The sequence below is a fragment of the Janthinobacterium algoris genome (assembly GCF_051380935.1).
In the GTDB taxonomy this organism is placed as follows: Bacteria; Pseudomonadota; Gammaproteobacteria; order Burkholderiales; family Burkholderiaceae_D; genus Janthinobacterium.
Genome location: NZ_JBNYXZ010000003.1, coordinates 1 through 56,724 on the forward strand (window position 1 = coordinate 1; position 56,724 = coordinate 56,724).

General features: G+C 62.8%; 53 protein-coding genes and 1 tRNA gene (1 of these 54 only partly in view). 34 read left to right on the forward strand and 20 right to left on the reverse strand.

Going from position 1 to position 56,724, the window contains the following annotated elements; all coding sequences use genetic code 11:
• Together ACQ4W7_RS04930 and ACQ4W7_RS04935 are read left to right on the forward strand one after the other, a co-directional pair.
• Positions 1–235 (forward strand): hypothetical protein (locus ACQ4W7_RS04930; RefSeq protein ID WP_436528893.1); only part of this gene is annotated, 235 nt, incomplete at its 5' end.
• An 88-nt stretch (positions 236–323) separates the two neighbouring features.
• On the forward strand, positions 324–1,703 hold the full coding sequence (locus tag ACQ4W7_RS04935; protein ID WP_436528895.1) for a sodium-dependent transporter: 1,380 nt from the start codon (positions 324–326) through the stop codon (positions 1,701–1,703).
• On the opposite strand, the gene ACQ4W7_RS04940 is transcribed toward ACQ4W7_RS04935, so the two are convergent.
• The 7 genes from ACQ4W7_RS04940 to ACQ4W7_RS04970 form a co-directional block, all read right to left on the reverse strand.
• Positions 1,704–2,318 (reverse strand): M15 family metallopeptidase, encoded by a 615-nt coding sequence (locus ACQ4W7_RS04940; RefSeq protein ID WP_436528897.1) that lies wholly within the window; start codon positions 2,316–2,318, stop codon positions 1,704–1,706. It abuts the gene before it with no gap.
• On the reverse strand, positions 2,318–3,220 hold the full coding sequence (locus ACQ4W7_RS04945; RefSeq protein WP_426075149.1) for a LysR family transcriptional regulator: 903 nt from the start codon (positions 3,218–3,220) through the stop codon (positions 2,318–2,320). The genes ACQ4W7_RS04940 and ACQ4W7_RS04945 overlap by 1 nt, the downstream gene beginning before the upstream one ends.
• A gap of 83 nt (positions 3,221–3,303) precedes the next feature.
• Complete coding sequence (locus tag ACQ4W7_RS04950) at positions 3,304–4,119, reverse strand: N-acetylmuramoyl-L-alanine amidase (RefSeq protein WP_426075147.1); 816 nt, start codon at positions 4,117–4,119, stop codon at positions 3,304–3,306.
• A 30-nt stretch (positions 4,120–4,149) separates the two neighbouring features.
• Positions 4,150–5,085, reverse strand: a complete 936-nt coding sequence (locus ACQ4W7_RS04955; protein WP_436528900.1) for a BadF/BadG/BcrA/BcrD ATPase family protein — start codon at positions 5,083–5,085, stop codon at positions 4,150–4,152.
• Positions 5,086–5,179: 94 nt separating this feature from the next.
• A complete protein-coding gene (locus ACQ4W7_RS04960; RefSeq protein ID WP_436528902.1) occupies positions 5,180–6,841 on the reverse strand; it encodes a glycoside hydrolase family 10-like protein in 1,662 nt (553 codons plus the stop codon).
• A 91-nt stretch (positions 6,842–6,932) separates the two neighbouring features.
• A complete protein-coding gene (locus ACQ4W7_RS04965) occupies positions 6,933–8,231 on the reverse strand; it encodes an MFS transporter (RefSeq protein WP_426075143.1) in 1,299 nt (432 codons plus the stop codon).
• 45 nt (positions 8,232–8,276) lie between these two features.
• A complete protein-coding gene (locus ACQ4W7_RS04970; protein WP_436528905.1) occupies positions 8,277–9,158 on the reverse strand; it encodes an N-acetylmuramic acid 6-phosphate etherase in 882 nt (293 codons plus the stop codon).
• A 234-nt stretch (positions 9,159–9,392) separates the two neighbouring features.
• Between ACQ4W7_RS04970 and ACQ4W7_RS04975 the strand changes: the two genes are divergently transcribed.
• The gene (locus tag ACQ4W7_RS04975) at positions 9,393–10,451 is read left to right on the forward strand and encodes a helix-turn-helix transcriptional regulator (RefSeq protein ID WP_436528907.1); all 1,059 of its coding nucleotides are present in this window, start codon (positions 9,393–9,395) and stop codon (positions 10,449–10,451) included.
• A 142-nt stretch (positions 10,452–10,593) separates the two neighbouring features.
• On the forward strand, positions 10,594–11,727 hold the full coding sequence (locus ACQ4W7_RS04980; protein ID WP_436528909.1) for a nuclear transport factor 2 family protein: 1,134 nt from the start codon (positions 10,594–10,596) through the stop codon (positions 11,725–11,727).
• 2 nt (positions 11,728–11,729) lie between these two features.
• On the opposite strand, the gene ACQ4W7_RS04985 is transcribed toward ACQ4W7_RS04980, so the two are convergent.
• Positions 11,730–12,470: a GntR family transcriptional regulator gene (locus tag ACQ4W7_RS04985; protein WP_096232721.1), complete on the reverse strand. Its 741-nt coding sequence runs from the start codon at positions 12,468–12,470 to the stop codon at positions 11,730–11,732.
• Between the two features lie 227 nt (positions 12,471–12,697).
• Between ACQ4W7_RS04985 and ACQ4W7_RS04990 the strand changes: the two genes are divergently transcribed.
• From ACQ4W7_RS04990 to ACQ4W7_RS05045, 12 genes are all read left to right on the forward strand, one after another.
• Entirely contained in the window at positions 12,698–14,059 is a 1,362-nt protein-coding gene (locus tag ACQ4W7_RS04990) for a serine hydrolase domain-containing protein (protein WP_436528911.1), read from the forward strand.
• Between the two features lie 76 nt (positions 14,060–14,135).
• A complete protein-coding gene (locus ACQ4W7_RS04995; protein ID WP_436528913.1) occupies positions 14,136–15,422 on the forward strand; it encodes a D-amino acid dehydrogenase in 1,287 nt (428 codons plus the stop codon).
• Between the two features lie 93 nt (positions 15,423–15,515).
• On the forward strand, positions 15,516–15,965 hold the full coding sequence (locus ACQ4W7_RS05000) for a YchJ family protein (RefSeq protein ID WP_436528915.1): 450 nt from the start codon (positions 15,516–15,518) through the stop codon (positions 15,963–15,965).
• A gap of 40 nt (positions 15,966–16,005) precedes the next feature.
• Positions 16,006–17,628 carry a carboxyl transferase domain-containing protein gene (locus ACQ4W7_RS05005; protein WP_426074684.1) on the forward strand — a complete coding sequence of 541 codons (1,623 nt, stop codon included), beginning with the start codon at positions 16,006–16,008 and terminating at the stop codon, positions 17,626–17,628.
• 19 nt (positions 17,629–17,647) lie between these two features.
• Entirely contained in the window at positions 17,648–18,436 is a 789-nt protein-coding gene (locus ACQ4W7_RS05010; protein WP_426074685.1) for an enoyl-CoA hydratase/isomerase family protein, read from the forward strand.
• Between the two features lie 19 nt (positions 18,437–18,455).
• Entirely contained in the window at positions 18,456–19,784 is a 1,329-nt protein-coding gene (gene bioA / locus ACQ4W7_RS05015) for an adenosylmethionine--8-amino-7-oxononanoate transaminase (protein ID WP_436528918.1), read from the forward strand.
• A 1-nt stretch (position 19,785) separates the two neighbouring features.
• The gene (bioF, locus tag ACQ4W7_RS05020) at positions 19,786–20,982 is read left to right on the forward strand and encodes an 8-amino-7-oxononanoate synthase (RefSeq protein ID WP_436528920.1); all 1,197 of its coding nucleotides are present in this window, start codon (positions 19,786–19,788) and stop codon (positions 20,980–20,982) included.
• Positions 20,972–21,757, forward strand: coding sequence for a dethiobiotin synthase (gene bioD, locus ACQ4W7_RS05025; RefSeq protein WP_436528922.1), 786 nt, complete (start codon positions 20,972–20,974; stop codon positions 21,755–21,757). The genes bioF and bioD overlap by 11 nt, the downstream gene beginning before the upstream one ends.
• 44 nt (positions 21,758–21,801) lie before the next feature.
• Positions 21,802–22,848 carry a biotin synthase BioB gene (gene bioB / locus ACQ4W7_RS05030; RefSeq protein WP_426074689.1) on the forward strand — a complete coding sequence of 349 codons (1,047 nt, stop codon included), beginning with the start codon at positions 21,802–21,804 and terminating at the stop codon, positions 22,846–22,848.
• A gap of 94 nt (positions 22,849–22,942) precedes the next feature.
• Complete coding sequence (locus tag ACQ4W7_RS05035; RefSeq protein ID WP_426074690.1) at positions 22,943–24,970, forward strand: acetyl/propionyl/methylcrotonyl-CoA carboxylase subunit alpha; 2,028 nt, start codon at positions 22,943–22,945, stop codon at positions 24,968–24,970.
• 21 nt (positions 24,971–24,991) lie between these two features.
• The gene (locus tag ACQ4W7_RS05040) at positions 24,992–25,924 is read left to right on the forward strand and encodes a 2-hydroxyacid dehydrogenase (RefSeq protein ID WP_436529378.1); all 933 of its coding nucleotides are present in this window, start codon (positions 24,992–24,994) and stop codon (positions 25,922–25,924) included.
• Between the two features lies 1 nt (position 25,925).
• Positions 25,926–26,846 carry a hydroxymethylglutaryl-CoA lyase gene (locus tag ACQ4W7_RS05045; protein WP_436528925.1) on the forward strand — a complete coding sequence of 307 codons (921 nt, stop codon included), beginning with the start codon at positions 25,926–25,928 and terminating at the stop codon, positions 26,844–26,846.
• A 108-nt stretch (positions 26,847–26,954) separates the two neighbouring features.
• Here ACQ4W7_RS05045 and ACQ4W7_RS05050 read toward each other — a convergent pair.
• Positions 26,955–27,031 (reverse strand) — tRNA-Pro (locus ACQ4W7_RS05050).
• Between the two features lie 166 nt (positions 27,032–27,197).
• Between ACQ4W7_RS05050 and ACQ4W7_RS05055 the strand changes: the two genes are divergently transcribed.
• The gene (locus tag ACQ4W7_RS05055) at positions 27,198–27,809 is read left to right on the forward strand and encodes a hypothetical protein (protein ID WP_436528927.1); all 612 of its coding nucleotides are present in this window, start codon (positions 27,198–27,200) and stop codon (positions 27,807–27,809) included.
• A 39-nt stretch (positions 27,810–27,848) separates the two neighbouring features.
• Here the strand turns inward: ACQ4W7_RS05055 and rsmI are convergent, their stop codons facing one another.
• The gene (rsmI, locus tag ACQ4W7_RS05060; protein ID WP_436528929.1) at positions 27,849–28,757 is read right to left on the reverse strand and encodes a 16S rRNA (cytidine(1402)-2'-O)-methyltransferase; all 909 of its coding nucleotides are present in this window, start codon (positions 28,755–28,757) and stop codon (positions 27,849–27,851) included.
• 165 nt (positions 28,758–28,922) lie between these two features.
• Here rsmI and ACQ4W7_RS05065 point away from each other — a divergent pair, with 165 nt between their 5' ends.
• From ACQ4W7_RS05065 to ACQ4W7_RS05095, 7 genes are all read left to right on the forward strand, one after another.
• Positions 28,923–30,134 (forward strand): penicillin-binding protein activator, encoded by a 1,212-nt coding sequence (locus ACQ4W7_RS05065; RefSeq protein ID WP_436528931.1) that lies wholly within the window; start codon positions 28,923–28,925, stop codon positions 30,132–30,134.
• Positions 30,135–30,143: 9 nt separating this feature from the next.
• Positions 30,144–30,503, forward strand: coding sequence for a YraN family protein (locus ACQ4W7_RS05070; RefSeq protein WP_436528933.1), 360 nt, complete (start codon positions 30,144–30,146; stop codon positions 30,501–30,503).
• Positions 30,504–30,560: 57 nt separating this feature from the next.
• Positions 30,561–31,157 (forward strand): phosphoheptose isomerase, encoded by a 597-nt coding sequence (locus tag ACQ4W7_RS05075; RefSeq protein WP_034752465.1) that lies wholly within the window; start codon positions 30,561–30,563, stop codon positions 31,155–31,157.
• A complete protein-coding gene (locus ACQ4W7_RS05080) occupies positions 31,150–31,836 on the forward strand; it encodes a BON domain-containing protein (protein WP_426074695.1) in 687 nt (228 codons plus the stop codon). Before ACQ4W7_RS05075 ends, ACQ4W7_RS05080 begins: the two co-directional genes overlap by 8 nt.
• Positions 31,837–31,929: 93 nt before the next feature.
• Positions 31,930–32,451: a TlpA disulfide reductase family protein gene (locus ACQ4W7_RS05085; protein ID WP_436528935.1), complete on the forward strand. Its 522-nt coding sequence runs from the start codon at positions 31,930–31,932 to the stop codon at positions 32,449–32,451.
• Between the two features lie 98 nt (positions 32,452–32,549).
• Positions 32,550–33,140 (forward strand): sigma-70 family RNA polymerase sigma factor, encoded by a 591-nt coding sequence (locus ACQ4W7_RS05090; protein ID WP_426074697.1) that lies wholly within the window; start codon positions 32,550–32,552, stop codon positions 33,138–33,140.
• Positions 33,137–33,832 carry an anti-sigma factor gene (locus tag ACQ4W7_RS05095; protein WP_426074698.1) on the forward strand — a complete coding sequence of 232 codons (696 nt, stop codon included), beginning with the start codon at positions 33,137–33,139 and terminating at the stop codon, positions 33,830–33,832. Before ACQ4W7_RS05090 ends, ACQ4W7_RS05095 begins: the two co-directional genes overlap by 4 nt.
• On the opposite strand, the gene ACQ4W7_RS05100 is transcribed toward ACQ4W7_RS05095, so the two are convergent.
• Positions 33,829–34,257, reverse strand: coding sequence for a PaaI family thioesterase (locus ACQ4W7_RS05100; protein ID WP_436528938.1), 429 nt, complete (start codon positions 34,255–34,257; stop codon positions 33,829–33,831). The genes ACQ4W7_RS05095 and ACQ4W7_RS05100 overlap by 4 nt on opposite strands.
• Before the next feature lie 90 nt (positions 34,258–34,347).
• Positions 34,348–35,505 carry a PepSY-associated TM helix domain-containing protein gene (locus ACQ4W7_RS05105; protein ID WP_436528940.1) on the reverse strand — a complete coding sequence of 386 codons (1,158 nt, stop codon included), beginning with the start codon at positions 35,503–35,505 and terminating at the stop codon, positions 34,348–34,350.
• Between the two features lie 152 nt (positions 35,506–35,657).
• Here ACQ4W7_RS05105 and ACQ4W7_RS05110 point away from each other — a divergent pair, with 152 nt between their 5' ends.
• Entirely contained in the window at positions 35,658–36,002 is a 345-nt protein-coding gene (locus ACQ4W7_RS05110) for a hypothetical protein (RefSeq protein WP_436528942.1), read from the forward strand.
• A 97-nt stretch (positions 36,003–36,099) separates the two neighbouring features.
• Positions 36,100–38,271, forward strand: a complete 2,172-nt coding sequence (locus tag ACQ4W7_RS05115) for a TonB-dependent receptor (RefSeq protein ID WP_436528944.1) — start codon at positions 36,100–36,102, stop codon at positions 38,269–38,271.
• Positions 38,272–38,274: 3 nt separating this feature from the next.
• Here the strand turns inward: ACQ4W7_RS05115 and ung are convergent, their stop codons facing one another.
• The 4 genes from ung to pdxR form a co-directional block, all read right to left on the reverse strand.
• Positions 38,275–38,925, reverse strand: coding sequence for a uracil-DNA glycosylase (gene ung, locus ACQ4W7_RS05120; RefSeq protein WP_436528946.1), 651 nt, complete (start codon positions 38,923–38,925; stop codon positions 38,275–38,277).
• A 66-nt stretch (positions 38,926–38,991) separates the two neighbouring features.
• The gene (gene lipA / locus ACQ4W7_RS05125) at positions 38,992–39,999 is read right to left on the reverse strand and encodes a lipoyl synthase (RefSeq protein WP_426074704.1); all 1,008 of its coding nucleotides are present in this window, start codon (positions 39,997–39,999) and stop codon (positions 38,992–38,994) included.
• Between the two features lie 37 nt (positions 40,000–40,036).
• Positions 40,037–40,753 (reverse strand): lipoyl(octanoyl) transferase LipB, encoded by a 717-nt coding sequence (gene lipB / locus ACQ4W7_RS05130; protein ID WP_426074705.1) that lies wholly within the window; start codon positions 40,751–40,753, stop codon positions 40,037–40,039.
• A gap of 75 nt (positions 40,754–40,828) precedes the next feature.
• A complete protein-coding gene (pdxR, locus tag ACQ4W7_RS05135) occupies positions 40,829–42,301 on the reverse strand; it encodes a MocR-like pyridoxine biosynthesis transcription factor PdxR (RefSeq protein WP_436528948.1) in 1,473 nt (490 codons plus the stop codon).
• A 137-nt stretch (positions 42,302–42,438) separates the two neighbouring features.
• Between pdxR and ACQ4W7_RS05140 the strand changes: the two genes are divergently transcribed.
• Entirely contained in the window at positions 42,439–43,638 is a 1,200-nt protein-coding gene (locus ACQ4W7_RS05140) for a multidrug effflux MFS transporter (protein ID WP_426074707.1), read from the forward strand.
• Here the strand turns inward: ACQ4W7_RS05140 and ACQ4W7_RS05145 are convergent.
• The 4 genes from ACQ4W7_RS05145 to ACQ4W7_RS05160 form a co-directional block, all read right to left on the reverse strand.
• Positions 43,631–43,927 carry a DUF493 family protein gene (locus tag ACQ4W7_RS05145; RefSeq protein ID WP_102122449.1) on the reverse strand — a complete coding sequence of 99 codons (297 nt, stop codon included), beginning with the start codon at positions 43,925–43,927 and terminating at the stop codon, positions 43,631–43,633. The genes ACQ4W7_RS05140 and ACQ4W7_RS05145 overlap by 8 nt on opposite strands.
• 21 nt (positions 43,928–43,948) lie before the next feature.
• A complete protein-coding gene (locus ACQ4W7_RS05150; RefSeq protein ID WP_426074708.1) occupies positions 43,949–44,281 on the reverse strand; it encodes a hypothetical protein in 333 nt (110 codons plus the stop codon).
• Positions 44,278–45,879, reverse strand: a complete 1,602-nt coding sequence (locus ACQ4W7_RS05155; RefSeq protein ID WP_436528950.1) for a DUF6600 domain-containing protein — start codon at positions 45,877–45,879, stop codon at positions 44,278–44,280. The genes ACQ4W7_RS05150 and ACQ4W7_RS05155 overlap by 4 nt, the downstream gene beginning before the upstream one ends.
• A gap of 115 nt (positions 45,880–45,994) precedes the next feature.
• Entirely contained in the window at positions 45,995–46,636 is a 642-nt protein-coding gene (locus ACQ4W7_RS05160; protein WP_436528952.1) for a LysE family transporter, read from the reverse strand.
• 191 nt (positions 46,637–46,827) lie between these two features.
• Here ACQ4W7_RS05160 and ACQ4W7_RS05165 point away from each other — a divergent pair, with 191 nt between their 5' ends.
• The 7 genes from ACQ4W7_RS05165 to ACQ4W7_RS05195 all read left to right on the forward strand — a co-directional run.
• The gene (locus ACQ4W7_RS05165) at positions 46,828–47,775 is read left to right on the forward strand and encodes a DUF808 domain-containing protein (protein WP_426074711.1); all 948 of its coding nucleotides are present in this window, start codon (positions 46,828–46,830) and stop codon (positions 47,773–47,775) included.
• A gap of 85 nt (positions 47,776–47,860) precedes the next feature.
• Entirely contained in the window at positions 47,861–48,292 is a 432-nt protein-coding gene (gene yiaA, locus ACQ4W7_RS05170) for an inner membrane protein YiaA (protein WP_426074712.1), read from the forward strand.
• Between the two features lie 45 nt (positions 48,293–48,337).
• Entirely contained in the window at positions 48,338–50,446 is a 2,109-nt protein-coding gene (locus tag ACQ4W7_RS05175; protein ID WP_436528955.1) for an EAL domain-containing protein, read from the forward strand.
• A gap of 195 nt (positions 50,447–50,641) precedes the next feature.
• Positions 50,642–52,303 carry a methyl-accepting chemotaxis protein gene (locus ACQ4W7_RS05180; protein ID WP_436528957.1) on the forward strand — a complete coding sequence of 554 codons (1,662 nt, stop codon included), beginning with the start codon at positions 50,642–50,644 and terminating at the stop codon, positions 52,301–52,303.
• 25 nt (positions 52,304–52,328) lie between these two features.
• Complete coding sequence (hemN, locus tag ACQ4W7_RS05185) at positions 52,329–53,777, forward strand: oxygen-independent coproporphyrinogen III oxidase (protein ID WP_436528959.1); 1,449 nt, start codon at positions 52,329–52,331, stop codon at positions 53,775–53,777.
• Between the two features lie 9 nt (positions 53,778–53,786).
• Positions 53,787–54,557, forward strand: coding sequence for a sulfite exporter TauE/SafE family protein (locus ACQ4W7_RS05190; RefSeq protein WP_436528961.1), 771 nt, complete (start codon positions 53,787–53,789; stop codon positions 54,555–54,557).
• A 22-nt stretch (positions 54,558–54,579) separates the two neighbouring features.
• On the forward strand, positions 54,580–56,724 hold the 5' portion of the coding sequence (locus ACQ4W7_RS05195; RefSeq protein ID WP_436528963.1) for a heavy metal translocating P-type ATPase. It continues 297 nt past the right edge of the window; 2,145 of the gene's 2,442 nt are visible here — the first part of the coding sequence; its start codon is at positions 54,580–54,582; its stop codon lies beyond the right edge, outside the window.

The window sequence follows — 56,724 nt, forward strand, 5'->3', positions numbered from 1 at the left end:
CCACACTTATCGACTGTTAATTGTTAAAGAACGGTATTCGGTACTGCTTATTTACTACTCTCGCGCTATCGACAAAGCGTTGTGTTTGTCAGCTGCGAAGAAGGAAGAGTATGAAGCATTTCAGCACAATCGTCAACTCCTTCTTTTACTGCCCAGCCCCGGAAGACTGCCCCTTTTGTGCCGCAAACTAGTGCGTCTCATCGGGGAGGCGAACTATAGCAAAGCGCCCCGGTAGTAGCAAGGCTTTTGCGGGGCTTTTGCATCCAACTGCTACAATTTCGCCCCCTCAGCGCAAATCCGCGTCCATACATAGAAGATTCACCATGAAACAACAAGCTCAAGGATCAGGCCTGACCCTGAAACGAGCTGGCTTTACCACTGGCTTCGGCGTGCTCGCCGCCACCCTCGGTTCCGCAGTCGGTCTCGGCAATATCTGGAAGTTCCCCTATCTGACAGGCGCCAATGGCGGCGCCGGCTTCCTGCTCATCTATCTGCTCGCCACCTTATTGGTGGGACTACCCGTGATGATCGCGGAAATCACCCTGGGACGCCGGGCCAAGGTCAACCCGATCTCCACCATGGAGCAGCTGGCGCCGAAGGGCAAGCCCTGGTGGCTGGTTGGCGTGATCGGCATGATCGCCGCCTTCCTGATCGTCGCGTTTTATTCGGAAGTGGTGGGCTGGGTGTTTGCCTACATCGCCAAGGCCATCGACGGTTCCATCCTCAGCAGCGACAAGCTGGTGACGGAAGCGGCCTTCGCTTCGCTGATCAGCAATCCCCTGCAATCGCTGTTCTGGCAATGGGGCGTGCTGCTGTTTATCGGTGGCATATTGATGCTGGGCGTGACCAAGGGCATCGAGGCAATCGCCAAGAAACTGATGCCGCTGCTATTTCTGTTACTGCTGCTGCTATGTGCGGTCAGCCTGTCGCTGGATAAAGCGGGTGAAGGCCTGGCATTTTTGTTCCGCCCTGATTTCAGCAAGCTGACGGCTTCCGTCGTGCTGACGGCCATGGGCCTGGCCTTCTTCAAATTGTCCGTCGGCATGGGCACGATGATGACCTACGGCAGCTATTTTCGGGATGACCAGAATATCCCTGTCACCACCTTGCGCGTGATGGCGGCCGACCTCGGTGTATCGATGCTGGCCGGCATCGCTATCTTCCCTGCCGTGTTTACGTTTGGCTTTGCCCCCAGTGCGGGACCGTCGCTGGTGTTCATCACCATCCCTGCCGTGTTTTCGCAAATTCCCATGGGGCAAGCCCTGATGGTGGTGTTCTTTATCCTGGCCGCCGTGGCCGCCACGGGTGCGATGCTGTCGCTGATGGAAGTGCCCGTGGTGATTTTCCATGAACGCTACGGCTGGACGCGTACCAAGGCCACCATCGTAACCATCCTGCTGCTGGCCGTGCTCGGTTCCTTGTGCGCCCTCAGTAACAGCACCTTGGCAGACTTCAAGCTGTTTAACTTGAATATGTTTGATCTGTTCGACTTCGTCTCGTCGAATATCTTCCTGCCGGTGGGCGGCATCGCGATTGCCTTGTTTACAGGCTGGGCCTGGGGCAAACAGCATTTCATTGAGGCGATCAGCAATCACGGCCAGTTACAGAACAAGACCCTGGCGCATGTGCTGCTGTTCCTGCTGCGTTTTGTCTCGCCCGTGCTGATCCTGATCGTGATGCTGAAGGGTTTACAGGTCTTCTAATCAGAGAACCCGGGTGTAGGTCTGGCGCACCAGCACCCGGTCGCCGCAATCGAAATGCCACCATTCGCTGTTGATGCCAAAGAAGCCCGCCTGGAACATGGCGTCGCGCAACAGGCGGCGATGCACCACCTGCTCTTCGGTAATTTCCCCCTTCTCCAGCAAAGTCAGCTCCAGCGCCGGGTGCGAGCGCTCACTCAGATCATCAAAGCTCGTGCCCATGTCCAGTTCCTGACCGTCCGGCCCCACGATGGTGATGTCGAGCGCCATGCCGAACGAGTGAATCGAGCCGCGCGCCGGTTCGGCGATATAGCCGAGCAACTCCGTTCCCTGCAACGCATCCCACAGTTGCTGCTGCACCCGTTGCGGGCGCAGAGCGTCGAGCACCAATAGATGATGATCGGGGCGATGCGCGGCCAGCCAGGCCACGGCCTGTTCCAGGGCAGCGGCCGCATCGCGGTGCAGCCAGGCACAATCGATGGGGCTATATAAATCGCGGCCGACGAAATTGTCGGGAGTAGCGTAGCGCAAGTCGACGGCGATGCCGGCGATGCTGCTCAAATGGCGAAATTGCGGATCGCTGCCGACCGCTTCCAATTGCAACCTTGCAACAGACATCAGACTCCTCTTTCCAGGCAGTTGCGCGCCGCCACGCCAATGCTGTCGGCCAGGCGCCGCGCGCCATGCGACAGCGGCGAGTGGCTCGCCGTCAATAAATACAGTTGGATGGGGATGGTGGGCGCCCAAGGACGGCGTTGCAGCCGCTCGGACGAGCCGGAGGCGGCCGTAAACGGGTCGACCACGGCCATGCCGGCGCCCGCTTCCACCAGCGAACGGGCGATTTGATAGGTTTGCACCACGGTACTAAAGACGGGGTGCATATCCTGCGCCTCGCAGGCGGCAACCACCAGTTCGCCCAACGGATCGTTGTCCGCATGGCCGATCAGCTCGCCGCTGAGGCCATGCGCCGTCAAGGGCGTGCCGCAATCGGCAACATGCCAGGTGCCGGCCGGGGCGATCACCGTCATGACACCGTGCGCAATCGCTTCGGCCACGATGCCCGGATGACGCGGGTCTTGCAGAGACACGGCCAGGTCCGCTTCACCCAGGCGCAAGGTATTGACGATCTCGCCCGTGTGGTGGGTAGCCAGCTGGCAACGCGTGTGGGGAAAGTCACGCCGCCACTCCGTCATGGCAAACGGCAAGACGCTGATGGCGATCGTCGGCGTGGAGACCAGGCGGATGGTTTCCACCGCATGCCCCTTCAGGCTGGCTGCCAGGCGGCGGATTCCCAATAAATCGCGGTTGAGCTTTTCCGTCTCCACAAACAGACGGTGCGCCTCGGGTTTCGGGTACAGCTTGCCCCGCACGCGCTCGAACAGCGGCATGCCCAGTTGCAACTCACAATGCTGCAAGACCTTGGTCACGGCCGGTTGCGAGATATGCAGCACTTGGGCGGCGCCGCTGATGGTGCCAACTTGCATGATGGCGTGAAACACTTCGATATGACGCAGCCGCATGAGCTATTCCTTTACCTTGCTTTGGCCGCCTGGGCCGTCAACGTTCAGCATATAAGAAAAAGTCATGGGCTGGAACGGCCATGCTACTTTGCTACAACAGCAGGTGTTGCAACCGCTGGGGCCGGCGTCGTCAGCACTTCCAGCAGGGCCGCCGTTTCGCCATCGGGCGTGCCGTCAAACAGCGTATTGCGGTATTTCATCTGGAAGGCGATCAGCACATTGCGCGTCGCTTCGTCGAAGATGCCCGTGTTCGGCGTCGCATAGCCGTGCTGCGCCAGCTTTTTCTGGAACCAGACGGCGTCCGGTACTTGCTGCTCAAAAATGAGGCGCTGCGCGGCCACGCGGTTGGCATCGGGCCAGACGATCAGGCCCGCATCGGCCAGTTGGCGCCATGGAAACAACGGACCTGGGTCTTGCTTGCGTTGCGGGGCGATCTCGTTGTGGCCCAGGATATTTTCCGGCGCGATGTTGTAACGCGCCTGGATATCTTTCAGCAACGGAATCAGCTCATCGATTTGCGCCTGCGGGAAGGGATACCAGAGGCGGCCTTCCGGCGTGTCCCTGTAGCCTGGGTTGACGATCTCGATGCCGATCGAACTGACATTCAACTGTGTATAAGTCTTCCAGTTACTCACACCCGCGTGATTGGCCTGACGCGATTCGTCGACCAGCACATAAAACTTCGGCTTGTCCGTGTCGGTCAGTAAATAATGGCTGCTGACCACTTGTTCCGTCAGGATCTTGATCGAGCGGGGCAAGTCGCTGACCGTGTAATGGATGACGATGAATTTCACGCGCGGACTCTGGCTGCGCGCCGTCAAACTATGGTCGAGATGCGGCGCGGGCGTGGTACAGGCGGAGAGCAGGGCCACCAACAGGGCGAGGGCGATTTTTTTCATGAAAGATCCGTGTTCGGGTTAATAAATTGTTTAGTTCTTGCTAGCGGCCCTGGCCGCCACCTTGGCCGCTGCCTCATGCGAACGGGCAACTTTTTGCTCCATTGTCAACGATACAGGCAGAGCGGCACGCATGGCAGCCGCGATGGCCGGGTGCAATTGTGCCGCACGCCCCGCCAGCACCACGGGACGGGGACCGTAGCGTGCCGTCAGGGCCAGCGCCAATCTTGCCAGTTCCTGCCCCGCGCGCTGCAAGATGTCCAACGCCAGCGGGTCGGCATCCGCACTGGCGGCCACGGCCAGCGCCAGCCGGCCGATGGCGCCCCGGTCCTGGCCATACATGAAGGCGCGCGACAGCGACCAGTCGCTGCCGCCCAGATGCGCAAACACGGCCACGGCCATGGGAGACCCTTGCCAACTACCGGGCGCCTCGTCTTCGCAGCGCCAGATGTGGCGCAAGGCTTCGCGCGCGATCCAGTAACCGCCACCGCCATCGTCGAGCAGCACGCCACGCCCGCCCGCGCGGTGAAACACGCCATCCGCATCGATCCAGGCGGCAATCGAACCCGTGCCAGCGTAGACCAGATAACCTTCGCCCGGTTCAAAACTGTCGCGATAGGCGATCTCGATATCGTTGCATAAACTGACGTCAGCGGCGTCCAGCGCCAGCAAGGCGGCCAGCGTTTGCGCCAGCACAACATCGTCGCCGCCAAAGCCCGTCAAGCCCGCCACCACGGCACGCGGCTGGCCGACAGCCAGCACGGCCTGGCACAGCCGGGTAAACGTGGCATGCACGGCTGCGCGGCCCGCATCGCTGCTCATTTGCAGAGCAGACAAGCCTTCCACGGCGCCGTCGGCCACGATGGCGCCGTCAACGGTGGCCAATGCCCAACGCGTCTGCGTGCCGCCCGCGTCGATGCCCAGGCCCAGCACGGGCACCGCATGATGGACTGTAGGGATGGAAATCATGGCATGAGTGTAAAGCCAAGCTGGGCTTGCAGGCATGAAAGCTTGCGCATGTTTCATGCCTGCAGGTTATGGGCTACCGTTAAACGGTCAACAATTACTTGGCGGGGGCCGCAAACGGTGCGCGCACGGTGACGCGGGGGCTTTCATTGCCGAGACGGTCCACGGCGCTGACGACCACCGCATTGACTTTACCGGTGGCATCATCGACCAGGGTCAGTTCGCCCTGCACGCCCGTAACCACAGTAAAGCGCCAGTCTTCGCCATAACGGGCCCAGACGGCGTATTGCGCCACGGGTTTGCCGCTGCCCGCCGTCAATTTGACGTTCAGGCTGGTGGAGTCGCGGCGCAAGGCCAGTACCGGCGTACCCGGTGCTTCCTTGCCCAGCCATGGCGTGGCGGGAATCAGGGCAGGGCTTTGATACACGGTCGCCTTGAGTTGCTCGCTGACACCCTTGCGGTTCTGCATCAGCGGCGCCATGCTGAAATGCACTTGGCCATTCGCGCCGGGGCGCGTGCGCGTCACTTCGATCTGCTTGATGATCTCTTGCGGCGTGAAGGACTTGGCGGAATTGTCGATCCGGCTCGTGTATAGGCCCGGCCACACGTGGCGGCCATACGGGTTTTGCGCCAGCCAGTAGTCGAGCAGCACGCCAAACGCTTGCGGCGCCTGCGCCACGGGCCAGTACAGCTGCGGTGACAGGTAGTCGAGCCAGCCCTTGGCCAGCCACAGTTCCGCATCCGCATACAATTTATCGTACTGGCTGAAGCCGACGATGCCGGCAGGGCGGCGGTCGGGACGGCCGATGCCGAACGGGCTGATGCCGAAGCGCACCCAGCTCTTTTCGCGGTGTATGCCTGTATACAAGGCTTCGATCAGCTGGTTGACGTTCTGGCGGCGCCAGGAAGGGCGGTCCAGCTGGCCACCGGCCAGCAGATATTGCTGCCAGGAAGGCTCATCGGGAAACGGCAGTTCACGCTTGGCGCCGCCATTACCTGCGTCCAGCGCGGCCGTCTCGGCACCGGCGCCGGAGCCAGGCGCGTCGATTGGATACGGATAAAAGTAATCGTCGATGTGCACGCCATCGATATCGTAGCGGCGCACCACGTCCAGCACCACGTCCGTTGTGTGCTTGGAAGCGGCGGCGTCGCCCGGATCCATCCACAGGTAACGGCCGTATTGCTTGACGGACGCCGGGTTGGTGGAAGCAAAACTGTCGCGCGCCAGCGGCGACTTGGCCGTCGCGTGACGGGCCCGGTAAGGGTTGAACCAGGCGTGCAATTCCAGGCCGCGCGCATGCGCCTGCGCTACCCAGAAGGCCAGTGGGTCATACATCGGCAATGGCGGCTGGCCTTGCTTACCGGTCAGGTATTCCGACCATGGCTCCAGCTGCGACGGGTAAATCGTGTCGGCGCTGGGCCGCACCTGCAACACAATCGCGTTCAGATTCAAGGACTTGGCGCGGTCGAGGATGGCCAGCGCTTCAGCTTGCTGCTTGGCTACCGGCAAGTTGCTGCGGCTGGGCCAATCGATATTGGCGACCGTCGAGACCCAGGCGGCGCGGAATTCGCGCGGCGCCGGCGGCGGCACTTCGCCCGTGATGTGCTGCACGGGCGGCACGGCCGGCAAACCCGCGTCGCCCGGCGTCACTGCGGAGGGCATTTTGGTGCTGGTACAGCTGCTGAGTAATGTGGCGGTGGCCAGCGCGGCCAGTACGCCGGCCGTGGCGCCCAGGCGTTTTTTGAAAGTAGACAACAAAACAATTCCTTGCAGTGGTAAAGCGCAGGTCTATCGGTGCGGGCATTTTACTGTGCGCCCGCCATCCTTGCGGGCGCACAGTTCAAAAGAATCAGGCCTCGGCCTTCTTGCCGAATTCGGGATCGATCTTGACCAGCGCGGCCATGATGAAAGCAGGAATGGTGGCGATGCACACCCAGATGAAAAAATGCTGATAACCGAGCATTTGCTGGATCCAGCCGCTGGCCATGCCCGGCAACATCATGCCCAGGGCCATGAAACCCGTACAAATGGCGTAATGGGCCGTTTTATGCGCGCCGTCGGAAACCATGATCATGTACAACATGTAGGATGCGAAACCGAAGCCATAGCCAAATTGCTCCAGGGCGATGCCGCCGGCGATCACATAGATGCTGCTGGGCAAGGCGCTGGCCAGATAAACAAAGACCAGGTCGGGCAAGTGGACGGACAGTACCATGATCCACAAACAGCGTTTCAAGCCGAAGCGGGAAATGATGAATCCGCCCAGCAAGCCACCCAGGGTCAGGGCGATCACGCCGATGGTGCCGTAGACGAGGCCCACCTGTTCCGTGCTGAGGCCCAGGCCGCCCTTGGCAACGGGATCGAGCAGGAAGGGCGCGGCCAGCTTCAACAGCTGCGCTTCACCGAGGCGGAACAGCAGCAAGAAGCCCAGGATGACGAGAATATCCTTCTTCTTGAAAAACGCCGCAAAGGTGGCGATGAATTCCTGCAGCGGAGAAATACCGGCGCCCTGGATGCTGGGGCGGTCATCCTTGGGTTTCGGCAAGACAAAGTAGTGATACAGGAAGAGGGCGATGAACAGACCCGCCAAAATGGCAAACACGACGGACCAGGCCAGCTGCACATTGCCCGTCGCATGCGTCAAATAGCCAGCAAGAAACACCAGGCCACCTTGGCCGGCGATCATCGCCAGCCGGTAAAACGTGCTGCGCACGCCGACAAAGGCCGCCTGCTGGTGCTCTTCCAGCCCCAGCATATAGAAGCCGTCAGCGGCAATATCATGCGTGGCGGAACTGAAGGCCATCAACCAGAAGATGGCTAGGCTGATCTGGAAAAAGTGCGGCAGCGACGTTGTCAGGGCCACCAGCGCCAGCGCGGCGCCGATCACCAACTGCAAGCCGACGATCCAGAAGCGCTTGGTGCGGTACATATCGATGAAGGGCGACCACAGGGGCTTGATGACCCACGGCAGGTACAGCCAGCTGGTGTACAGGGCGATATCCGTATTGGAAAAACCGTAGTTCTTGTACATGATCACGGACAAGGTCATGACCACTACATAGGGGATGCCCTGGCCGAAATACAGGGAAGGGATCCACAGCCACGGCTTATTTGCGCGCGCCGGGGCGGTTTTTTTCACTAGCTCCATACATCCTTCATTGTCTCCCAGACAGAAGAATGCCGCGCCATCGGATTACGCCGCCAGTGCCGCCCGCACACTGCCGTCCGCGCCGGCCAACAATGCCTGTGCCTGGTTTGTGTTGATTTTTTTGATCAAGGCAACTATAGCCACCTTGACGTGATAGTGGCATTGCTCCAGCACGGTCCTGGCCTGCGCCTCACTGGCGCCGGTGGCATGCATGGTCAGACGCACCGCCCGCCAGATCAGCTTGGCGTTGGTCGGCTTCAAGTCTACCATCAAGTTTCCGTAAGTTTTATGCAAACCCACCATCAGGGCGCTGGAAATCGTGTTCAGGGTGATTTTTTGCGCCGTGCCCGCTTTCAAACGCGTGCTGCCGGAAATGACTTCCGTGCCCGTGTCGAGCACGATACCGCATTGCGCCTCATGCGCCACGGGGGCGCCCACGTTGTTGGCGATGCCGATGGTCAAGGCGCCCGCCTTGCGCGCAGCCAGCAGCGCGCCCAGCACATACGGCGTGGCGCCTGAGGCAGCCAGCAAGATCACCACATCGTTAATGTGCGGCTGCAAGGCCAACAAGTCAGCCTCGCCTTGCTGTAAATCATCTTCCGCCCCTTCGACTGCCGTAAACATCGCGCCCGCGCCGCCAGCCAGGATGGCGACGGCCCGCTCGGGCGGCCAGGAAAACGTGGGATTGAGTTCAACGCTATCAAGTACGCCAAGGCGACCCGACGTACCGGCGCCCACATACAGCAGGCGTCCGCCAGCGGCGATGCGGGGCAGGGCGGCCGTGATGGCGGCCGCGATCTGCGGCGACGCCAGCCGCACGGCTTCGACGGCCCAGAACTGGTCATCGACCAGTGCCGCCACCAATTGTTCCACCGGATACAGATCCAGATCCGGATGCCGCAGGCTCGGGGTTTCAGTTTTCAACATGATTTCAGAACATGGTTGAAGATGAAATCAGTTTAATACCGATGTGCAAGATCAGCCATGAAAGCTTGGCGTGCAGGCATAACGGCAGCTTATGGCTAGTGCAGGAACGTGCTGTACTACTTCGATACGGCGGTAAAGCAGTTGCTGAATGTGTTAATTCAAGGGCCTAGAGCCAAGTTCCAGACCCGTTTGTGTCTATACTTGGGTTCGACGCCAACATCAACGACACGCCCCATGATCGCTCGCCAATTGCTGTTCCTGTTTAGCGCCCTTGGCGCCATCAACGGCATTTTCCTGGCCGTCTATTTTTTCAGCCGTCGGCCTCGCTGCCTCGCCGACTGCATGCTCGGTGCATTGCTGCTTGCCGTCGGGGTGCGCACCGCCAAATCCGCCTTCCTCTTCTTCAACCCTGCAATCGCACTCGAATTCCGCCAGCTGGGCTTGTCGGCCTGCCTGCTGATCGGCCCCCTGACCTATCTCTATGTGCGCTCTTTCCTGGCCGGACTCGCGCAACTGCCTGCCGGCCAACAATGGCGCTGGCATCTCGGCTTGTCCTTCCTGCTGATAGTCATTGGCGTTGCCTTTCCGTATTCCGCATATCGTTCTGCGTGGGACCATTCGAGTCATGCCATTCATGTATTCTGGCTATGCTACCTGCTGGCAAGCGCCAGGTTGCTCTGGCAAACCCGCGGTGTATGGTTGAACGACGGACAGCGGATGGCCACCAGCAGCGTGCTCCTGCTGAGCGTCTTTACAGGCAGCTGTGTCATGTTGGCCGCGTACGCGAGCACGCCGTTCACGTCCTATATTGTCGGCGCCTTGTCATTCACCTTCTCGCTGCATGTCGCGGTCATGGTCTTTCTGCTGAGAAAGGAAATCTTGACGCCTGCCGACCCGAAGCAGAAGTACCAAAATAGCCGCCTGACGCACGAAGATGCGCTTGCCGTGCTCGCTGCGCTGGAACAACAGATGAGCGGGCAGAAATCCTATCTGAATCCGAATCTCACCCTGGCCCAACTGGCCAAGCGGGCGGGATGCACGCAGGCGCAGGTATCGCAGGTGCTGAATGACAAGCTGAGCAAGAGCTTCAATACCTACGTCAACGAATACCGTATCGCCGAAGCGAAACAAGTATTGACCGACGAGCCGCAACTCAACCTGGATACCGTTGCCGAGCGCTGCGGATTCAATTCCAGTTCCACCTTCTACTCTACCTTCAAGAAAGTTGCTGGGCAGACGCCCGCCAGCTTCCGGGCCCAACCTAGCCAGGCGGTCAGGGCCATTTCCGCATAAAACTTCTCCGGAATCGCCATTCCGGAGTCTGAAATCATGTTTGGCGACATCAAATCCCCGACACTTCGATAAATTATCGACCACCAGCGATCTGAAATAGTCGTTGCTCCGATAAACGTAGTTCTTCATTGAGGGTAAAGCCATGATTCAGTTTTTATTGCGAACGATACTCGCCTGTTGCTTGCTAAGCATCGGTGCCGTCGCCACCGCCGCAACCGCAGACCAGGACGAAAATGCCATCCGGGAGACCGTGCGCTTGTATCTGCATGGCACCAGCTTCAACGTACAGGACGAGATCAACCAGGCCTTCCATGCCACCGCCCGCCTTTACCTCGATGGCAAAAACGATGCGGAATGGGAGTTGAGCGGTCCGGAATACGCAAAACTCTTTTCCCAAGAGAAAATAGGGCAATTCAATGGGCGTCACGGGCGACTGATCAAGGTGGATGTGAGCGGCAAGGTGGCTACCGCCAAGGCCGAGATCCACATTCCCCAGCAAGGGGTCCGCTATATGGATGTCTTTCTGTTGAAAAAGATCGCTGGCAACTGGAAGATCGTCAGCAAGTCGGCCCATCGCGAGCCATCAGCCGCGCGCCATGCACGCAAGGTGCTGCTGGTCGTGTCGAATGTGCATCAATATCCCGGCACAAAAATTAATGCGGGCAATAATTTCCCCGAGCTGGCCTATACCTATGATGCATTTCGCAAAGCAGGGTACACGGTCGACTTCGTCAGTCCCGAGGGTGGTGCCATTCCTTTGGAAATGATCGTCACGTCGGACGAGCTGCTCAAGAAGCATCTGTACGACAGTGATTTCATGTGGGCACTGGCCCATACCAAGCCCGTCTCCGAGGTCAAGGCAGACGAGTATGCGGGCATCGCTTTCGTCGGCGGCGGCGCGGCCATCGTCGGCATCCCGGAAAACAAGCCGCTCCAGGACATCGCTTTGCGTATCTACGAACAACAAGGTGGGGTGATCGCGGCAATCTGCCATGGCACCGAGGGCATCAAGAATCTGAAGCTCAGTGACGGCACTTTCCTCATCCAGGGCAAGGTGCTCACCTCGTTCCCCGATGCGTTTCTCAACAAGGAATCGGCGATATATAAGGCCTATCCCTTTTCGGCAGAAGGCAGCATCAAGCGCCATGGCGGCATATTCAGGCACGGTGCCAACGGCAAGAGTCACGTCGAGGTCGATGGCCGGCTGGTGACCGGCATGAGCTGGGAGTCGTCCGTCGGCGTGGCGGAATCCATGATCCGCCTGTTCGAGCAGTAGATTTATGGAGCGCGACGCATTTCCGCCACAAAATCATAATGATCGCTGCGGCAATACGAATGCGTGAGCTCCACCGCTTCGCCCGACTCCAGGTAGGCGATGCGCGTAATGAACAGCACGGCCTGGCCATCGGGGATGCCCAGCTGCTTGGCCAGCACGTCCGTCGCATTCATGGCGCGGATGTGCTGCAAGGCGCGCACGGGTGCCTTCTTGATGCTGCTCAAGTATTCATACAGCGAATCGCCCATGGCGGCCGGATCCGGCACCACGCTGAAGGGCAGCACGCTCACTTCATACGCCATCACCACGTCGTCGGCCAGGCGCAAGCGCTCCAGGCGCGCCACTTTCGTATTCTGCGCCAGGCCCAAGCTCAGCTGTTCATCGCTGCTGGCGATGACGACTTCACGCTTGAGCCAGCGCGAGCCGGGGCGGTAGCCGCGCTGCTGCAACTGCTCGGAAAAACTCGACAGGTTCGACAGCGGCTGCTCGATGCGTGGCGCAATATAGTTGCCGGAACCACGGCGGCGCACGACGAGGCCTTGCTCGACGAGCTGGTCGATGGCCTTGCGGGCAGTCACGCGCGATACGTCGAGCAGTTCGGACAGGGTACGTTCGGATGGCAGGGCCTGGTCTACCTGGTAGCGGCCGTTGCGTACGTCATCGCTCAGCTTGCGGGCGATCTGCATATATAAAGGCGAATTGTCATTTAAATCGACCTTGAGTTCTACGCTGGTCTGGCTCATACAGTTCTCCTTGTCCTCCTAGTGTAATAGCGATGGCGCTTGCGCGTAGCCCGTCTACCCATGAATAAATGGAAAATGACCATAAATAACGGTTATACACTTAAAAAAACAATGTTTTACCGTACGTATAGCTTTGCATTATAGATAAATAAGCAATTTTCATTAGCGTAGTAAACCATCGCACCCTATGCTGGCAAGGCCTCCATCCACCATGACACAGGGAAAGCATGATCAACAAAATGAGGGGTTTTCTGGGTTTGCTGCTGCTGGGCACGACCTGGACCGCGCTGGCCGCCCCGCCCGGCAGCGGCACTGAGCAGCTCGCGCAACACGACCAGCAGCGCACGCTCGATGCGGCGCTGTCGGCCATCGTCGATGATCCGCTCCATCCGCTGGCCAGCCTGTCCGTGCTGGCCATCCGTCAGGGCAAGGTGTCGTATCAGCAACAATTTGGCTACCGGCACATCGGCGTTACGCCAGCGGACAGCTTGCCCGTGACGTCGGCCACCCTGTTTCGCATCGCCTCCGTATCGAAGATGATGACCACCCTGGGCCTGATGCGGCTGGTCGAGCAGGGCAAGCTGAGTCTGGATCAGGACGTGGGTATCTATCTGGGCTTTTCCCTGCGCAACCCGCATTTCCCCCAGCAACCGCTGACCCTGCGCAGCCTGCTCAGCCATACCTCCTCGCTGCGCGACGCGGGCGGCTACGCCTGGGGACCAGAACGCAGCTTGCGCGACGTGTTTACGGCTGGGGGCGACCTCATGTGGGATGCAGCTGCGGCGCCGGGCCGCTATTTTACGTATGCCAACCTGAACTGGGGCGTGATCGGCACAGTAATGGAAAAAGTCACGGGCGAGCGCTTCGACTTGCTGATGCGGCGTTTGCTGCTCGATCCCCTCGATGTGCGCGGCGGCTACTACCCGGCGGCATTCTCCAAGGAAGAGCTGGCGAATACGGCCACCCTGTACCGCAAGCGCACGCTCGACACGGAACAGTGGCGTCCGGCAAACCCCTGGATCGCGCAAGCCGATGATGTTTACAATCATCCACCCACCGTGCCCGCTGGCCTGGCCAACTATGTGATCGGCAGCAACGCCACCGTCTTCAGTCCCACGGGCGGCTTGCGCATCTCCGCCGCAGGACTGGGCACGGTCATGCAGATGCTGCTCGACGGTGGCCGCCATCAGGGCAAGCAGCTATTGCAGCCAGCCAGTATCGCCTTGATGTTTGCCCGGCAATGGCAACTGGCGCCCGATGGAAGCAATGGCAACAGCGAACAGGGCCTGTACCGCGCCTGGGGCCTGGGCAACCAGCAGTTCGATGCGGTGGCGGGGCAGGGCAACGGCCTGGTCGGGGGCGCCAGCTTCACGGCCGTGGGCCACCTGGGCGACGCGTATGGCCTCGTCTCCGCCTTCGTGCTCGATTTCAAGAACAAGAATGGCATGGTGATGCTGGTGGGCGGCACGGGCAGCGATCCCGCGCAATATCCGGGCACATATTCCGCCATGGGGCGCAGCGAGGAATTGATACTCACCACCTTATACCGTGGTGCGATTGACAAGCATGAAAAATGTGCACCAAAATAGTGCATTCCTGAAAGTTATGGCTGCACCATGATGTTTCATTGGCTCCCTGAACGGCCAGCCTCTAAGCTCTTCCCGAATGCTTCCGCACCATGGGAGCGCAACGCAGCGAGGCAACATGCAGCAACAAGTCATCATCATCGGCGGCGGCGTCGTCGGTCTGACATCGGCCTGGTGGCTGGCCGAGGCCGGCTACAAGGTCACTGTACTCGAACGCAATGAACAGGTGGCGATCGCCGCCAGCTACCGCAATGGCGGCCAGCTCAGCTATCGCTATGTGGCGCCGCTGGCCGACGCGGGCGTCCCCTTCAAAGCCCTGCAATGGCTGCTGCAGAAAGATGGTCCGCTGCGCTTCCGGCCCGAAGCGGACTGGCGCCAATGGCGCTGGATGGCCAGTTTCCTGCGCAATTGCAACAGCGCCAGCAATGCCCGCACGACGGCCAAGCTGCTGCAACTGGGCGAATGGAGCCGCGCCGGCATGGCGCAGCTGGAATTGACGGTGCCGCCCGAAGCGTACGCCTGGCGCGATGCGGGCAAGCTCATCGTCTATCGTTCGCCGGCCATCTTTCAGCGGGCCGTGGCCCGGCCCGAGTCGGAAGAGGCGCGCATCGTCTTGTCTCCCGCAGAAGCGGTGCAGCGCGAACCGGCGCTGGCCGCCTTGCAGGGTTCCCTGGCGGGCGGCATCTTCACGCAAGGCGAAGCGGTGGCCGATTGCCACGCTTTTTGCCTGGCGCTGGAAGCGCGCCTGCTGCAGCACCCGAATTGTTCACTGATATTAAAAGGCGAGGCGCGCCGCCTCGTCACGCGCAATGGCAAGATCGCGGGCGTCGACACCAACCTGGGCTTGCTGGAAGCGGACCACTACGTGCTGGCAGCCGGCATCCAGAGCCGCGACCTGGCCGCCACGGCGGGTATCTACCTGCCCCTGTACCCGCTGAAAGGCTACAGCCTGACGGCACCCATTCGCGCGCAAGACCGGGCGCCCGAGATCAGCATCACGGATTTCGAACGCAAGGTGCTGTATGCGCGCATCGGTGGCGACTTGCGCGTGGCGGCCATGGTCGACATGGTGGGTGCCGACAACAGCATCGATTGGAACCGCATCGCGGGCCTGACGCGGCTGGCGCGCGAAGCCATGCCGCACGGCGCCGATTACGACCAGGCCACGGCCTGGGCCGGCTTGCGCCCCGCCACGCCGAACAGCGCGCCGCTGGTGGGCGCCAGCAAATATACGAACCTGTGGCTGAACGTGGGCCATGGCCCGCTGGGCTTTACCTTCGCCGCCGGCACGGCGCGCATCCTGGCCGACCTGATGGCGGGCAAGGCGCCACCGTTCGCGCTGGACTTCCTCAGTCCTCGACAATAAGCGCACCAGCGGCGGCGGCGACCGATGCCGCCGTTATGGCGGATAATTGCGGGACTTTCCTGTTCCCTCATCTCTGTTCATTATTGCCAGCGCATGCCCACACCTTCGACATCTGCCGCCTGCCCCTGTGGCGGCGCCTCCTACGCCAGCTGCTGCGGCCCATACATCGCGGGCACTGCCTTGCCGCCCACGGCCGAAGCCCTGATGCGCTCGCGCTACACGGCGTTTACCTTGCGCGATGAAGCCTACCTGCGCGCTACCTGGCATGCCAGCACCCGCCCCGACGACGCTTTATTTGCCGAAGAAGAAAAAGTTCACTGGCTGGGACTTGAGGTAAAATCTGCTTTACGTTTACGTCAACGTAAAGCAGAATCAGCAGATCAAGCCGAAGAGATACACCGCGACAGCGTGGAATTCGTGGCCCGCTACAAGGTCAACGGCCGCGCGCACCGCCTGCATGAAGTGAGCCGCTTCGTGCGCGAGACGCAAGAAGACGGTGGTGCCTTGCGCTGGTTTTATCTCGACGGCAGTTTTCCCGAATAGCGCGACCCGAGAGACCGGGCGATCATAAAAAGGAACCGCAATGCCGCACATCGAAAGCAAACTCAATCCGCGCAGTGAAGATTTCAAGGCCAATGCCGCGGCCATGCAAGCCATCGTCGACGATTTGCGCGACAAGGTGGAGAAAATCGCGGCCGGCGGCGGCGAAGCGGCAGCCGCCAAGCACCTGGCGCGCGGAAAACTACTGCCACGCGACCGCGTGCAAATGCTGCTCGATCCCGGCACGCCCTTCCTCGAGTTTTCCCAGATGGCGGCCTACGCCATGTACCAGGACGCCAAAGGCGTCGATGCGGCGCCTTCCGCCGGCATCATCACCGGCATCGGCAGGGTCTCGGGCCAGGAATGCGTCATCGTCTGCAACGACGCCACCGTCAAGGGCGGCACCTACTACCCGATGACGGTGAAAAAGCATTTGCGCGCCCAGGAAATCGCCGACCAGAACAAGCTGCCCTGCATCTACCTGGTCGACTCGGGTGGCGCCAACCTGCCGAACCAGGACGACGTCTTCCCCGACCGCGACCATTTCGGCCGCATTTTTTATAACCAGGCGAATTTGTCGGCCAAGGGCATCCCGCAGATCGCCGTGGTGATGGGCTCTTGCACGGCGGGCGGCGCTTACGTGCCGGCCATGAGCGACGAATCGATCATCGTCAAGGAGCAGGGCACGATTTTCCTCGGTGGCCCGCCGCTGGTGAAAGCGGCGACGGGCGAAGTGGTAACGGCCGAAGACCTCGGTGGCGGCGACGTGCATACGCGCTTGTCCGGCGTGGTCGACCACCTGGCGCAGAACGATTTGCACGCGCTGTCGCTGGCGCGCACCATCGTTTCGAACCTGAACCGCACCAAGCCGCAGCAGATGGCGCTGCGCGAGTCCGTCGAGCCGAAATACCCGACGCAGGAACTGTATGGCGTGATCCCTGTCGATACGCGCAAGCCCTTCGATGTGAGGGAAGTGATCGCGCGCATCGTCGACGGCAGCGATTTCGACGAGTTCAAGGCCCGCTACGGCACCACCTTGATCTGCGGCTTTGCGCATATCTATGGCGTCAAAGTGGGCATCATCGCCAATAACGGCATCTTGTTCTCCGAATCGGCCTTGAAAGGCACGCATTTCATCGAATTGTGCTGCCAGCGCAAGATCCCGCTGGTCTTCCTGCAAAATATCACGGGCTTCATGGTGGGGCGCAAATACGAAAACGAGGGCATCGCCCGCAATGGCGCCAAGATGGTCACGGCCGTCGCCACGGCGGCCGTGCCGAAATTCACGGTCATCATCGGCGGCAGCTTCGGCGCCGGCAACTACGGCATGTGCGGCCGCGCGTTTTCTCCCCGCTTCATGTGGATGTGGCCGAATGCGCGCATTTCCGTCATGGGCGGCGACCAGGCAGCCTCCGTGCTGGCGACCGTCAAGCGCGACGGCATCGAAGGCAAGGGCGGCGCATGGAGCGCGGACGAGGAAGCGGCCTTCAAGCAGCCGATCAAGGATCAATACGAACACCAGGGCCACCCATACTATGCCACCGCGCGTCTGTGGGACGATGGCGTGATCGACCCGGCCGATACCCGCATGGTGCTGGGCCTGGGCCTGTCGGCCTCCTTGAACGCGGAAATCCCGGACACGAAGTTCGGCATCTTCCGCATGTGATGCAAAGGGACTAAAGAGCATGGAATTCGAAACACTGAAACTGGTCATCGAGGGCAATGTCGCCACCGTGACCCTGAACCGCCCCGACGTGCGCAACGCCTTCAACGAGACGACGATCGCCGAACTGGCCCGGGCCTTTGAAGGCCTGGGACGCAGCGAGATGGTGCGCGCCATCGTGCTGTCGGCGAAGGGCGCAGCCTTTTGCGCCGGCGCGGACTTGAACTGGATGAAGAAGATGGCCGGCTACACGCTTGCCGAAAACCAGGCCGACGCGCTGCAGCTGGCGCAGATGCTGCGCACGATTTACCTGTGTCCCAAGCCCGTGGTGGCAAAGATCCAGGGCGACTGTTATGCGGGCGGCATGGGCCTGGTCGCCGCATGCGATATCATTCTGGTTGCGGAAGACGTGCATTTCTGCCTGAGCGAAGTGCGGCTGGGACTGATCCCGGCCACTATTTCACCGTATGTCATCAAGGCCATGGGCGAAAACGCGGCACGCCGCTATTTCCTGACCGCCGAGCGATTCTCGGCACAGGAAGCGCTACGCATCGGCTTTGCCCACGAGGTAGTCGCTGGCGACGCGCTGGACGCGAAAACCTTGGAGGTGCTGAAAGCGCTGACGGGTAACAGCCCGCACGCCGTGGCGCAAGCGAAAACGCTGGTGCGCGAGATCGCCGGCCAGCCGGTCGACGACGTGCTGCTGGCGGACACGGCCGAGCGCATCGCGCAAATCCGCGCCTCGGAGCAGGGACGCGAAGGCGTGCAATCGTTCCTCGACAAGCGCAAGCCGAGTTGGCTCATGGGCTAGCAATATCACTGGAGCAGTTTTGAAAGCAGAAAAACAATCGGGCTGGGTCGAACGCAGTCTGCGCAGCGTGTGGCATCCGTGCACGCAAATGCAGCACCACGAGACTGTACCGCTCATCCCCGTCAGCCACGGCCGCGGCGCCTGGCTGTATGACCACGAAGGCCGACGCTACCTGGACGCCATCAGTTCCTGGTGGGTGAACCTGTTCGGCCATGCCAATCCGCGCATCAATGCGGAACTGAAGGATCAACTGGACCGGCTGGAACACGCCATGCTGGCCGGGTTCACGCATGAACCGGTGGTCGAACTGTCGGAAAAGCTGTCGGCGTTGACCGGCGGCGTGCTCGGTCACAGCTTTTACGCCTCCGACGGCGCCTCGGCCGTGGAAATCGCCCTGAAAATGAGCTTTCACGCCTGGCGCAACAGCGGCAAAAGTGAAAAGCAGGAATTCGTCTGTCTAAAAGGCAGCTACCACGGCGAAACCATAGGCGCCCTGGCCGTCACCGATGTCGCCCTGTTCAAGGATGCCTACGGCCCCTTGCTGCGCGCATCAACGACCGTGATGTCGCCCGACTTCCGCCAGGCGGCAGAGGGAGAGTCCGCCGAGGATGTGGCGCGCCGCGCCGCCGCCGACGTGGAACTTTTGTTCCAGGAAAAATCGGACAAAATCGCCGCCATCATCATCGAGCCGCTGGTGCAGTGCGCCACCGGCATGGCCATGCACGACCCCTTGTACCTGTCGCTGGTGCGCGCCCTGTGCGACCGCTATCAAGTCCACCTGATCCTCGATGAAATCGCCGTCGGTTGCGGGCGCACGGGCACCTTCTTTGCCTGCGAACAGGCCGGCATCTGGCCCGACTTCGTCTGCCTGTCGAAAGGCATCAGCGGCGGCTACCTGCCTTTATCGCTGGTGATGACGCGCGAAGACATCTACCAGGCCTTCTACAGCACCGACGTGCGACGCGGCTTTTTGCATTCGCACTCGTACACGGGCAACCCGCTGGCCTGCCGCGCGGCGCTGGCGACCCTGTCGATTTTCAAGGAAGACGATGTGCTGGTGGCCAACCGGGAGCGCGCAGACAAGATCACGCACGCCCTGGCACCGCTGGCGCAGCACGAGCGCGTAAAACACTTCCGCCAGCAGGGCATGATCTGGGCCTTTGACGCCATCGATGCGGCGCCCGATTTTTCGCGCCGCTTCTTCAGCACCGCACTGGAACATGAACTGCTGATGCGCCCCATCGGTTCGACCATCTACCTGATGCCGCCGTACATCCTCGACGACGCAGAAATCGCGGGCCTGGGCCAGCAAACCCTGGCCGTCTTCAACAAAGTGATCGGAGCCTGAGATGGAGCTGATCGCGCGATTACAACAGCAGCTGCAGGGGCTGGAAGAGCGCAGCCTGATTCGCCGCCGCCGCACCGTCGACACGCCATGCGCGCCGCGCCTGACGGTGGACGGACGCGACATGCTGGCCTTTTGCAGCAATGACTACCTGGGCCTGGCGTCGCATCCGCGCATCGTGGCAGCGCTGAAAGAGGGCGCCGATCTGTATGGCGCCGGCAGCGGCGCTTCGCACCTGATCAGTGGTCATAGCCGCGCCCACGCACAGCTGGAAGAGCGCCTGGCCGCTTTCGTGGGCGCCAACCTGGAACAGGCGCGCGCCCTGTATTTCTGCACCGGCTACATGGCTAATTTAGCCGTGCTGACCGCCCTGGCCGCCGGTGATGCCGAAGCCGAGATCTTCTCGGAAGCGCTGAACCATGCCTCGCTGATCGACGGCACGCGCCTGGCCCGCGTCAAGACGCGCGTGTATCCGCATGCGGACCTGGACGCGCTTGCGGTCCTGCTGGCGGCCAGCACGGCAGCAACCAAGATCGTCGTCACCGACAGCATCTTCAGCATGGATGGCGACCTGGCGCCGCTGCCCGCGCTGCTGGCCTTGTGCGAGCAACACGGCGCCTGGCTGGTGGTCGACGACGCACACGGCTTCGGCACGCTGGGCGAGAACGGCCGCGGCGCGCTCGAACACTTCGACCTACAGTCGCCGCACCTGGTGTATGTGGGCACGCTGGGCAAATCGGCCGGCGTGGGTGGCGCCTTTGTTTGCGCGCATGAGGCAGTGATCGAAACCCTGATCCAGAAGGCGCGCCCGTACATTTTCACCACGGCGGCAGCGCCGGCGCTGGCGCATGCGCTCTTGGCCAGCCTGGACATCATCGCCGGCGACGAAGGAAAACAACGTCGGGTGCACCTGGCGACGCTGGTGGCGCAATGGAACCAGGGCTTGCAGCTGCAACGCTGGCAAGCCTTGCCGTCATTGAGCGCCATCCAGCCCGTCATCATCGGCGACAACGCGGAAATGATGGGCATCGCCGCCCAACTGTACCAGCAGGGGCTGTGGGTAGGGGCGATCCGCCCGCCTACCGTGCCGGCAGGTACGGCGCGCCTGCGCGTGACCCTGTCGGCCGGCCACACGGCGCAGGAAGTGGCGCAATTGATCAACGCAGTCAACACCTTGGAAAGGACTCGCCATGAGCCTTGATGATCCTGTCCTGGCAGAAGTGTCAGCAGTACCGGCCGTGCGGCCGGCACCCGCTACCACCGGCCTGCCATCGCGCTTTGCCTGTTTCGTCACCGGTACCGACACGGAAATCGGCAAGACCCTGACGTCGTCGGCCCTGCTGCACGCGCTGGTCGCGCGCGGCGTGCGCGCCTGCGGCATGAAGCCCGTGGCCGCCGGCGCCGAGATGCGCGACGGCGAACTGCATAATGATGACGCCGACAGCCTGATCGCCGCCGGCAACGTCACCATGCTGCGCAACCTGACCACGCCCTATATGCTGAAGGAGCCGGCCGCGCCACACATCGCCGCCGCTCTCGACGGCGTGTGTATCGAATCGGTGCCCATCCTGGCCGCCTACCTGGAAATCGCCGCCGCCTCGGACGCCGTCGTGGTCGAAGGCGTGGGTGGTTTTCGCGTGCCGCTGTCGCCCGGTTTCGACTCGGCCGACCTAGCGCAGCAGCTCGACTTGCCGGTGATCCTGGTGGTCGGCATGCGCCTCGGTTGCATCAGCCAGGCCTTGCTGACGGTGGAAGCCATCGAAGCGCGCGGCCTGACCGTGATCGGCTGGGTCGCCAACACCCTGGAAGTGGAAATGCGCTTCCTCGACGAAAATATCGATGCACTGATCGAGCACATCCCGGCGCCGCTGCTGGGCAAGGTGCCGCGCCTGGCGCAGCCCAGCGCAGAAGCGGCGGCGGCGTATCTCGATTTCACCGGTTTGCCCAACTGGCCGGCGCAACATCCGCACAATTAAACCGAACAACTGAACGTATCCAAAAATAGAAGCGAAGGAATCACATGTCTCACGTCCAAGAAGCAGCAAAAACCGTCGAACTGCACCGCCCTGCGGCGCGCATCACCGTGCCGGAAGCGGCCACCTGGCCCGTCGCCGATGTGCTGGCCCTGTTCGACCTGCCTTTCAATGACCTGATGTTCAAAGCCCAGCAAACGCACCGCATCAATTTCCCCGATGGCGACGTGGAACTGGCAACCTTGTTGTCGATCAAGACGGGCGGCTGCGAGGAAGACTGCGGCTACTGCCCGCAGGCGGCCCGCTATGACACGGGCGTGGAAGCGAAAAAAATCCTCGACATCGAGACGGTGCTCGACGCGGCCCGCCAGGCGAAAGCCAACGGCGCCACACGCTTTTGCATGGGCGCCGCCTGGCGCAGCCCGAAAGAGCGCGACATGGAAAAAGTCGAAGAGATGGTGACGAAAGTCAAGGCGCTGGGCCTGGAAACCTGCGCTACTTTGGGCATGCTGGAAGAAGGCCAGGCAGACCGCCTGAAAAACGCGGGCCTCGACTTCTACAACCATAATCTGGACACGGCGCCCGAATTCTACGACAACGTCATCTCCACGCGCGAATACCAGGACCGCCTCGATACCCTGGGCCGCGTGCGCGAAGCAGGCTTGAAAGTGTGCTGCGGCGGCATCGTCGGCATGGGTGAAACGCGTCTGCAGCGCGCCGGCCTGATCGCCCAGTTGGCCAATTTGAATCCGTATCCGGAATCGGTGCCCGTCAACCACCTGGTGCAAGTGGAAGGCACGCCTTTGTATGGCCTGGAAGCGCTCGACCCATTCGAATTTGTGCGCACGATTGCCGTGGCCCGCATCACCATGCCGAAAGCGCGCGTGCGTTTGTCGGCGGGCCGGCGCCAGATGGGCGAAGCCGTGCAAGCCATGTGCTTCCTGGCTGGTGCCAATTCCATCTTCTACGGCGACAAGCTGCTCACCACCGACAACCCGGAAGCGGAAGACGACCGCACCCTGTTGAACAAACTGGGCTTGCAGACGCGCGGCGCCATGCTGGACTCGGTACAGAAAGAGAAGTGCGGCTGCTGATCCAGCCCCCGGGATGCGCCCCGCCAGGGCGCATCCACTCCCAGCGACACCTCAGATAAAAAACTTCCAGCCACGAGCTGCAAAGAGAGAGACCATGTTCACTAAAATCCTGATCGCCAACCGCGGCGAAATCGCTTGCCGTGTCGCCGCTACCGCGCGCCGCATGGGCATCCAGACCGTCGCCGTGTATTCGGAAGCGGACGCCAACGCCAAGCATGTCGCCGTGTGCGACGAAGCCGTCTTGATCGGCCCAGCGCCGGCCAAGGAAAGCTATCTGTGCGGCGACAAGATCATCGCCGTGGCGCTGGCGACAGGTGCGCAGGCGATCCACCCCGGCTATGGCTTCCTGTCCGAGAACGCCGATTTCGCCGACGCCTGCCAGGCTGCAGGCCTGGTCTTCATCGGCCCGCCGGCATCTGCCATGCGCGCCATGGGTTCCAAATCGGCCGCCAAGTCGCTGATGGAAAAAGCCAACGTACCGCTGGTGCCCGGCTACCACGGCGACGAACAGGATGCCGACTTCCTGCACGGCCAAGCCGACAAGATCGGCTACCCCGTCCTGCTGAAGGCCTCGGCCGGCGGCGGCGGCAAGGGCATGCGCGTCATCGAAAACTCAAACGATTTCAAGGCCGCGCTGGCCTCGTGCAAGCGCGAAGCGATCAGCTCTTTCGGCGACGATAAGGTGCTGGCCGAAAAATACCTGTCGCGCCCGCGGCATATCGAAATCCAGGTGTTTGCCGACACCCTCGGCAACTGCATCTATCTGTTCGAGCGCGATTGCTCGGTGCAGCGCCGTCACCAGAAGGTGCTGGAAGAAGCGCCGGCGCCGGGCATGCCGTTTGACCGCCGTGCAGCCATGGGCAAAGCGGCAGTCGCCGCCGCCAAGGCCGTCGGCTATGTGGGCGCCGGCACGGTGGAATTCATCGCCAACCAGGATGGTTCGTTCTACTTCATGGAGATGAACACGCGCTTGCAGGTCGAGCATCCGGTGACGGAAATGATCACCGGCACCGACCTGGTGGAATGGCAGTTGCGCGTCGCCTTTGGCGAGCCGCTGCCGAAAACACAAAGCGAATTGACGATACACGGCCACGCCATCGAAGCGCGCATCTATGCGGAAAACCCGGAGAAGGGCTTCTTGCCGTCGATTGGCACCCTGCGCCACATGCAGTCGCCTTGCGCCGTGACGTTCGAGCTGGGTGGCACGCTGGTTCCGGCCGCCGTGCGCATCGATTCGGGCGTGCGCGAGGGCGACGCCATTTCGCCGTTCTACGACCCGATGATCGCCAAGCTGATCGTCTGGGGCGCGGACCGCCGCGAGGCGCTGGCGCGCATGGCGCAGGCGCTGGCCGAATACCAGATCGTGGGCCTGGCCAGCAATATCGCCTTTTTGAAACGCCTGGTTGAAGGCCAGGCATTTGCCAGCGCGGACCTCGATACGGGTTTAATCGAGCGCAATCAAGAGTCGCTGTTCCCCGCCCTGCAGGCGGCGCCCGACACAGCCCTGGCGCTGGCGTCCGTCGCCCTGCTGCTGGAAGAAAAAGCGGCTGCGGAAACGCAGTCGACGCACCGCGCAGACCCGTGGGGCAATGCACTGGGCTGGCGTTTGAACAGCACCCTGGTACGCAGCCTGGCGTTTGCCGATGAATTCGCGCTGGCCGGCGACAGCAAGGCTTACGTAACACGCATCGCCTACCAGACAGATGGCTGGCTGTTCAACGGCCAGCCCCTGACCTTGACGGCGCGCAAAGGCAACGAGCTGCACATCAAGCTCGGTGAGCGTGCCGTGCACGGCACGGTGCTGCGCGACGGGGAGCAGTTCCACGTGTTCACCAACGGCTTGCACACCACCTTGCATTACAGTGACCCGATGGCGCATGCGGGCGAAGTGGAAGCGGAAGGCGGGCGCCTGACGGCCCCCATGCCGGGCAAGGTCGTCGCCGTGCTGGTGAACAAGGGGCAGGATGTCAAAAAGGGCGAGCCTTTGGTCATCATGGAAGCGATGAAGATGGAGCACACCATCGCCGCGCCGCACGACGGCTTGGTGGAAGACGTGCTGTACGCCATCGGTGACCAGGTGGCCGATGGCGCGCCGCTGCTGGCCTTCAAAGCCGCCGCGTAAGGAACGCTCGTGAAAACATCGATGCGCATCCTGTTACAACGCGCGGACGGCAAGGAAGCGGCGTGGATCGCCGACTTTAACAACTTGCTGCCCGAGGCCGAGATTATCTTCTGGCGCGAAGGCGACACGTTCGCGCCATGCGACTACGCCGTCGTGTGGAAGCCACCCGCCGCCATGCTGCCCGTATTGCGCGAAGTCAAAGCCATCTTCAACACGGGTGCCGGCGTGGACGCGCTCTTGCAATTTGGCGAGGCGCTACCCGCGCACGTGCCGCTGGTGCGCCTGGACGACGCGGGCATGGGCGTGCAGATGGCCGAGTATGTGAGCCATGCCGTGCTGCGCCACTTCCGCCGTTTCGACGACTATGAAGCGCAGGGCCGCGCAGGCATCTGGCAGCCGCTGCCCGCGTTCGACAAGGCGGATTTCCCGGTCGGCGTGCTGGGCATGGGTGTGCTGGGCACGCGCGTGCTGGATGCGCTGGCGCAGTTCGAGTTTCCCCTGCGGGGCTGGAGCCGCAGCCAGAAGCGCGTCGATGGCGTGGAGTGCTACGCCGGCGAGGACGGGCTTGAAGCCTTCCTGCGCGACACGCGCGTGCTGGTGTGCATGCTGCCGCTCACCCCAGAGACGCACAACCTGCTCGACCGCACGCGCCTGTCGATGCTGCTGCCGGGCGCCTATGTCATCAACGTGGCGCGCGGCGCGCATCTCGCCGAACCGGATTTACTGACCCTGATCCGCTCCGGGCATATCGCCGGAGCGACCTTGGACGTGTTCCGTAACGAGCCGCTGCCGCAGCAGCACCCGTTCTGGCAAGAACCGCGCATCACCATCACGCCGCATATTTCGGCCGCCACCCTGCGCCGCGAAAGCGTGGCGCAAATCGCCGCCAAGATGCGCCGCCTGCACGCCGGAGACTCTGTCGCCGGCGTCGTCAACCGTTCGCAAGGATATTGAAATGAACCCTACTACCAGTCTGCCCAAGCAGGTCAAGATCGTCGAGGTGGGGCCACGCGACGGCCTGCAAAACGAGAAGGACATCATCAGCGCCGCCGTCAAGATCGAACTGGTCGACCGTTTGACGCAGGCGGGCTTCGCCAACATCGAGGCGGCGTCGTTCGTCTCGCCGAAATGGGTGCCGCAAATGGCCACCAGCGCGGAAGTGATGGACAAGATCGCGCGCCGTGCCGGCACGATTTATTCGGCGCTGACGCCGAATATGCAGGGTTTCGATGCCGCGCTGGCGGCGAAGGCCGATGAAGTGGTGATTTTCGGCTCCGCCTCTGAAGCGTTCTCGCAAAAGAACATCAACTGCTCGATCGCCGAATCGATCGCCCGCTTCGAGGGCGTGGCCAAGGCGGCCAAGGAACAGGGCCTGCGCCTGCGCGGCAGCATCAGCTGCGCCTTCGGCTGTCCCTACCAGGGCGACGTGCCGCTCGACGCCGTGGCCGACGTGGTGGGCCGCATGCGCGACCTCGGTTGCGACGAGATCGACATCGCCGACACCATCGGCGTGGCCACGCCGCGCAAAACGCAGGCGGTGATGGAGCGCGCCATCGCGGCCTTCCACGTAGACGGCCTGTCCGGTCACTTCCACGACACCTACGGCCAGGCGCTGGCAAATATCTACGCCAGCCTGGAAACGGGGATTGCGATTTATCATTCGTCCGTCTCGGGCCTGGGCGGCTGCCCCTACGCCAAGGGCGCCACTGGCAATGTCGCCACCGAGGACGTGCTGTACATGATGCAGGGACTGGGGATACACACCGGCATCGACCTGGACCTGGTGGTGGACGCGGGACAGTTCATTTCGCAGCAACTGGGGCGCAAGGGATCTAGCCGCGCCGGCAACGCCATCGCGGCGAAACGCGCAGGCTGAATATGCAGGGCAGGGGCGTCTCCGCCCCTGCAGTGTGAATGCAGTGCTCCGCCGTACAGACGAAAAAAAACCCAAGAGCCTCAACTCTTGGGTTTTTTTCTACAAATTTGGTCGGAGTACAAGGATTCGAACCTTGGACCCCCTGGTCCCAAACCAGGTGCGCTACCGGGCTGCGCCACACTCCGAAGACCAAGATAATACAGGCCGTATCGACTTCGGTCAAGGGTCAGGTGAAACTCTGTGTAAATTATTTACGCGCGGCACTGGAACCCCTGTATTTTTCAGCATGCATGAAATATGCGACACTCACTACGCAAGTTTTCCCGATCAGACATGAAGGCGACGACGGCAATGGATTTCAGTATCGAAAGAAACGGCGGAAGCGACGGCGGCCAGCCCATGCCGAACCGCCGCAGCATCGTGCTGGGCATAGCCGTGTCCTTGCTGCTGCATGGCGCCTTGATCTATCTGTGGCGCCATGTGCAGCCGGCCGCACAGATAGACACGGGCCCGCGCGTGGAATCGATCGCCGTCTGGATACGTCCGCTGGCCGCCAAGCCTCCCCCGCCACCGCCGCCCGTCGAAGTCAGCAAGCCGAAACGCGCCACGACGCGGGAAACGCCGGCAGCGGCCACGGCGTCCAACCCGCAAGCCATCACGGTCGTACCGGCATCACCGGCCACGCCGGCGGCCAGTCCCGATACCTTCACGCAAGAAACACCGAAATTCGATATGGAAGCGGCCAGGAAGACGGCGCGCAAGGTGGCTGGTGAGCGCGATCCCTCCAAGGTGGGCACGGCTGTGGGGCAAATCCCCGACAAGCCGCTGCAGACGGAAACCCAGCTGGCGCGCGATATCGCGCAAGGCAAGCGCGGCGATTGCCGCAGCGCCTATTCAGGCGCGGGCTTGCTGGCACCCGTGCTGATGTTGCTCGACAAGAAGGATAGCGGCTGCAAGTGGTGAGTCTAACAACATGCCCAGATTGGGTATCTCATAATCCCCTTATTCCTGCCCTTTCAACTGCAACGCCCGTTCATACAGGGCGTTTTTCTTGCGGCCCGTGATTTGCGCCGTCAGGTTCGCCGCCTGCTTGACGCTGCATTCAGCCAATAAAATGTTCAGGATGCGCTCCGCATCGACGTCCTCCGCGTCCTGCGCTTCGGTGGCGCCTTCCAGCAGCACGACAAATTCTCCCTTTTCTCGGTGCGCGTCGGCGCGTATCCAGCTTTCCGCTTCGGACAGGGGGCAGCGGTGGATTTCCTCGAACATTTTCGTCAGCTCGCGCGCGAACACTACCTGGCGCGTGGGCTCGAATGCTTCCACCAAGGCCGTGGCGCAATCGAGGATGCGGTGCGGCGCCTCGTAGAACACCATGGTGGCCGTCACGCCGCGCAGGCTGTGCAGCATGTTTTCGCGCTGCTTGGCCTTGGCCGGCAAGAAGCCGACAAAGTAAAACTGGTCATTCAATAGCCCGCTGGCGGAAATAGCGGTAATCGCCGCCGAGGGGCCAGGCAAAGGCAGCACGCGCAAGCCGGCCGCGCGCACGGCGTCGACGATGCGCGCGCCCGGGTCGGAGACGGCGGGCGTTCCCGCATCCGAGACGAGGGCGATACGCTCGCCGGCGTGCAGGCGGGCAATCAGCGTTTGCGCCACTTCGCGCTCGTTATGTTGATGCGCCGCAATCAATGGCTTGTTCAGGCCAAAGCGCGTCAGCAGGTGCGCCGTGTTGCGCGTATCTTCACAGGCGACGGCGTCGGCAAGGCTCAGCAAATGCAGCGCGCGCAGGCTGATATCGGTCACATTGCCGATCGGCGTGGCCACTATATACAATGTTGCGATAGGATAGACCTGGTGCGCCGCCTCTGTCATGATGGGCAGGCTGGCGATGGAACTGATTTCTTGTACGGTCATTTTGGAGGTTAAATGCTTGCTAATAGTGTGAAGTTACTGCTTGTTTGTGCCGCGACCGGCATGCTGAGCGCTTGCAGCACGCCTTGCGACGCGCCCGGACAATTGTGCGCGCCTATTGAATCTAACACAAGGGCGCTGCCGCCACCGAAGCCGCTGCCACCGCCCGTGCCGCCCAAGCCGCCCGCGCCCGAACCGGTGACGTTTGCCGTGGCCGTGCCCGATATTACCGCGTATGACAGCAATGGCGCGCCGTTGGCGCCCATCAAGAACAAACCGGCGACCGGCACGCCGCTCGATATGCCAGCGGCCACGGCGCCGGCGCCGTCCGACGGCAAGGTCCACCACATCGGCCTGCTGCTGCCGCTGCGCTCGGTCTCCCTGGGCCCGGCCGCCGAACTGCTGCGCGCAGGCTTCATGGCCGCGTATGAACGCGACCGCAGCGGCTTCGAAGTGACGGTGATCGACACGGGCGATGGCAGCAGCGACGTCCTGAACAAGTTTGCGCAAGCACAGGAAGAACAGGACATCGTCGTCGGGCCTTTATCGCGCTCGGCCGTGACAGCCGTGGCGAATAGCGACCTGGTGCGCAAGCCGACGATCGCCCTGAACCACCCGGACAACCGCGGCGAGGCGCGCCTGCCGGCCAAGCTGCTGGTGATGGGACTGTCCATCGAGGCCGAAGCACGCCAAGTCGCCGCCTGGGCCGCCAGTGAACAGCCTGGCGCCAGCGCGCTGATCCTGTCGGCCGGTTCGCCCTCGCAGCGCCGCACCAGCGCCGCCTTCAAGCAGGAATGGCTGCGCCAGGGCGGCAAGATAGAGACGATGGACTTGACGGCCACGAATGGCTACCTGAGCGATGCCGAGCTGGTGCAACTGCGCGCGCGCCTGGCCGCGACGCCGCCGGGCCTGCTGTTTGCCGCGCTCGACGCCGACCAGGCGCGCCAGCTGCGCGTGGCCATCGGCAGCGATCTGCCCCTGTATGGCACGTCGTCATTGAATCCCGGCGCTGGGCGCGGCGCCAGCGGCCCTGAACTCGACGGCGCGCGCCTGCTGGACTTGCCTTGGCAAGTGCAACGCGACCATCCGCAAGTGATGGTCTATCCACAGCCGCCGCAACCGACCGACAGCCGTTTGACGGCCGACATGCAACGCCTGTACGCGCTGGGCATCGATGCCTTCCGCGTGGCGCGCGAAGTGGCGCTGCGGCCGAACACGCCATTTACCCTTGATGGCGTGACGGGCCGCCTGGCCGTGCGCTTCGAGAACGATCAAAGCGTGTTCGAACGCACGGAGCAAGCCGCCACCTACCAGCAGGGCGTGCTGGGCACCTGGCCGCCGGCCGCGCCCACGCCTGTCGCCTTGCCGCCAGCGCAATAAGAGCACGCCATGCCACCCCTGCCTTTCCAGAATAAGCAGGCGCGGGGACGGCAGGGGGAAGACGATGCGCTCGCGTATCTGTTGCTGCAAGGCTTGGTGCTGCTTGCGCGCAACTACCTGTGCAAGGGCGGCGAGCTGGACCTGATCATGCGCGATGGCCCCGCCATCGTTTTCGTCGAAGTGCGGCTACGCAGCAGTGCAGCCTTCGGCGGCGCCCTGGCCAGTATCACGCCAGCCAAGCAGCGGCGCATGGTGGTGGCGGCGCAAACCTGGCTGCTGGCACAAAAAAGCGTGCCGCCATGCCGCTTCGACGCACTCGCCATCGATGGCGGGCGCATCAGCTGGCTGAAGAACATCCTCGATATGTAAGCATTTTTAACAGTGCTTGTCCGCCATGCCGCGCGCCTGCACTATAATCGGCAGACTATGAATAATCAACGCATCCTCTCGCACTTCCACGAAAGTGCCGAACTCAAGATCCAGGCCGCTACCGTACTGGCGCAACCCATTGCGCAGGCGATCGACCTGATGTTTTATGCATTGTCCAACGGCAACAAGATCCTGGCTTGCGGCAATGGCGGTTCCGCCGCCGACTGCCAGCATTTTGCAGCCGAGCTGGTCGGGCGCTTCGAACGCGAGCGCTTTCCGCTGCCGGCCCTGGCGCTGACAACGGATACCTCGATCCTGACGGCCGTGGCCAACGACTACAGCTACCGCGAGATTTTCTCGAAGCAGGTGCAGGCCTTCGGCCAAGCCGGCGACATCTTGCTGGCCATCTCCACATCGGGCAATTCGGCCAACGTGATGGCCGCCGTGGAAGCGGCGCTCGAGCGCGAAATGCGCGTCGTGGCGCTGACGGGCAAGGACGGCGGCGCCATCGGCAAGATGCTGACGGACGCCGACGTGCATATCTGCGTGCCGGCCGAGCGCACGGCGCGCATCCAGGAAGTCCACCTGACCACCATACATTGCATCTGCGACGGCATCGACGTCGCCCTATTCGGAGGAGACGTGAATGACTAAATTCGGTACTGGCCCAGGCTGGAAACGCGTACAACGCCCGCTGGCCACCGCACTCTTGTGCGGCGCCATGCTCACCTCGCTCACCGGCTGCATCGAACTGATGGTCGGCGGCGCAGTGATGGGCGGCGTTGCCGCGGCAGACCGCCGCACCCTGGGTGCCCAGACCGAAGACAAGTCGATCGCCCTCAAAGGCGAGTCGCGCATCCCCTCCATCGTCGGCGATGCCGGCCATGTGAACGTCACCAGCTTCAACCGCCGCGTCCTGCTGACGGGCGAAGTGCGCGACGAGGCGATGAAAAATGCCGTCGAACGCGAAGTACGCAATATCGAGGGCGTGGAATCGGTGGCCAATGAACTGATCATCGCCGGCCCGGCCAGCTACACCTCGCGTTCGAACGACGCGCTGATCACCACCAAGGTCAAGGCCAGCCTGGTGGACATGAAAACCATCTCGGCCGCCTCGTTCAAGGTCGTCACCGAAAACGCCACCGTCTTCCTGATGGGCAGAGTTACCCAGCGCGAAGGCACGGTGGCGGCCGACGTGGCGCGCGGCGTGGGCGGCGTGCAGAAAGTGGTCAAGCTGTTCGACTACATTTCGGAAACGGAACTGAAGCAATTGCAACCCGATCCGCCGCAGCAGCGCACGACGAGCACGGCCAGCGACACGGTACAGCAGTAAGCGCCTCCGCCATCCGACCTAGGGCACGGCGACGATGCGGCGGCTATAATAGTCACATCGTGGCCGCAGCGCCGCGCTTTTCAAATGAAAACCATGTCAACTTCGCCATCCGCAAGCAAGTCCTGGATCAAGCCAGCCCTCATCGCCATCTTCGTGGCGGGCGTGGCGGCGGCCGGCTATCTGTCGCTGAATGACAAGCAAAGCGCGCCGGACGTGACTTTCCACGGCATCCATGGCGAGAAAATCACCTCGGCCAGCCTGCGCGGCAAGGTGGTGATGGTCAATTTCTGGGCCACCTCGTGCACTACGTGCGTGGCGGAAATGCCGGAGATGATCGACACCTACAACAAGTACAAGGGGCAGGGACTGGAATTCGTGGCCGTGGCCATGAAGTACGATCCGGCCAACTACGTGCTGAACTTCGCCGAAACGCGCCAGCTGCCGTTCAAGGTGGCGCTCGACGTAACGGGCGAGGCGGCCAAGGCCTATGGCGACGTGGCGCTCACCCCCACCACCTTCGTGCTCGACAAGCAGGGCAAGATCCTCAAGCGCTACGTGGGCAAGCCGGCATTCGCCGAACTGCACAAGCTGCTCGAAACGGCCATCGCCGGCTAAGGCACCGCACAAACACCGCACAAAACCTTGTTGCTAAAGGTTGCCAACTTGTTATAACCTTCCCAGGCATAATCCTATTTACCTTGTGAAGGCCAGCCGTGTCCCTAGCCGCTCAATCGCCCGACCCGCAACAACTCAAAACCTGGCTGCTCGCCGCCGGCAACAAGGACGCCACCGCGTTCCGTCAGCTATATAACTCCACCTCATCGAAACTGTTTGGCTTCGCGCTGCGTATATTGCATAAGCAAGAGCTCGCTGAAGAAGCCTTGCAAGAGGGTTTCGTCGCCATCTGGAACAACGCCGCCACTTACCAGAGCCATCTGGCGGCGCCGATGACCTGGATGGCCACCATCGTGCGCAACAAGGCGTTCGATGTGCTGCGGCGCAGCGACGATACCGTGGAAATCGATGCCGAACAGTTTGATAGCGAAGTCATGAATGCACTCCGAGACCCCCAGGCCACGCCGATCGAATCGCTGCAAATGAGTGGTGATGCCAAGGCACTGGCGTTTTGCATGTCGGCCCTGGAAGGGCTGCACCGGCAGGTGGTCGCCCTGGCGTTCTATCACGACCTGTCGCACAGCGAAGTGGCGCAGCAGATGTCGCTGCCCATCGGCACCGTGAAGACCTGGATACGCCGCAGCCTGGAACGGCTGCGCACGTGTCTGGCGAAACGGGAGGCACCATGAATAGCCGCGGTAATGACAGCTTGCGCCAGAAACTGGCGTCCGAATACGTGCTGGGCACCCTGAAAGGGGGAGCACGGCGGCGTTTCGAAGGCTGGCTGCACAACGACGCCGACTTACGTAATATCACGGCCGAATGGCGCCAGCGTTTGGAACCGATGGCAGAATTCGCCCCTCGCGTAGCGCCGCCCAAGCGCGTCTGGCAACGGATCGAGCAGCGCTTGCACCTGGCGCCGCAGGGTGGCTGGTCTTTGTTCCGTGATTCGCTGTCGTTCTGGCGTTCGCTGGGGATGGCTTCGAGCGCCATCGCCGCCTTGCTGGTGATCGTCGTGGCCACGCGCCTGCTGGACGCGCCGCAGATCAGCTATGTGGCTAGCCTGACGGACGAGAAAGCGCAAACAGCCCTGCTGCTGACGGCAGACAGCCGCCACAGCGCGCTCGAAGTGCGCATGGTGGGCAACGCGCCCGTGCCGAGCGATAAGGACCTGGAACTGTGGGCCGTGCCGAAGAGCGGCAATCCGCGCTCGCTGGGCTTGCTGGCCGACAAGGGCAACGTCAAACTGGCCCTGTCCCAGCGCGCCATCGGCAACGACGTGGCCCTGCTGGCCGTCACGCTGGAACCAAAAGGCGGTTCGCCCGATCCGAACGGACCGACGGGGCCGGTTTTATACAAGGGTAACTGGATAAAAATCTAAGCTTGCTTCGGATATAAAATCATCTGCGTGCAACGGAACAGGGCAATCGTCTTGCCCGTTTCCTTGCTTTTTACCACGGCGTCCCACACTTGCGTGTTGCGGCCTTGGTGCTCGACTTTCGCCGTGCAGGTAAGCGTGCCTTCGCGGGCCGTGCCCAGGTGGTTCGATTTCAGCTCGATGGTGGTGAAGTTGCTGGCACCTTCGGGCAGGTTGACGATGCAGCCATAGCCGGAAGCCGTGTCGGCCAGCGTGACCACGCTGCCGGCATGCAGATAGCCATTCGGCGCCAGCAGGTGCGGCAGCACGGGTAGTTCCGCCGTCAGCTGGCCGTCGCCCACGGCCGTGATGACGATGCCCAGGTGGCCGGGCAGGCGGCCCACGCCGCGTTCATTCAACATTGCTACGGTGATGTCGGGATTGCTCATGCTGGTCCTTGTGCGGGTAAGTCCGGACAGTCGATACGCCGGTAAATACTATGATGATAGCAACTTTCCCCGCATCGGTTTGGCAAGCGCTTATTTCCGGCTACGCCGCCGTTTCCACCACACCAGAGTCCCCGTCAGCAGGAACAGCAGCGGCATCAAGCCAAAGACGGTAATGAAGGCGCGCCCGGCCACGCCAAAGGCCTGGCCCGAGTGGAGGGGGAATTGCCAACCCAGGAAAACGTCTCCGGCTGGCGCCCGCAAGGGATCGCGTATGCGCAGGGGCAAGCCGCTGCGCGCATCCAGGGTGATGCGCGTGGCGCCGTCACCGTGGGCGATTTCGTCCGGCTGGCGCACACGGATCTCGTACGGCTGCTCCTTCTTGGCCGGCAGCACGACACGCGAGACGCGTGCCTGCGGATACAGCAACTGCGCGGCGGCCATGGCCTGGCCCGCATCAAGCAGGGCGCCATCCTGCTGCACATTCTTGAGCTTTGCCGTGTCCGGCACCGTCGACACCAGGTCCACCAATGGCACGACCAGCTGCGGCAAATTGAAATAGATGCCGGAAAAGGCGAGGATGGCCAGCACGGGCGCGGCAAAGAAGCCGGCCGCCTTGTGAAACGTGTAATTGAAGCGGGGCCAGGAGCCGCCATGCGACACCGTCAGCGCGCGCCGGATGGCCGTCCACTGCCAGCGCGGCCACCACAGATAGATGCCGCTGAACGCCATCAGCAGCAGCATCACGCCTGAAATGCCGGTCATGGTTTTGCCCACCTCGCCAGACAATAAATAGCGGTGCAAATGAAACATGCCCGACATTAACAGTGGGCGCGTGAGGCCAAAACGCCCCCAGTCGCGCTCGCCTTTGACTTGCAAGGTGTAGGGGTCGACCATCACTTGGCGCACGATGGCCTGGCTGAAAGAGGAAGGCTTGCCAGCTTGGCGATATGACGCCACGTACACGTCGCGCGCATCGGCGGGCGGATTGAGCTGCGAAGGCTTGCCATAAGCGGGGTCGGCAGTGAGCCCATCGACCACCGCTTGCAGCGTGCGCGGCGTGACATGGAACACCTGGCCAGGCGCGGGCGTACTCGCCTGCAACAAAGTGGGATTGAGCCAGGCATCGAGCTCCGGCATCCAGGCAATCGCGGACCCCGTCAAGCCCAGCAGGACGAACAGGGCGCCAAACCACAGGCCCGCATACAGGTGCAGTTTGCTGATCAACCACTTGCTCGGACGTTTGGACATGGGGAGGCGATTCGGGGAATTTTGGGCTGCGGAACGATAGCATGAAAGGCCGCGAGTGAACATCATGATCAGATGACATGCTGTCGTACCCAGGCAGCGAAAATCACGCAACAAGGCTGACAGTGAGACGATTTTCTTGCTACTATGCGCCCATGTCTTCCCGCCAGCCCACCCGCAAGCTTGCTCATCACGGTGCCGCCGCCCTAGCGCGCACGCCGTGGCAGTTGTGCGTGGCCCTGTTCAGTGCGCTGGCCCTCGTGTTCCTGCTGTCGACGGCCGCCTCGCACCTGCACAAGACCAGCCTCGACACGGAAGAGTGCGCGCTGTGCGCCACGGTCATCGACAAGGTGGCAGATATCGCCGTGCCGCCGGCCATCGCCGCGCCGCCCGCCCAGTTACTGCCCTACCGCTTGCTGACCGCCGCGCCAGCCACCTTGGCGCCCGTCGTCGCCCTCATCCTGCCGCCCGTGCGCGGTCCGCCTGCCGCCTCACTGTAGTTCCCACGCTGTTTTATCCTTTTTCGGGCTGCACTGCCGCGTGCCGCATCTTCATGCGTGCCGTGCCGCCTGGCGTTGACTATTTTTGAGGTTTACCATGCAATACACTCCCCGTCTGAGCGCGCTGTCGCTCGCCCTTGCCAGCCTGTTTACCGTTTCCGCCCACGCCGCCGAGCCTGCCGAAGCCAGCCCGGCAGCCAGCAACGCCGACGCTGCGCCGCAAGACATGCAAAAAGTCGAAGTTACGTCCGCCCACTTGAAAAGCGCGCGCATCGAACTGTCGCCGAAAGTCGGCACCACCATCTACAGCATCGACAGCCACATGGTCGACATGCTGGGCCAGGGCGACAACACGCCATTCAACGAAGTGCTGCTACGCCTGCCGGGCGTATCGCAGGATTCGAAGGGCTCGGGCGCCCTGCACGTGCGCGACGACCATGCCAACGTGCAATACCGCATCAACGGCGTGCAGTTGCCGGAAAGCATCAGCGGCTTCGGCCAGTCGATCGACACGCGCCTGATCGACAAGACCGATTTCATGACGGGCGCCTTGCCGGCCCAGTTTGGCCTGCGCACGGCGGGCATTGTCGATATTGAAACGAAGGAGGGCGGCATGACGCCAGGCGGACGCATCGGCATTATGGTCGGCAGCCACGACCATGTGGAACCGAGTGCCGAATTTTTCGGCAGCGTGGGCAAGTTCAATTACTACCTGTCCGGCAGCTACCTGGGCAATTCCCTGGGTGTGGAAAACCCGCAAGCCACGCGCAGCGCCTTGCACGACAAGACACGCCAGAATAAATCGTTCGGCAGCCTGTCGTATTTCCTCGATGACAACACACGCTTGGGCGCCATGTTCGGCACGTATAACGGTCGCTTCCAGATCCCCAACAATCCGAACCAGGCGCCCGCCTTCTCGCTCGATGGCCACAGCGATGCGCAGGCGGGCACGTCTACCTTGCCGTCATCGCAACTGAATGAAAACCAGCGCGAAGTGAACCGCTTCCTCGTGCTATCGCTGCAAAAAAGCCTGGGCGACGTCAATTACCAGTTCTCCGCCTTCCACCAGTACTCGGAACTGCACTTCACGCCCGATGCCATCGGCGACCTGATCTACAACGGCGTGGCTTCGGATGCGCGCCGCGCGAACAGCGCTTCGGGTGCCCAGTTCGATATCAGCTACAAGCTACAGCCGGACCACACCGTGCGCGCGGGCCTGGCCTACACGCGTCAAAAGACGAACAGCGACAATACGGTGGCCGTCTTCCCCGCCATTGACGGGGCGCAAACCTCCACCACGCCGATCAGCATTCTCGACAACAGCGGCAAGACAGGCACCCTGGCCAGCTTTTACCTGCAGGATGAATGGCATATCAGCAAGCCCCTGACCCTGAACTATGGCGCCCGCTTCGACAAAGTCTCGGCCTACACGAGCGAGCAGCAATGGAGCCCGCGCGTCAACCTCGCGTATCAGCTGGCGCCTGGCACGGCCCTGCACGCCGGCTATTCGCGCTATTTCACGCCGCCGCCGCAAGAATTGGCGGCTCAGGGCAGCATCGACCTGTATGCGAACACGACGAATGCGCCGGAAATCGGCCAGTCGGACAACGTCAAGGCCGAGCGCACGCACTACTATGACATCGGCATCAGCCACCAGGTAAGTTCGAAACTGACCGTAACGGCCGATGTGTACTATAAAAAGATCAACAACCTGCTCGACGAAGGCCAGTTCGGCCAGGCGCTGATCTTGACGCCGTTCAACTATGCGGATGGCTACGCCAAGGGACTGGAAATGTCGGCCATCTACAGCGAGAAGGACTGGGGCCTGTTCCTCAACGCCAGCACGCAAAAGGCGCAGGGACGCAACATCAATTCGGGCCAGGCCCTGTTTGGCGCCGATGAGTTGAGCACCATCAGCCAGCACTATGTCTACCTCGATCATGACCAGAAATACACGCTGTCGGGCGGCGGACATTATCACTTCGGCGATTCTCAAGTGAGCGCTGACTTCCTGTACGGCAGCGGCCTGCGCATGACGCCGGACGGCGGCACGCCCAATTCAGGCCATCTGCCGAGTTACTTCACCGTCAACACGGCGCTCACGCACACGTGGAAAAACACGCCCATGGGCAAGGTCGAAGGACGTCTGGCCCTGATCAACCTGTTCGATAAATCGTATCTGCTGCGCGACGGTTCCGGCGTGGGCGTGGGGGCACCGCAATACGGCGCCCGCCGCAGCTTCTACGCCGGCCTGTCGACCAGCTTTTAACCGTTACGCGCGAAGACAGCGGCAGGGAGCAACGCCTGCCGCTGTCGGTTGCCGTACTTGTGCCCAGGCAATGCCCGCCTGGCCATGCGCTTGCAGGTAGGCGTTCGCCAAGCTGAACGGCTTGCTGCCAAAGAAACCTTTGCTCGCCGACAAGGGCGAAGGGTGGGGCGCTGTCAGCACCAGGTGCTTGCCGGAGTCGATCAGGCTGCGCTTGGCTTGCGCATAGCCGCCCCACAAGATAAAGACGAGATGTTGACGCTCGGTGGACAGGTGGCGAATCGCGCTATCCGTCAGCTTTTCCCTGCCCTTGGCCGCGTGCGAACCGGCCGCCCCGGCGCGCACGGTCAGCACGCTGTTGAGCAAAAACACCCCTTGCTCTGCCCAGTCCGACAAATCCGCGCGCGCCACACCCACATCCGTGGATAACTCCTTGAAGATATTCTGCAGGCTCGGTTGCGGCGGATGGCCGTCCGGCACGGAAAGGCACAAGCCCATGGCCGCGCCGGGCGTGTGATACGGGTCGTGCCCCAGGATCACGACGTTGACTTGCCCAACCGGCGTCAGGTCGAACACGCGAAAGATGGCCTTGCCCGGCGGAAAACACGGCCCCGCCGCATACTCTTCGGCAAAAACGTCAAGCCCGTCTTCCCCCACCAACCGCGATGAAGCAAAAAAAAGCCACCGGCATGAGCAGGTGGCTTTGATGTGGCGCAAGGTTACTTAGAAATTCAGCGCCGATTCCACGCCGGCGCTGTGCGCCTGTTCATCCGCGTGGTACGAGCTGCGCACCATGGCGCCCACGGCGGCGTGGGTAAAGCCCATTTTATAGGCTTCTGCTTCAAACATCTTGAAGACGTCCGGGTGCACGTAGCGGCGCACGGGCAAGTGGCTGTTCGATGGCGCCAGGTACTGGCCGATGGTCAGCATGTCGATATCGTGCTCGCGCATGTCGCGCATGACTTGCAGGATTTCCTCGTCCGTCTCGCCCAGGCCCACCATGATGCCGGACTTGGTTTTCACGTCCGGGTACATGGCCTTGAAATCTTTCAGCAGTTTCAGCGAGTGCATGTAGTCGGAGCCGGGACGCGCTTCCTTGTACAGGCGCGGCGCCGTTTCCAGGTTGTGGTTCATGACGTCAGGCAAGCCATCCTTGAACAACAGCAAGGCTTTTTCAAGACGGCCACGGAAATCGGGCACCAGCACTTCGATGCGGGTGTTTGGAGACAGGGCGCGCGTTTGCTGGATGCACTCGACGAAATGACCGGCGCCGCCGTCGCGCAAATCATCGCGGTCGACGGAAGTGATGACGACGTAGTTCAAGCGCAGCTTGGCGATGGTTTTCGACAGATTGGCCGGCTCTTCCTTGTCGAGCGGATCAGGACGGCCATGGCCGACGTCGCAGAACGGGCAACGGCGCGTGCACTTGTCACCCATGATCATGAAGGTGGCCGTACCCTTGCCGAAGCATTCGCCGATGTTCGGGCAGCTGGCTTCCTCGCACACCGTGACGAGCTTGTTTTCGCGCAGGATGTCCTTGATTTCATAGAAACGGGTCGATGCCGAGGCGGCCTTGACGCGGATCCAGTCCGGCTTTTTCAGGCGCTCGACTTGCTCGATCGGAATGATCTTGATCGGGATGCGCGAAGTCTTGCTGGCGCCTTTTTGCTTTTCGCTCGGGTTGTAGGCGGGAGCGGCGGGGGCGGTGCTGGAAATGGTCTCAGAAGTCATGGCTGCAAGCCCTTGAGGGGCATGTTGGTTTGTTTGCTCAGGCATCCGTTGCCTGAGGCGCGCCTGCGGCGCTGTTTACTTCGCTTACATCGAGTAATACGGTCAATGCATGGGCCAGGGCGCGCTGCACCTCGGCTAGCGGCGCCAACACGCCCATGCTGCGCATGTCCACCGTCTTCAGGCCGGAATAGCCGCAGGGGTTAATCCAGGAAAACGGCGCCAGATCCATCGCCACGTTGAGCGATACGCCATGGTAGGTACAGCCGTTGCCGCGCACTTTCAAGCCCAGCGCGGCAATCTTCGCACCCTTGTCTGGCCCGCCTGCAATATAAATGCCGGGCGCGCCATCGATGCGCTCGCCTGCAAGATTATACGCCGCCAGCACGTTGATGATGGCTTGCTCGATTTTATGCACGAACTGGCGCGCATACAGCTTGCCGCCCGGCTTGTTGCGGCGCAAGTCCATCAGCAAGTAAATCACCACCTGGCCGGGGCCGTGGAACGTGACTTCGCCGCCACGGTCCGTCTGCACCACGGGGATCGCATTTTCTGCAATCGCCGCACCGGCCAGCAAATGACCGCGGTCGGCCGCCAGGCCCAGGGTGAACACGGGCGGATGCTCGACGATCCACAGCTCGTCGCGCGTCTGCGTCGTGCGCGCGTCGGTAAAGGCGCGCATGGCGGCAAAGGTCGGCTCGTAATCGACGCGGCCCAGTTCGCGGATCAGCGCCGTTTCGGTTCGGGTGGTGGTCATGACAGATTCTGTAATCAGCTGCCGGCGCCTTGCGGACGCTGCGGCGAAGCCATGATTATAAGCCAGGCGGCCGTTTCATTCCGGGGCGGGCCCTGGCAACAACAGCAGCCTGCCCAATTTTTGAGCAGCATGGCGTATCTGGGCGGCATTCAGGGCTGTGTAGCCCAGCAACACGGCCGGCGCCAGCTTTGCGCTATGGCAAAAATCACCGAGCGGCTGCAGCGCCAGCCCCTCCTGCGCGGCGCGCGCGCAAAACGCCCGCTCGTCGCTGTCTGGCGGCAGCCACAGCACGCAATGGAAGCCCGCCTGCTGGCCGGAAATGGCGTAGCGCCCGGGGGCGATTTGCTCAAGGCAGGCCAGCAGCAGGTCGCGCCGCTCCTTGTAGGCCAGGCGCGCCTGGCGCAGATGGCGCACGAAGGCGCCTTCCTCCATCCAGGCGGCCAGCGCCAGCTGCTCCGTCACGCCCACGGAACGGCCCGTTAACTGCAGGGTGCGCAGCAGTTGCGGGCGCAAGGCGGGCGGCAGCACCATGAAGCCCACGCGCAGGCCGGCAAACAAGGTTTTGTTAAAACTACCACAATAAATCACGCGCTGGCACTGGTCCAGCGCCTTCAGGGCCGCCAGCGGCGCGCTCTGGTAATTGAATTCGCTGTCGTAATCGTCTTCCAGCACCCAGGCGCCGCTGTCGTTCGCCCACTCCAATAACGCCAGGCGGCGCGTGACGGACAGGGTCACGCCCAGCGGCGACTGGTGCGCCGGCGTCACATACGCGAGGCTGGCGTCGGTGTGCGTAGCCAAGGCGGCGCAATCGATACCCTCGGCATCGACGGCAATGTCCACGCACACGGCACCCGCCAGGGTGAACAGGGCGCGCGCGGCCGGGTAGCCCGGCTCTTCCAGGCAAACCTTGTCGCCATCGCGCACGATGCTGCGCGCCAGCAAGTCGATCGCGTGGCGGATGCCGGTCGTGACAACGATGTCTTGCGGGTCGCAGCGGATGCCGCGGTACTTGGCGAGGAAGTCGGCGATCTGCTGGCGCAGCTGAGGCAGGCCGGCCGGATCGGCGCTGCACAACTGCTCCGGCGTGGCGGCCGCCAGCGCCCGCGTGGCGCACTTCGACCAGGCGGCCATGGGAAACAGGCTGGCGTCGGCGCGCCGCGCCACGAAGGGCAAGCCGTCGCGCACGCCCGTGTCCGGGGCGGGCGCGGGCACGCTAGTCGGTGCGGCAGGGGTGGCATCGGCGAAGCCTGCCATCAGGAAGCGTTCCGGCACCACGGCGCACACGCGCGTGCCGGAACCGGGCACGCGCGTCACATACGCTTCCGCGTGCAGACGGTCGAACACGGTTTCGATGGTGCCGCGCGACAGCTCCCACCGTTCCGCCAGAGTGCGGCTGGACGGCAAACGGCTGCCCGCCGGCAGCATCTTCGTCAGGATGGCCGAGCGCAGCGCTTCATACGCGCCATCCTGCTTGTTGACGCCCGCCTTGTCGAGCCAGCTGGTGGGACGAGGCAAGTCCAGGGCGTGCGGTGATTTTCCTCGCGGCATAATATTCGTCCAAGTGGTCCAATGAATTCTCTGATGACTGGCACTTCGCATTACACCACAAACATTCTACTCTCACCGTTCCGGTGCGCCAGCGGGGCGCACGCATGAAAGGACACATGAGAGGATCGTGTAAAACAATGCAGAAACAACTCGCTTTATGGGCCTGGGGCGGCATCGTGCTGCTGCTGGTCTGCCTGTCGCGCATCAGCATCGACATCTATTTACCTTCACTGCCGGCCATGGCCGATGCCCTGCATGCCAGCGATGCCCAGCTGCAACTGACCCTGAGCCTGTTCATGGCCGGCTCGGCCGCGTCGATGCTGGCCTGCGGGCCGCTGGCCGACCGTTACGGACGCCGTCCCGTGCTGCTGGCCGGCACGGGCATTTATGTGCTCGCCAGCATCGTCTGCACCCTGACCTCCGATGTGCACGTGCTGATCGCCGCGCGCGTGCTGCAAGCGTTCGGCGGCTGCAGCGGTACCATCATCGGCCGCGTCATGGTGCGCGACCGCTTCGACCCCGTCACGCAGGCGCGCATGTTGGGACGCATCTCGATGGTGATGGGCCTGTCGCCCATCGTGGCGCCGCTGGCCGGCAGCGTGCTCGACGCCGCCTTCGGCTGGCGCGCCGTGTTTGGCGTGCTGTGCCTGTTGGGCGCGCTGTCGCTGGGGCTGATTGCCGCGTACGTGCCGGAAACCAAGCCAGCCGACGCCGTGCCACAGGGCAATACCCTGGCGCTGTACCGCCGCCTGCTGGGCGACGCGTACTTCCTGCGCTATGCGCTGGCCATCGGCTGTGTGTATTGCACGTATTTCCCGTTCATCGCGGAATCGTCCGTGTTGTTGCAAAGGGGGATGCATCTGTCGCCGCACGCGTATGCGCTGGTGTTCGCGCTGACGGTCAGCGGCTACGTGGCAGGATCGAGCCTGTTTCGCGCCCTGGGGCCGCGCCTGGGCGCCGATTACCTGCTGGGCGTGGCGGTACTGATCAATGTGGTAGGTGCAGGCAGTTTGTTGCTGGCGGGCAGCCTGGCGCCGCAACACGTGGCATCGCTGGTGGCGCCCATGCTGCTGGTGATGGTGTCGGTGGGCATGGCCATCCCCGCCTGCCAGCTGGCAGTGCTGCAGCCGTATGGCGCCCAGGCGGGCAGCGCCTCGGGCCTGTTCTTCTTCGTGCAGATGCTCATCACGGCCGCCTGTGGCGCCGTCATCGCCGCCATCACCGACGGCAGCGAAAAGCCCCTGCTGTGGGTGACGGCGGCGGCCAGCGCTGCCTTTGCCGCCGTCTGGCTGCTCACGAAGAGCCGGGCCAGCGTGGCGGCAGCAAGCCTTACATGACGATCTTGACCATCGGGTGGCCCGACAGCGCCATGTACAGGGCGTCGAGCTGCTCGCGGCTGATGGCGCGCACGGTCACGGTCAGGCCTGTGTAATTACCCTTGGGCGAAGGACGCTCTTCCATGCGGCCCACGTGGAAGGTCGGATCGTGGCTGATGACCAGTTCCAGCATGGTCGGCGCGAAGTCCACATGCGTCGGGCCCATGATCTTAATGGGAAAATCGCTCGGGTATTCGATCAGCGATTCGCTGGGAGGAATCGTGACTTCGGTGGGTGGGGTGGTTTGCATGGGAAATCCTATCAGTGCCGGTCAGAACAGGCGGCGCAGCATATAGCGCGCGGCGGCTGCATAAAGACGTATTGTAGCCAACTTTGGGGGCGCCTGCGCCGTTGCCATGGCGCCAGGGGCGCGGAAAAAAAAAGCCAGCTGGGTAAGCTGGCGAAAACTATTTCGTTTGGACAAAATAGCCGGAAAAATCGGTGCTGTCGGCCGCGAAGGCATTGCGTTGTCTTGCAATGACTCCACTGTAGACAAAACACCACGGCTTGACCGCTGAAATGTGACGAACTGTCGGTTTGGCGGCTTGAACGTCGATAATCCATGACCGGGCGGACAGACGGCCAGCGCCAGCGCCCCGTTCAATGCTCCGTTTCCTGCATCCGGCTACTGCGGCCGGGACCGCCGCGCTCGACACCGCGCGCATCAAAGGGACGCTCGATGACGGGGCGCGGCTGCGGCCGCTCGGCGTGGGGCCGCTGCTCACCACGCCACCCGGGGCGGCCCACCTGGTCTTGCACGGGTGGCAAGGTTGGCATCGCCGGCATCACGGGCTGGGCCGGTATCGGCGGCTGTTGCGGCTGGGCCGGCACGGGCGGCCGGTTCGGCTGCATGGGCCGCGGCGCCATGTGCGTCTGGCCATCGTCCGTCTGCAAGCGGCCGGGACGGTTGACCCAGTCACGCCGGAAACCGTTGTCGCCGTGCGGCGCATCAAAGGGGCGCTGCCAGTTGCCCGCCGGCGCAGGCGCCGTGCTCAAGGGCAAGCTTTGCATGACGGGTGGCGGCATGCTCGTGCGGTTGCGGCGTGGCACATCGACCGTGCGCTGCGCGCCAAAGCGCTCGCCCGGCAGCATGCTCATGCCTGCACGGCGTTCGCGCTCGCCCGCCACGGCGCGGCGTCCCTCGACCACCCGGTTGATGCGGCGTTCATAGTCCGCGCTGGCGCGGTAGCCGGGCACGTAGCGGTCATGCGGCGACAGGGGAAACCAGCCCACGCCAGGACGCGCACCTTGCTGCGGCCCGTGGCCTCCCCCCACCCAGCCCACCAGGGCCGGCGCCCAGGGCACGCGGCCGCGATCACGCCCCGGTGCCCAGCCCCAGCGGTGGCCCAGCAGCACCCAGCGACCGTAATGCGAGGGCGCATAGCCCCACGGCGCATTGTCGACCCAGGTCCAGCCCCACGGCGCGATCCACGTCCAGCGCCCGTCGCTGTAGGGCGCCCAGCCAGCCGGCACCGTACTGGGCAGCCACAAGGGGCCGTATTCCGCGTCTTCGTGCCAAGCGCCGTAGCGGTCCAGCTCTTCATAGCCGGTGGTATCGTCGGTGACATAGCGCAAGGCTGGCGCGGCAGCGGGCAAGGCTTCGGGCCAGTGGTCGAAAGCGACCCTGTGCAAGGCGCCCGTGCGCAATGCATCGTCCGTCAGCTCGGCGCGCTTGCCGGCACGCAAGGTGACGCTGCCCGTCGCGCCATCCACGTCGGCCGCGCCTTCGAGCACGCTGACGACGCTGGTGCCGGGCTGGCGCCCCGCCTCGATGCGCACCCAGCCCGGCTGGGTGAGCGTCACGCGCGCCTGGGCGGTGGTCAGCTCGAAGCCGCGCAGCGCATCGGGATTGCGCACGCGCACGCTGACTGTGCCATAGCCGAGGTGCGCCTTGAAACTGTCGTCTTCGAGCTCGCTCACTTCCAGCTCTGAATCGCCATCGAGGCGCACGGCGGCCGCGCCCACGCGAAATTCCGCCAGCGCGCCGCGTTGGGTGCTAAGCCGGTTATCCGTCGTGATGGGCCAGTTCAGCAGGGCGTTTTGCGCCTCGCCATCACCGGCGCGTACCAGCACCTGCCCTTCGACGGTGGAAATGCGGCCCACGCGGGCCGGCGGGTCCTCGGCCATGGCGAAGGTGCATGCCGACGACAGCAACACGGCGCACACGGCTTGCAGGCAGGGGAAAGGTAGGGTCGCACGCATGGCAGCGCTCCAGGCAGGACTTACAAGGATGATTGCTATCGATTACATCCGCATCGGGCGGGCATCGCAAGCGGGCTTACAAATGTTTGCATCTTGGTTTGCATCTTGATCTGCCTCAGGATGCCGCCTGGCTGCCCCGCTTGACGAAGAACAAGGCGGCGCCGACGGCCATCAACAGGCCGCCAAAGAAGCGGTTCTGCTTTTTCACGGCGCTGGCGTCGCGGAAAAAACGCTGCATCGACGAGGCCAGGAAAGCGTAGCTGTGCATGACGATCTGATCGATCGTGCACATGGTGATGGCCAGGATCAGCAATTGCGGCAGCAGCGGTGCCGTGGAACTAATAAATTGCGGCAATACCGCCACCATGAAAATGATGCCTTTCGGATTCGTCACGTTGGTCAGAAAGCCCGTCAGCACACGTCGGCCCATGGAAGGCACCACAGCGTCGGCATGCAGGTCGCCCGTAACCGCCACCTTGGCGCGCCATTGCGACAGGCCCAAGTAAATCAAGTACAGCGCGCCCACTGTCTTGACGATATTAAAAGCCACTTCGGAGGCCAGCAGCAAAGAGCCCACGCCGGCACCGGCGATGCCCAGCACCACCAGCAGCCCCAGTTGCAGCCCCAGAATGGTGGCGCTGGCCTTTTTCACCCCGTACGACAGGCCATGCGACATCGACAGCACGGCGCCCGAGCCGGGCGAGACGGCGATGATGGAGGCGGCGATGACAAAGGTGATCCAGGTGGCAAAGTGCATGCGGTATCCAAAAATGCTGATGAGGAGCAATTTTAACCCGGCCCGTGCGGCCCTGCCGGCCCAGCCTGAGGTAAGATCGCAGTCATGACTTACCTACGTCATCCCTTGCCGTACAACCAAGAATAACATTATGAAAAACAACACTTTCCTCGCTGCAAAATTTCCTGCCACCACCGCAGGAGCGCGCTGAGATGGCCGGCTCCAGCCTGCTGGCCCTGCTCGACGACATCGCCAGCATCCTCGACGATGTTTCCCTGATGACCAAGGTGGCCGCCAAGAAGACGGCCGGCGTGCTCGGTGACGACCTGGCCCTGAACGCGCAGCAAGTGGCCGGCGTGCGCGCCGAGCGCGAACTGCCCGTCGTCTGGGCCGTCGCTGTCGGTTCGATGAAAAACAAGGCCATCCTCGTGCCGGCCGCGCTGGCCATCAGCGCGTTTGCGCCATGGGCCATCACGCCGCTGCTGATGGTGGGCGGCGCCTACCTGTGCTTCGAGGGCTTCGAAAAGATCGCGCATAAATATCTGCACCCGGACGACAGCCACAAGGCCGAGCTGGCACAGGCGCTGCGCGACCCGCAAGTCGACCTGGTGGCGCTGGAGAAGGACAAGATCAAGGGCGCCATCCGCACTGACTTCATTTTGTCGGCGGAAATCATCGTCATCGCGCTGGGCACGGTGGCTGCGGCCACCTTCGCCGAGCAGGTGGCCGTCGTCGTCGGCATCGCCCTCATCATGACGGTGGGCGTGTATGGTCTGGTGGCTGGCATCGTCAAGCTCGATGACGCGGGCTTTTATCTGGCGGCGCGCAAGGGCGCGGGCGCGCTGATGAATGGCGTGCGCGGCTTTGGCCGCATGCTCGTGTCGGCGGCGCCGAAACTGATGAAATTTCTCTCCGTGGTGGGCACGCTGGCCATGTTCATGGTGGGCGGCGGCATTTTGACGCACGGTTGGCCGTGGGCCAGCGGTTTGCTGCATCACGCGGAAGCAGCCGTCGGCGGCGTGGCCGGCATCGGCCCCGTGCTGGCAGCCATCACGCCCAGCCTGATTAACGCGGTGGCTGGCCTCATCGCCGGTGGCCTGGTGCTGGCCGGCGTCACTGCCGTGTCGGCTTTGTTGCGCATGCTCAAATCAAACAAATAAGCTTTCTGGTCTGATGGGGCGGCAGGCGCATCCGTGCCTGCCGCCCCGGCCATGCCGGCGGCGCCTGCCTGCCCATGGAGACCTTATGCAGCCTTCCCCCATCCAACGCCCCAGCAACGCCTTCATTGGCGCCTCCTGGGCGGCCCTGCTGATCGGCGCCATTACCTATTTGTCCGGCCTGTGGAACGCCACGATGGCCCTTAACGAAAAGGGCTATTACTTTACGCTTCTCATGTATGGCCTGTTCGCCGCCATCTCGCTGCAAAAATCCGTGCGCGACCGTAGCGAAGGCGTCGCCGTGACGGGCATGTACTTCGGCCTGTGCTGGGTTTCCGTGCTGTTGGCCTTGCTGCTGCTCACCGTCGGCTTGTGGAATGCCACCCTGCAAAACAGCGAAAAGGGTTTTTATGCCATGGCATTCCTGCTCAGCCTGTTTGCCGCCGTGGCCGTGCAAAAGAATGTGCGCGATGTGGCGCGCGCCCCGGCCGCCATACCAGCCGACGCGCCGGGAACTTAAGCACCAGCGGCGCGTCTATCGCTATATCCATATCGGGAGAGGACGATGAGCGACCAGCAGAAACGTTTACAAATGGCGCTGGAGGCGGCGCACATGGCGATATGGGATTCGCGCATCGTCGCTGGCCAGGTCATCGACGGCACGGTCATCTGGTCGGCCAGGGGCGCGGCCCTGCTGGGCCTCGGGGAGCACGCCCTGACGCATTCCTTCCCCGCCTTTCTCGACTGCGTGCATGCCGATGACCGCGACAAGGTGATCGGCGTGCTGCAGGACGGTGTGCGCCGGTGCGGCGGCTACGCCCTGCAATACCGCGTCGTCTGGCCCGATGGCAGCGAACACTGGCTGGCGGCCAAGGCGCAGGTCTTCATGGATGGCGGCGGCCACCCTGAACGCACCCTGGGCGTCATCTGGGATGTCACCGAACACATACTGCGCGAACTCATGATAGCCGAGCGCAAGGAACTGGCCGAAGTGACGCTCAGCTCCATCGGCGACGGCGTCATCACCACCGATCCGCAGGGCAAGACGCGCTACCTGAACCGCGTGGCCGAGCAACTCACGGGCTGGAGCAGCCAGTTGGCCGAGGGGCTCGACATCCTGGAAACGCTGTGCCTGGTCGATGAGCATTCGAACCAGCCGCTCGAGCACGTCGCCATCAAGTGCTTGCGCTTGCGCCAGGCCATCGGCATCTCCACGCACACGCAACTGATCACGCGCGAAGGCCGGCGCATCGCCATCGAAGAGTCCGCCGCACCCATCTGGTCGCGCGAAGGTGAGATCCTCGGCGCCGTCGTCGTGTTTCGAGACGTCAGCCACGAACGCAAGCTGAGCCAGCAATTGTCGTGGCAAGCCACACACGACGCCCTGACGGGCCTGATCAACCGGCGCGAATTCGAACACCTGGTGGCGGGCGCCCTGCATACGGCCAAAGAAAACGGCCACGCGCATGCGCTGCTGTACCTCGACCTGGACCAGTTCAAGATCATCAACGATACCTGCGGCCACGCCGCCGGCGACGTGCTGCTGCAGCTGCTGGCCAAGATGCTGCAGGGACAGATGCGCGACAGCGACATCCTGGCGCGCCTCGGTGGCGACGAACTGGGCGTACTGCTGCCCCACTGTCCGCTCGAGCATGCGCGCCTGATCGGCGAACAGCTGCGCCAGTCCGTGCGCGAATTCCCCTTCGCCTGGGACGAACACAGCTTCGAACTGGGCGTGAGCATCGGCATCGCGGAAATCAACCAGGACAGCAAGTCCATGAGCGAGCTGCTGAGCGCCGCCGACCAGGCTTGCTGCCTGGCCAAGGAACAGGGCCGCAACCGCCTGCATGTGTACCAGGAGGCCGATGTCATGCTGGCGCAGCGGCATGGTGAAATACTGTGGATTTCGCGCCTGAACGAAGCGTTCGCACACCATTATTTCCGCCTGTACGCCATGCCCATCGTGCATCTGCGCGACAGCCCGGAACAACATGACGAAGTGCTGATCCGCATCCGCAACAGCCAGGGCGACCTGATATTACCCGGCGCCTTCATTCCCGCCGCCGAACGCTACGACATGATGCTGTCGATCGACCGCTGGGTCATCCGCGCCGTCTGCCAGCATATCCAGAGCGTGCGCGACAGCCTGCCGCCTTTGGCCGCGCTGGCGGAAAGCCGGCGCCGCACACCGGCCATGTATTCCGTCAACCTGTCAGGCATGTCGCTGGCCGACACGGGCCTGCAAGACTACATCACCGGGCAATTCGTGCAGTACGCCATTGCGCCCGAACAAATTTGCTTTGAAATCACGGAAACGGCCGTCATTGCCAACTTGCCCAAGGCGCAAGTGTTCATGCGCCAGCTCAAGGCCATGGGCTGCCGCTTCTCGCTCGACGACTTCGGCAGCGGCTTTTCCTCGTTCGGCTACCTGAAAGCGCTGCCCGTCGACTACCTGAAAATCGACGGCGTCTTCGTGCGCGGCATCGCCACCAATGCCATCAACCGCGCCATGGTCAAAGCCATCAATGAAGTAGGCCACGTGATGGGCTTGAAAACAGTGGCCGAATACGTGGAAAACGCGGAAACCCTGGCCATCATCCGCGACCTGGGCATCGACTACGCGCAAGGCTACGCCGTGGGCAGCCCGCGGCCGCTGACGGCGGGCGCCGATTAGCCACCGTCGGCAACCAGTAACTTTAAAACAATGCCGCATTGCTATCGCTAAATGCGTGCGAGCACGACCAATCTGGAGGATTTTGATCTACATCAATAAATTTGCGCAGGCGACTCCTTACACTGATCTCCATTCTTGCAATCGTGCAAGTCTTACTCACCAATGAACTCTTTAACTGATCAGGAAGCCGCGACCATGCGCCAAAATTTGCCAGTGACTAACCGTGAAGTCCTCGTCTTGGACGATCAGGCCATCGTGTCGAAAACGGATATGAACGGCAATATCGTGTATGTGAATCCGTACTTCAGCCAGGTAAGCGGCTTCAGCGAGGCAGAACTGATCGGTTCGCCGCAAAATATCGTGCGTCACCCGGATATGCCGGCCGAAGCGTTTGCCGACCTGTGGACCTCGATCCAGGCCGGCACGCCGTGGACGGGCCTGGTCAAGAACCGTTGCAAGAACGGCGACTTTTACTGGGTGCGCGCCAACGTCACACCCATCCGCGAAGCGGGCAAGACCATCGGCTACATGTCAGTGCGCGTAAAGGCCGACAAGGATCAGGTCAAGGCGACCGAGGAAGCCTACACGGCCATCCGCAACAAGGAAGGCGGCAATATTGTCATCAAGAACGGCCAGATCGTGCGCCCGGGCCTGGCGCACCTGCTGCACAATCTGACGCACATGTCGCTCAACCTGCGCATCTGGGCCGCCACGTCCATCGTGAACTGTTTGCAACTGCTGGTGTGCATCATCAGCCTGTTCGCCAGCGGCGGCAAGATCACCAATTACGCCATCTTCGGCGCCACCCTGTTCGGCTTCCTGATCAACGTTTTCCTCTGGTACACCTTGCGCATGTCCGTGCTCAAGCCGCTGGGCAAGGCCTTGAACGGCGCGCGCGCAATTGCCGCCGGCGACCTGTCGGGCAGTTTTGAAACGGAAAGCACGGATGAAGTGGGGCAATTGCTGCGTGCGCTGCAACAGATGAACAGCAACCTGATCGCCACCATCCGCGACGTGCGCATCAACGTGGAAACCATGGCCGTGGCCACCAAGCAAATCGCCGTCGGCAATATGGACTTGTCGGGCCGCACGGAATCGCAGGCGGCCAGCCTGGAAGAGACGGCCTCGAGCATCGAAGAATTCTCGTCGACGGTGAAACAGAACGCGGACAACTCGGTGCAAGCCAACGAACTGGCCGTGGCCGCCTCAAAAGTGGCCGTGCAGGGTGGTGAAATCGTGGCCGAAGTAATCACCACCATGGACGAGATCAACACCTCGTCGAAGAAAATCGTCGACATCATCGCCCTGATCGAAGGCATCGCCTTCCAGACGAATATCCTGGCCCTGAACGCGGCCGTGGAAGCGGCCCGCGCCGGCGAGCAAGGCAGGGGCTTCGCCGTGGTGGCGGGCGAAGTGCGCAACCTGGCGCAGCGCTCATCCGTGGCGGCCAAGGACATCAAACAGCTGATTGAAATTTCCGTCGGCAAGGTGGGCGCCGGCATGCTGCAGGTGAACCGCGCCGGCGCCACCATGGAACAGGTAGTGAGCTCCGTCAAGCAAGTCACGGCCATCATGCAGGAAATTTCCATCGCCTCGCGCGAACAGAGCATCGGCGTCGACCAGGTCAACCAGGCCATCGCCCACATGGACCAGGTGACGCAGCAGAATGCGGCCCTGGTGGAAGAAGCCGCCGCGGCCGCCACGCGCCTGGCGGAAGAAGCCGCCAGCCTGTCGCAAGCAGTGAGCCTGTTCAATTTCGGCAAGATGCCGCCACCGCGCCGCGTCGCCATGCCCGGCGGCAAGGGAGGCGCCGCGAACACCGGCAAACCCGCCGCTCTGAAACGCCTGGCCGCCTAACACCTTTCAAGACCTTACACACATCATGCCTACACTACTCAGCAGTGCTTCCGCCGACCTGGACGCCGTGGTCGAATTCGACCCGGTCATCATCGGCAAGATGAGCCAGTCCGGCCCCCGCTACACGTCCTATCCGACCGCCGACCGTTTCAATGCCGACTTTGGCTACGGCAACTTCCTCGAAGCGCTGGCCGCGCTGCGCATGCGCGGCGGCCGCCGTCCGCTGTCGCTGTACGTGCACGTGCCGTTCTGCGACACCCTGTGCTACTACTGCGCCTGCAACAAGATCATCACCAAAGACCGCAGCAAGGCCGCCACCTATCTCAGCTATCTGAAACAGGAAATCGCCATGCAGGGCAAGCTGTTTGCCGGCATGAACCAGATCGAGCAGCTGCATTTCGGCGGCGGCACGCCGACCTACCTGAGCGAAAAGCAGATGGACGAGCTGATGCTGCATTTACGCCAGCATTTCGAGTTCGCTTCCGATGAAGACGGCGAGTATTCGATCGAGATCGATCCGCGCACCGTGTCGCGCGAACGCGTGTTTTCCCTGCGCGCGCAAGGGTTCAACCGCATCAGCCTGGGCGTGCAGGATTTCGACGCCGACGTGCAGAAGGCCGTCAACCGCATCCAGCCGGAAGCGGAAACGGTGGCCATCATGCAAGCGGCGCGCGACGCCGGTTTCCGCTCGATCAGTATCGACCTGATCTACGGTTTGCCCAAGCAAAGCCTGGACACCATGACGGAAACCCTGCGCAAAGTCATTTCCGCCAGCCCCGACCGCATCGCCCTGTATCACTACGCGCATATGCCGCACCTGTTCAAGCCGCAACGCCGCATCCTCGACGCCGACATGCCCGACAGCGCCACCAAGCTGGCCATGCTGGGCCTGTGCATCGCGCGTCTGACGGCCGCCGGCTATGTCTACATCGGCATGGACCATTTCGCCAAGCCAACGGACGACCTGGCCGTGGCGCAGCGCCAGGGCCGCTTGCACCGCAACTTCCAGGGCTACTCGACGCGCGCGGAAGCGGACCTGATCGCCTGCGGCGTGTCGGCCATCAGTTCCGTCGGCGCCGTCTACAGCCAGAATGAAAAGACGCTGGACGCGTATTACGAAAAACTCGACGAAGGCGTGCTGCCGATCGCGCGCGGCATCAAGCTCGATACCGATGATTTATTGCGCCGTATCATCATCCAGATGCTGATGTGCAACTTCGAATTGTCGATCGCCACCATCGAGCAAGCGCATCCCGTGAAGTTCCGCAGCTATTTCGCCGCCGAGCTGGAAAAGCTGCGCGAACTGGCCCGTGACGGCTTGCTCGTCATCGAGGAAGACTGGTTGACGGTGACGCCGAAAGGGCGCTTGCTGATCCGCAATATCTGCATGGTCTTCGACCGCTACCTGACGCAGGCCCGCGCGAACGCGACGCCGGACGCGGTGCAGCCGCTGCGCTACTCGAAAACGGTGTAACGCCGCCCGATGAATGCCCTCAGCCTCGTGCCCATGTTCATGGTCGGCCTGGCCGGCAGCGTGCACTGCATCGGCATGTGCGGCGGCATCGTCGGCGCGCTGTCGCTGGGCGGTGGCGCAGCTCCCGCGCCCAGCCGTCCCGTGATCGCCATCGCGGTGGCGCGCCCGGTGCTGCAAACGACGCTGCAAACAAACGTGCTGCGCGTGCTGGCCTACAACGGCGGGCGCATCGGCAGCTACATGCTGGCCGGCGCCCTGGCCGGCAGCCTGGCCGGCGCGGGCATGCTGCACATGGCGTCCCTGCAAGTGGCCGGTTACTGGCTGGCCAACCTGATGCTCGTCGCCCTGGGCCTGTACTTGATGGATGCCTGGCGCGGCCTGGCCCACCTGGAAGCGGCCGGCAACGTCGTCTGGCGCCGCGTGCGCCCCCTGCTGCATCCTTTGATGCCGATGGATAGCGCATTCAAGGCGCTGGCCGTGGGCGGCCTGTGGGGCTGGGTGCCGTGCGGCATGGTCTACAGCGCCCTGCTGACGGCCATGCTGCAGGGTTCGGCCCTCGACGGCGCGGCCAGCATGGCCGCCTTCGGCCTGGGCACCCTGCCCATGCTGCTGGGCATGGGCTTGCTGGGCACGCGCCTGCGCGCGCAGATGCAGCGCCGCCCCGTGCGCATCGCCAGCGGCTTGCTGGTGCTGGGCTTTGGCTTGCTGGGCCTGCTGCGCGCCGCCAACGGCGTGTCGCTGGGCTGGCTCGAGGCCCTGTGCGTCACGGGCCATCCATAAAAAGACGCATGAAACCAAACCTATGAATGCTGTTTTAAAACCCTCCGCCTGCTTCCATTGCGGCTTGCCCGTCCCCGTTGGCTCCAGCTGGACCGTCACTATCGACGAGGTGCCGCGCGCCATGTGCTGTCCCGGCTGCGAAGCGGTGGCGCAAACCATCGTCGACATCGGCCAGAGCGCCTACTACCGCGACCGAGACGAATATGCCGTCAACGCGTTTGATGCCACCCTGATGCCGCCCGAACTGCGCCTGTACAGCAATGACGACGCGCAATTCGCGCGCGACGCCAGCAGCTGCGAAGCGACACTCTCCGTCGAAGGCATCCGTTGCGCCGCCTGCGTCTGGCTGATCGAACGCCAGCTGACGCGCCTGCCCGGCGTGCAGGCAGCCAGCCTCAACGTCGCCACGGAGCGCCTGTACGTGCGCTGGAGCCGCGCGCAGTGCGAGCCGGGCGACATCCTGCAAGCCGTGCGGCAAGTTGGCTACACGGCTTATCCATATGACGCCGTGCGCCATGGCGAGCGCCTGCAAAAGGCCAGCAAGACCCTGGGCCGCCAGCTCTTCGTGGCGGGCCTGTCGATGATGCAGGTGATGATGTACGTGGCGCCCGCCTACCTGGCCGCCGAGGACGGCACCCTGGACGACAATATGGCCAGCCTGATGCGCTGGGCCAGCCTGCTGCTGACCTTGCCGGCCATCTGCTATTCGGCCATGCCCTTCTTCCAGGGTGCCTGGGCCAGCCTGCGCGCACGCACCCTCGGCATGGACGTGCCCGTGGCGCTGGGCATCCTGGCGGCCTTCTTCGGCAGCGTGGTGGCGACCTTTACGGGCCGCGGCGAGGTGTATTACGACTCAGCCACGATGTTCATCTTCCTCTTGCTGTGCAGCCGCTATTACGAGCTGCAGGCGCGCCGCAAGGCCGCCTCGGCGCTGGAACGCCTGCAGCACGCCTTGCCCGCCTCGGCCTCGCTGATGGCGGGCTTTCCCGACAACCGCGCCACCACCCTGGTGCCGGCCGGCACGCTGGATGTGGGCGACATCATCCTTGTGAAACCGGGCGAGGCGATCGCCGCCGACAGCGTCATCATCGAGGGCACGAGCGCGCTCGATTTATCTCTGCTGACGGGTGAGAGTGCGGCCCAGCGGCGCAAGGCGGGAGAACAGGTGCCGGGCGGGGCCATCAACGCCAGTGCCGTCCTGACATTGCGCGTACTGAAACCGGCGCGTGAAAGCACCCTGTCGGACCTGTTAAAACTCATCGAGCGGGCCGGCAGCGGAAAGCCGCAGATCGCGCAGTGGGCCGATAAAGTGGCGGCCTGGTTCGTGCTGGGCCTGCTGCTGTTTGCCGTCGCCGTGTTCGCCTTCTGGAGCTGGCACGATGCGTCGCGGGCCTGGCCCGTGGCCATCGCCGTGCTGGTCGTGTCGTGCCCGTGTGCATTATCCCTGGCCACGCCGACGGCGCTGGCGGCCGCTACCGACAGCCTGCTGCGGCGCGGCGTGCTCATCGTCCAGCCGCATGTGCTGGAAACCCTGCACCGCGCCACCCATATCGTCTTCGACAAGACGGGGACTTTGACCCTGGGCCGGCCTGTGCTGCAGCAAATCGAGGGCCTCGGCAACATGACGGAAAACGCTTGCCTGCAACTGGCCGCCGCGCTGGAAGCGGGCAGCGCCCATCCGCTGGCGCAGGCGATCCTGGCTGCCGCCGAAGGGTTGCCAGGACAGCAGGCGCGCGCGCATGCGCAACAATTGCAGGAAGTGCAGGGCCAGGGTCTCGAAGGCGTGATCAATGGCGTGCGCTACCGCCTGGGCAACGCGGCCTTTGTCGCCGCCATCGCCGGGCCGCCGCTGGGCGACACGGCCGTCGGCATGCAGGGCATGACGCCGCTGTACCTGGGCACGCAAGGGCACTGGCTCACGCGCTTTTTGCTCAGCGATGCGCTGCGCCCGGAAGCGCGCGAAGTGGTCGAGTATTTCCACCGGCGCGGCAAGCAAGTCGTGTTGCTGAGCGGCGACCAGGAAGCGCTGACGCAAAGCGTGGCGGCGCAGCTGGGCATCGCCACGGCCTGCGGCGAATGCCTGCCCGATGAAAAGCTCGATTTCGTGCAGCAATTGCAGGCGACGGGCGCCGTCGTGGCGATGGTCGGCGACGGCATCAACGACGCC

What these genes read in the sequence shown, in the direction of transcription:
- ACQ4W7_RS05110 (WP_436528942.1), top strand. Translation starts at nt 35,658, where the DNA reads ATGTCTTCCCGCCAGCCCACCCGCAAGCTTGCTCATCACGGTGCCGCC.
- ACQ4W7_RS05160 (WP_436528952.1), bottom strand. Translation starts at nt 46,636, where the DNA reads ATGCACTTTGCCACCTGGATCACCTTTGTCATCGCCGCCTCCATCATC.
- ACQ4W7_RS05100 (WP_436528938.1), bottom strand. Translation starts at nt 34,257, where the DNA reads ATGAGCAATCCCGACATCACCGTAGCAATGTTGAATGAACGCGGCGTG.
- ACQ4W7_RS04955 (WP_436528900.1), bottom strand. Translation starts at nt 5,085, where the DNA reads ATGATTTCCATCCCTACAGTCCATCATGCGGTGCCCGTGCTGGGCCTG.
- ACQ4W7_RS05175 (WP_436528955.1), top strand. Translation starts at nt 48,338, where the DNA reads ATGAGCGACCAGCAGAAACGTTTACAAATGGCGCTGGAGGCGGCGCAC.
- pdxR (WP_436528948.1), bottom strand. Translation starts at nt 42,301, where the DNA reads ATGCCGCGAGGAAAATCACCGCACGCCCTGGACTTGCCTCGTCCCACC.
- ACQ4W7_RS04965 (WP_426075143.1), bottom strand. Translation starts at nt 8,231, where the DNA reads ATGGAGCTAGTGAAAAAAACCGCCCCGGCGCGCGCAAATAAGCCGTGG.
- ACQ4W7_RS05165 (WP_426074711.1), top strand. Translation starts at nt 46,828, where the DNA reads ATGGCCGGCTCCAGCCTGCTGGCCCTGCTCGACGACATCGCCAGCATC.
- ACQ4W7_RS04945 (WP_426075149.1), bottom strand. Translation starts at nt 3,220, where the DNA reads ATGCGGCTGCGTCATATCGAAGTGTTTCACGCCATCATGCAAGTTGGC.
- ACQ4W7_RS05155 (WP_436528950.1), bottom strand. Translation starts at nt 45,879, where the DNA reads ATGCGTGCGACCCTACCTTTCCCCTGCCTGCAAGCCGTGTGCGCCGTG.
- lipB (WP_426074705.1), bottom strand. Translation starts at nt 40,753, where the DNA reads ATGACCACCACCCGAACCGAAACGGCGCTGATCCGCGAACTGGGCCGC.
- ACQ4W7_RS05180 (WP_436528957.1), top strand. Translation starts at nt 50,642, where the DNA reads ATGCGCCAAAATTTGCCAGTGACTAACCGTGAAGTCCTCGTCTTGGAC.
- hemN (WP_436528959.1), top strand. Translation starts at nt 52,329, where the DNA reads ATGCCTACACTACTCAGCAGTGCTTCCGCCGACCTGGACGCCGTGGTC.
- ACQ4W7_RS05085 (WP_436528935.1), top strand. Translation starts at nt 31,930, where the DNA reads ATGTCAACTTCGCCATCCGCAAGCAAGTCCTGGATCAAGCCAGCCCTC.
- ACQ4W7_RS04995 (WP_436528913.1), top strand. Translation starts at nt 14,136, where the DNA reads ATGCTTCCGCACCATGGGAGCGCAACGCAGCGAGGCAACATGCAGCAA.
- ACQ4W7_RS05140 (WP_426074707.1), top strand. Translation starts at nt 42,439, where the DNA reads ATGCAGAAACAACTCGCTTTATGGGCCTGGGGCGGCATCGTGCTGCTG.
- ACQ4W7_RS05000 (WP_436528915.1), top strand. Translation starts at nt 15,516, where the DNA reads ATGCCCACACCTTCGACATCTGCCGCCTGCCCCTGTGGCGGCGCCTCC.
- ACQ4W7_RS04940 (WP_436528897.1), bottom strand. Translation starts at nt 2,318, where the DNA reads ATGTCTGTTGCAAGGTTGCAATTGGAAGCGGTCGGCAGCGATCCGCAA.
- ACQ4W7_RS05075 (WP_034752465.1), top strand. Translation starts at nt 30,561, where the DNA reads ATGAATAATCAACGCATCCTCTCGCACTTCCACGAAAGTGCCGAACTC.
- ACQ4W7_RS05190 (WP_436528961.1), top strand. Translation starts at nt 53,787, where the DNA reads ATGAATGCCCTCAGCCTCGTGCCCATGTTCATGGTCGGCCTGGCCGGC.
- ACQ4W7_RS05105 (WP_436528940.1), bottom strand. Translation starts at nt 35,505, where the DNA reads ATGTCCAAACGTCCGAGCAAGTGGTTGATCAGCAAACTGCACCTGTAT.
- ACQ4W7_RS05005 (WP_426074684.1), top strand. Translation starts at nt 16,006, where the DNA reads ATGCCGCACATCGAAAGCAAACTCAATCCGCGCAGTGAAGATTTCAAG.
- ACQ4W7_RS05145 (WP_102122449.1), bottom strand. Translation starts at nt 43,927, where the DNA reads ATGCAAACCACCCCACCCACCGAAGTCACGATTCCTCCCAGCGAATCG.
- ACQ4W7_RS05035 (WP_426074690.1), top strand. Translation starts at nt 22,943, where the DNA reads ATGTTCACTAAAATCCTGATCGCCAACCGCGGCGAAATCGCTTGCCGT.
- ACQ4W7_RS05080 (WP_426074695.1), top strand. Translation starts at nt 31,150, where the DNA reads ATGACTAAATTCGGTACTGGCCCAGGCTGGAAACGCGTACAACGCCCG.
- ACQ4W7_RS05010 (WP_426074685.1), top strand. Translation starts at nt 17,648, where the DNA reads ATGGAATTCGAAACACTGAAACTGGTCATCGAGGGCAATGTCGCCACC.
- ACQ4W7_RS04950 (WP_426075147.1), bottom strand. Translation starts at nt 4,119, where the DNA reads ATGAAAAAAATCGCCCTCGCCCTGTTGGTGGCCCTGCTCTCCGCCTGT.
- ACQ4W7_RS05040 (WP_436529378.1), top strand. Translation starts at nt 24,992, where the DNA reads ATGCGCATCCTGTTACAACGCGCGGACGGCAAGGAAGCGGCGTGGATC.
- ACQ4W7_RS05115 (WP_436528944.1), top strand. Translation starts at nt 36,100, where the DNA reads ATGCAATACACTCCCCGTCTGAGCGCGCTGTCGCTCGCCCTTGCCAGC.
- ACQ4W7_RS04980 (WP_436528909.1), top strand. Translation starts at nt 10,594, where the DNA reads ATGATTCAGTTTTTATTGCGAACGATACTCGCCTGTTGCTTGCTAAGC.
- ACQ4W7_RS04970 (WP_436528905.1), bottom strand. Translation starts at nt 9,158, where the DNA reads ATGTTGAAAACTGAAACCCCGAGCCTGCGGCATCCGGATCTGGATCTG.
- ACQ4W7_RS04935 (WP_436528895.1), top strand. Translation starts at nt 324, where the DNA reads ATGAAACAACAAGCTCAAGGATCAGGCCTGACCCTGAAACGAGCTGGC.
- rsmI (WP_436528929.1), bottom strand. Translation starts at nt 28,757, where the DNA reads ATGACCGTACAAGAAATCAGTTCCATCGCCAGCCTGCCCATCATGACA.
- yiaA (WP_426074712.1), top strand. Translation starts at nt 47,861, where the DNA reads ATGCAGCCTTCCCCCATCCAACGCCCCAGCAACGCCTTCATTGGCGCC.
- ACQ4W7_RS05095 (WP_426074698.1), top strand. Translation starts at nt 33,137, where the DNA reads ATGAATAGCCGCGGTAATGACAGCTTGCGCCAGAAACTGGCGTCCGAA.
- ACQ4W7_RS04985 (WP_096232721.1), bottom strand. Translation starts at nt 12,470, where the DNA reads ATGAGCCAGACCAGCGTAGAACTCAAGGTCGATTTAAATGACAATTCG.
- ACQ4W7_RS05045 (WP_436528925.1), top strand. Translation starts at nt 25,926, where the DNA reads ATGAACCCTACTACCAGTCTGCCCAAGCAGGTCAAGATCGTCGAGGTG.
- ACQ4W7_RS05070 (WP_436528933.1), top strand. Translation starts at nt 30,144, where the DNA reads ATGCCACCCCTGCCTTTCCAGAATAAGCAGGCGCGGGGACGGCAGGGG.
- lipA (WP_426074704.1), bottom strand. Translation starts at nt 39,999, where the DNA reads ATGACTTCTGAGACCATTTCCAGCACCGCCCCCGCCGCTCCCGCCTAC.
- ACQ4W7_RS04975 (WP_436528907.1), top strand. Translation starts at nt 9,393, where the DNA reads ATGATCGCTCGCCAATTGCTGTTCCTGTTTAGCGCCCTTGGCGCCATC.
- bioB (WP_426074689.1), top strand. Translation starts at nt 21,802, where the DNA reads ATGTCTCACGTCCAAGAAGCAGCAAAAACCGTCGAACTGCACCGCCCT.
- bioF (WP_436528920.1), top strand. Translation starts at nt 19,786, where the DNA reads ATGGAGCTGATCGCGCGATTACAACAGCAGCTGCAGGGGCTGGAAGAG.
- bioD (WP_436528922.1), top strand. Translation starts at nt 20,972, where the DNA reads ATGAGCCTTGATGATCCTGTCCTGGCAGAAGTGTCAGCAGTACCGGCC.
- ACQ4W7_RS05055 (WP_436528927.1), top strand. Translation starts at nt 27,198, where the DNA reads ATGGATTTCAGTATCGAAAGAAACGGCGGAAGCGACGGCGGCCAGCCC.
- ACQ4W7_RS04990 (WP_436528911.1), top strand. Translation starts at nt 12,698, where the DNA reads ATGATCAACAAAATGAGGGGTTTTCTGGGTTTGCTGCTGCTGGGCACG.